This window comes from Enterobacter cloacae complex sp. P27C (assembly GCF_014895705.1).
Taxonomy (GTDB): Bacteria; Pseudomonadota; Gammaproteobacteria; order Enterobacterales; family Enterobacteriaceae; genus Enterobacter; species Enterobacter bugandensis.
In genome coordinates, this window is sequence record NZ_JADBQB010000005.1 from 57672 (window position 1) to 113199 (window position 55528).

Sequence of the window (55528 nt, forward strand, 5' to 3'; positions counted from 1 at the left end):
GCGCTTCGGTGAAATTGAACAGCGCGGCGTGGCACTGACCCCGAAAGGCCGTGAACTGTACGATAGCCTGCTGGCCCAGGCCGGAACCGGAAAAGATAACCTCACGCACCAGCTGCATTTGCGGGAGATTTTCAGCGCCTTCCCGGACAGCGAAATGTTCCTTCGCCGTCAGGAGCTGGCGTATTTTCGCTATCGCCTGACCCCGGCGGGAGAGGCCCATCGTCACGCGTTTCGTCCGGGGGATGACCCGCAGCCGCTGATCGAGCGCGGGTGGGTGGTGGCCCAGCCGATAATTTACGAAGATTTCCTTCCGGTCAGCGCGGCGGGGATTTTCCAGTCCAATCTCGGGAATGAAACCCAGGCGCGCAGCCACGGAAATGCCAGCCGCAATGCGTTTGAAGCCGCACTCGGCTGCCCGGTGTATGACGAATTTACGCTCTACGAGGAGGCGGAAACGCGCAGCAAACAGCGTTGCGGTTTGCTCTGAAATCGTTACTCTTCAGGGGTGTGATGGAAAAAATAAGGTCGTTATGCAAAATCCTTCCGCCCCTGTGGTTGAAACGCGCCAGGGCGCACTGTCTGGTTTAACCGATGAAAACGTTCACCTCTGGCGCGGTATTCCCTATGCCGCACCTCCCGTTGGCGACTGGCGCTGGCGCTCACCCCGGCCGCCGGAACGCTGGGATGGCGTGCGTGCAGCTACCGACTTTTCGCCCTCAAGCTGGCAAAGCAGTGAATATTGTCAGGAGCTGGGCGGGGGCGATCCCGGCCAGTTTTCTGAAGACTGCCTCTATCTGAACGTCTGGTCCCCTATCGACCGTACCGGGCCGCTGCCGGTCATGGTCTGGCTGCACGGCGGCGGGTTTACGATCGGCGCCGGAAGCCTGCCGCCGTATAACGGCAAAGCCCTGGCATCCCGCGGTGTGGTTGTCGTCACGATTAACTACCGTCTCGGCCATCTCGGCTTCTTCGCCCATCCCGCTCTGGAAGGTGAAGAGGAGCGGGTGGTGCATAATTTTGCCCTGCTGGACCAGATCGCCGCGCTCGAATGGGTGCGGGATAATATTGCCGCGTTTGGTGGCGACCCGAATAACGTGACCCTGTTTGGTGAATCCGCCGGCGCGCGCAGCGTGCTGTCGCTGCTGGCCTCGCCGCTGGCGAAAGGACTATTCCATAAGGCGATAGTGCAAAGCGGGTACACTTTGCCGGATACGCCGCGCGCGCAGGCCCTGCAAAAAGGGGAAGCGCTGGCCGCCCACTTCGGGCTGGGAAATGCGACGGCAGAGCAGCTGCGCGCGATCCCGCCCGAGGCGTTCTGGCCGCTGACCGCGCCGCTGAACGTCGCCCCGGCCCCTATCGTTGGGGATTGCGTTTTGCCGGAGGCGATGCTGGACGTCTTTTTCGCCGCCCGCCAGCATCCCGTGCCGGTGATGATTGGCTCCAACAGCGATGAAGCCAGCGTGATGGCGGTGTTTGGTGTCGATCTCGCCGGGCAGATCCAGAAGCTTCGCCGGGAGCGCCGCTTCGGGCTGGGGCTCATCAAGCTGCTTTATCCGGGCGTGAAGGGCGACGAGGAGCTCGGCAGGCAGGTGTGCCGCGACATGGCCTTCACCACTATGGGCTACGTGGTGATGCAGGCCCAGCAGCGCGTCGGCGGGCTTTGCTGGCGCTACTGGTTTGACTATGTGGCCGAAGCGGAACACGCCACCTATATCAACGGTGCCTGGCACGGCAATGAGGTGCCGTACGCGTTCGATACCCTCGGGCAGGTGGAGCCTTCGCGCCAGTACGTTAACGAACGGGATCTGGCGTTTGCCGCCCAGGTGGCTGATTACTGGGTGAGCTTTGCGCGCGATGCCGGAACGCATGACAGCCTTCACGGGCCGACGCGCTGGCCCGCCTGCCGCAAAGGGCGGGACGTGCTGTTACGTATTGGTGTGAATAAACATGCAGGTTTCAGGCTTGAAAACCGCTTTATGCGCGCCCGCATGAGCCTCTTCAAGCGCGTAATGAAGCACCACGTCAGCCTCGATTAAGCAAACAGGCGCGAAACGCCGCCAGACCATTCTCCTGACAAGGCGTTTCGCGCAGCACCAGCCGGTAGCTCGCGCCGGTTTTAATGCTGGTCTCATAGGGCCGCATTAGCCTTCCGGCGCGGATATCTTCTGCCACCAGCGTTTCGTCGGCAATGGCTACGCCCAGCCCCTGAATGGCGGCGGTAATGGCGAGATCCATCGTATCGAAGTGTTGATTTTTGTGCATAGCAAAGCCCGTACCTTCCTGATTCGCCAGCCACAGTGACCAGTCTGTCTTATCCCTTGTCGGATGAAGAAACGTCAGCGAACCCAGCGCGGCACCCGCTCGCACGGGGCTGAACACCGGCGTCAGCGCCTCTTCGAACAGCAGATCGCCTGCGCTCATGTGCGTGCCGAAGACGATGGCGGCATCGTAAGATTCGGTTTTGAAATTGACGTTATGATCGGTCGTGGTGGTGAGCGCGATCTGCAGATCCGGCTGCTCGCGCTCCACTTCCAGCAGGCGCGGCACCAGCCAGCGCATCGCGCAGGTGGGGGCCTTGAGGCGGATCACCGTGTGCTGGCTGCGGGCCTGGTCGGCCACGCTCAGCAGTTGTTCGAAGGAGGACTGCAGTTCGGGAAGCAGGGCGCTGCCCTGAGGGGAGAGGCGCAACCCGCGCGCGTGGCGCTCAAACAGCGGAAAGCCAAACCAGGCTTCAAGGGAGGCAATCTTACGGCTCACGGCCCCCTGCGTCAGGCAGAGTTCCGCGGCGGCGTGGGTAAGATTCAGATGACGCGCGGTGACTAAAAATGCGTCGATGGCATTGAGCGGGAGCGAACGGCGTGACATTGAAACACCTCAGCTATGCATTTTTCTCATGGCTATTATGACAACAATTCGATTGTCCCGGCAACGGAGTTGTTGTTTGAATAGTTATGCAATATCCATGAGAAGGGAAAGAGGATGACTTTACGAACGCCGGTGCAAACGCGCTCCAAGCTGCCAGACGTGGGGACCACCATTTTTACCGTTATCGGCCAGCTTTCGGCCCAGCATAACGCCATCAACCTTTCTCAGGGGGCACCGAATTTTTCCTGCGACCCGAAGCTGATCGCCGGCGTTACCCGCGCAATGGAGGCAGGGCATAACCAGTATGCGTCGATGACCGGCCTGCAGCCGCTCAAAGAACGCATCGCCGATAAGATTGCCGCGCTCTACGGCACGCAGTATAACCCTGCCAGCGAGGTGCTGGTCACCGCCAGCGCCAGCGAAGGGCTCTATTCGGCGATAAGCGGGCTGGTGCACCCTGGCGATGAGGTGATCTACTTTGAGCCGTCGTTTGACAGCTACGCGCCGATTGTTCGTCTGCAGGGGGCAACGCCTGTCGCCATCAAGCTCACGGTGCCGGATTTTGCCGTCAACTGGGATGAGGTCCGTGCGGCAATCACCCCGCGCACGCGCATGATCATCATCAATACGCCGCACAACCCGAGCGGCCAGGTCTTCTCCGCTAATGACCTGCAGCAGCTGGCGGCGCTGACGCGCAATACCGACATCATTATTTTGTCTGACGAAGTGTACGAACACGTCGTGTTTGATGGTGAACCGCACCACGGGATGGCCACGCACCCGCAGCTGGCGGAGCGTAGCGTGATTATTTCTTCTTTCGGAAAAACCTATCACGTCACCGGCTGGCGCGTGGGTTATTGTGTGGCACCCGCAGAGCTAATGGACGAGATATGTAAAGTCCATCAATTTTTGATGTTCTCTGCCGATACGCCAATGCAATACGCGTTTGCAGAACACATGACCGATCCGCAAACCTGGCTGTCGCTGTCGGCGTTTTACCAGCGTAAGCGCGATCTGCTGCACGGCCTGCTGGCCGATTCGCCGTTTACCCTGCTTCCGAGCGCCGGGTCGTTCTTTATGCTGGCGGACTACAGCCAGTTCAGCGACGAGCGCGACAGCGAGCTGGTGAAGCGGCTGATTGTTGAGTACGGTGTTGCCACCATTCCGCTGTCGGCGTTTTATGCCGACGGCACGGATAATAAATTGATTCGTCTCTCTTTTGCGAAAGATGAGGCGACGTTACGGGCAGGTGCTCAAGCCCTGTGTCAGGTTAAACCACGCTGAGCCTATCCCATTAGGCTATTTTATTCGCCATTTTGGCACCGGGCAGTGCTCGAAATCCTCACGTACTACATGTACGTTCCGGTTTCTGTGCGCTGTCCGGTTCCAAACTGTCTTCAACAATTACGCCTACTGGGATAGGCTCTGAGGAGTTTGAAATGAAATTACGCGCGTTAGTTGTCGGCATGGGATTGCTGTGTACCTTTTCCTCCTTCGCGGCCACCGAGCTGCGCTACGGTCTGGAAGCGGAATATCCGCCGTTTGAAAGCCGTAATGCGGCAGGCGAACTGGAAGGGTTTGACGTTGAGCTGGGAAATGCCATCTGCAAAGCGGCAGCGCTGAAGTGCAGCTGGGTCGAAACCTCGTTTGACGCGCTGATCCCGGGGCTGGTGGCGAAGAAGTTAGACGCCATCAACTCGGCGATGAACATTACCGAGCAGCGCCGCAAGAGCATCGATTTTACCCAGCCGATCTACCGCATTCCGTCTCAGCTGGTGGGCAAGGCCGGTACGGCGGTCGAAGCAACGCCTGAAGGGCTGAAGGGGAAAACCATCGGCGTGCTGCAGGGGTCTATTCAGGAAACCTATGCCAAAGAGCACTGGGAAAAGCAGGGTGTCACCGTGGTGTCGTATAAAGATCAGAATATGGCCTGGGGTGACCTGCTGAATGGCCGCATTGACGCCTCGCTGGTCATGTCCGCGGCCGGGCAGGCGGGTTTCCTCAGCAAGCCGCAGGGAAAAGGGTTTGGCTTCATCGGCAAACCGGTGTCTGACGACACAATCCTCGGCAGTGGGATCGGCTTTGGGTTGCGCAAAGGTGACGAGGCCACCAAAAAGCAGCTTGATGCCGCCATTGATAAAGTACGTGCCGACGGCACGATCGCCAAACTCGCTGATAAGTACTTCCCGGGTATCGATGTCAGCGTAAAATAACCGCCTCATTGGCCCCGTCAGCTGATGTCCTGACGGGGCATTTTTCTACACATTTTCCAGGCTTTCTTTACACCACTTTCGGGCCGTTCTGGTCGACAGAAAATATTTCTCACTTTGTTCATATAATCACCGGCCAACAATTGGATTCTTAACCATTTTTGTTTAGGCTGTGCGTTCTTTCTTGCCGTCATTTCGCCGAGCGCGAAACACATTCACACGACCATAAGGACGTTTTTCCAGGCATGAATCGCAGACGTTTTCTAAAAGGCTCGCTGGCTGTGGCAGCCCTGAGCGGCACCTCCGGCCTTGCTTCCCTGTTTTCCAAAGCGGCATATGCGGCTGACTCTGACATCGCTGACGGTCAGAGCCGTCGGTTTGACTTCTCCGTACTGCAATCCATGGCGCATGACCTGGCGAAAACCCCGTGGGGTGGCGCGCCGCGTCCGCTGCCGGAGACGCTGGCGACCATGACGCCGCAGGCGTATAACGCCATCCGCTACGATGAAAAACAGTCTCTGTGGAACAACATTGAAGGGCGTCAGCTGGACGTGCAGTTCTTCCACATGGGAATGGGGTTCCGCCGCCGTGTGCGGATGTTCTCGCTGGACCAGTCTACCTCTATGGCGCGCGAGATCCACTTCCGCCCTGAGCTGTTCAGCTACGGTGACACGGGTGTCGATACCAAACAGCTGGAAGGGCAAAGCGATCTCGGCTTTGCGGGCTTCCGCGCCTTTAAAGCGCCTGAGCTGGCGCGCCGCGATATCGTCTCTTTCCTCGGGGCGAGCTATTTCCGCGCGGTGGACGACACCTACCAGTACGGGCTTTCCGCGCGCGGTCTGGCGGTAGATACCTTTACCGACACCCCGGAAGAGTTCCCGGACTTCACCTCCTTCTGGTTTGAAACCGTCAAGCCTGGCGATACCACCTTTACCGTCTATACGCTGCTGGACAGCCCGAGCGTCACCGGTGCCTATAAATTCGTGATCCACTGCGAGAAGAGCCAGGTGATCATGGAGGTGGAAAACCATCTCTACGCGCGTAAGGACATTAAGCAGCTGGGCATCGCGCCGATGACCAGCATGTTCAGTTGCGGCAACAACGAACGCCGCATGTGCGACACCATTCACCCGCAAATCCACGACTCCGACCGCCTGGCAATGTGGCGCGGCAACGGGGAGTGGATCTGCCGTCCGCTCAATAACCCGCAGAAGCTGCAGTTTAATGCCTATCTGGACAAAAACCCGAAAGGGTTCGGCCTGCTGCAGCTCGATCGCGATTTCTCCCACTATCAGGACGTGATGGGCTGGTATAACAAGCGCCCGAGCCTGTGGGTTGAGCCGCGCAACGACTGGGGGAAAGGATCTATCGCGCTGATGGAGATCCCAACCACCGGTGAAACGCTGGATAACGTGGTCTGCTTCTGGCAGCCGGAAAAACCGGTGAAAGCGGGCGACGAGCTGGACTTTAAATATCGTCTCTACTGGAGCGCGCAGCCGCCGGTGCGTTCCCCGCTGGCCAACGTTTACGCGACCCGCACCGGCATGGGCGGCTTCCCGGAGGGCTGGGCGCCGGGCGAACACTATCCGAAAGTGTGGGCCCGTCGCTTTGCTATCGACTTCGTCGGCGGCGACCTGAAGGCCGCTGCGCCAAAAGGCATTGAGCCGGTGATTACGCTCTCCAGCGGTGAAGCGAAGCAGGTTGAGATCCTTTACGTTGAGCCGTTTGACGGGTATCGCATTCTGTTTGACTGGTACCCAACGTCGGATTCGACGGAGCCGGTGGATATGCGCCTGTTCCTGCGCTGCCAGGGCGATGCCATCAGCGAAACCTGGCTGTATCAGTATTTCCCGCCAGCGCCGGATAAACGTCATTACGTTGATGACCGGGTAATGCGTTAACGATCGATTCCCTCTCCCTGTGGGAGAGGGTTAGGGTGAGGGGCAATGACCGCAACACAATCCGAAACTATTCCCGTATCTGACGCGCTCGAGCTTCGCGCCGTTGAAGAGCGCTACACCGCCGAACTGCATAACCTCGTCGTCAAAAACAGAGCCTATCTGCAAACCGCCTTTGAATGGGCGCAGCACGTGGGCAGCGAGGACGATACCCGACGCAACGTGCAGAGTAACCAGATGCTGCACCAGCGCGGCTACGCCAAAATGTTTTTGATCTTCAGGGAGGATGCGCTGGTCGGCGTACTGTCGTTTAATGCGATTGAGCCTGCCAACAAAGCCGCGTATATCGGCTACTGGCTGGATGAAGCACACCAGGGGCAGGGGATCCTCTCGCAGTCGCTGCAGGCGTTTATGCGCTACTACGCTGAGAGCGGTGAGATCCGCCGTTTTGTGATCAAGTGTCGGGTGGCGAATCAGCACAGCAACAGCGTGGCCCTGCGCAACGGTTTTACGCTGGAAGGGTGCCTGCGGGAAGCGGAATACCTCAATGGCGCCTATGACGATGTGAACATCTACGGCAAAATTTATACCCTATAGCGCCCCCAGCAGCGGCGTGCGGGTGATGCGCTGGTCGCCGTTGATCACCTTTTCACCGCGCAGGTGAATGCTCTCACCAGCAAAGGCCTCTATCACCGCATCGTCGGTGATTTCTACCCGATGCTCAATCAGCACGTCGCCGCTGATCCGCGCGCGTCCCTGAATCACCACTTTATCATCCAGCATGATCGGCCCGCCGCGCAGCCATGCCTGACCGCCGATCAGGACGTGGTGCTTGATGATGCAGTTTCCTTCCACCACGGCGTTCTCGGCAATCTGAGAGCTGTAGCGCACGGTAGGGATGGCGTCATCGTCGAAACCGGCTATTACGCGGGCGTTGCCGTACACTTTGGCGCAGTCGCACACCCAGACGTTGTTGAGTTCGTTACCTTCGAGGATCGCACAGTCGAACACTTCGGCGCGGTGCTCAACAAACGCGTTATTCACCATCGCCTCGCCGTATATTTGTGCCTGATGCACAATGCGCGATCGGCTTACCGTCGCCTTGCCGTAAATTTGCAGGATCTGGTCGTGGTCCGGCGTGAGGCCTTTAGCGGCAATGATGACGCTGTTGTGCAGCACGCGCGCATCGCCGTAGAGATGGCACTCACCCCGCACGCAGGAGTGCTGAATAGTGACGTTGTCACTTATTCGCGCTCCGTGGCTGACCTCTGCGGCGTCAAGCCAGCAGTTATCGCCGATATGCGCGTCATGGCTGACGGTGCACGGCAGGGTCAGGCGCGCGTTGCCGGACACGGTTGCGCCAGCGAATACCACGCTGTTTTCATCGTAGATCCAGCAGTCCCCGTCCTGCGCAAGGGCGCGCTCATCGTCAATCCAGCCGCCTTTCGTGCCGGCCTTCACATCGTTAAAGTCCACCGTAGCGATAATCTGCCGCAGCGTCGTTGAGTGGGATGTTTCGCCATTTTTCCATTGCCAGAGCCGGGTTTCATCGCTGAGCCGATACTTATTCATCGTGGGGTCCCTGATATGCGTCTTCACTAAACGTAGCAAACTTTTGGCTTTCCGTTGTGCTGGCATCCGTTGCTGAAACCCCTTAAAATGGCATTTAAAATACATTTTAATAATTCAAATTAATGGATAAATTAAACAAACCTGAACAGGCGCTTAACCTTCCCGCAGGCTATTTTGGCATGGTGCTGGGCATCATCGGCATGGGTTTCGCCTGGCGATACGCCAGCACCCTGTGGCCGGTGACGCGCTGGCCGGGTGAGATTCTGGTCGCTCTCGCAGTTGCCTGCTGGTTTTTACTGACGACGGCGTTTATTACCCGTGCGATCCGTTTCCCGCACAGCGTGCTGGCAGAGATGCGCCACCCGGTAATGAGCAGCTTCGTCAGCCTTTTTCCGGCCACCACCATGCTGGTCGCCATCGGTTTTGTGCCCTGGTTCCGCCCGGTATCGCTGGCGCTTTTCGGCGTGGGCGTGGTGTTACAGCTTGCTTATTCCGCCTGGCAAAGCGCCGGGCTCTGGCGAGGCAGGCACCCGCAGGAGGCCACCACGCCCGGATTGTATCTGCCGACGGTGGCGAATAATTTCATCAGCGCGATGGCGTGCGGTGCTCTGGGGTTCAACGATGCAGGGCTCGTTTTTCTCGGCGCGGGCGTCTTTTCCTGGCTCAGCCTGGAGCCGGTGATCCTCCAGCGTCTTCGCAGCGCCGGGGAGCTTCCCACCGCGCAGCGCACCGCTTTAGGCATTCAGCTGGCGCCCGCGCTGGTGGCGTGCAGCGCCTGGTTTAGCGTCAACGGTGGGGAAGCCGACACCTTCGCCAAAATGCTGTTCGGCTACGGCCTGTTGCAGTTGCTCTTTATGCTGCGCCTGCTGCCGTGGTATGTGTCTCAGCCGTTTAACGCCTCCTTCTGGAGTTTCTCGTTTGGCGTGTCGGCTCTGGCTACCACCGGGCTGCATCTGGGTCATGGCAGTTCGTCTGGATTCTTCCACGCCATTGCCGTGCCGCTGTTTATCTTTACCAATCTCATCATTGGGATGCTGTTGGTCCGTACGTTTATTCTGCTGATTCAGGGCAAACTTCTGGTGCGCACTGATAAGGCACTGCTTATGCAATCTGAGGAAAAATAATGGCTGTCGATGAAAATTACTTCACAGAAAAATATGGCTTAACCCGTACGCATTCAGAGGTGCTGTACAGCGCGGGGATCGTAAAGCCCGGCAAGACATTGGATCTGGGCTGCGGAAATGGCCGCAACAGCCTTTACCTGGCGGCCAACGGCCACGAGGTGACCGCCTGGGATAAAAACCCGATGAGCGTTGATAACATTGAGCGCATCAAGGCGGCAGAAGGGATTGAGAATCTGCACACTGCCGTCAAAGATCTTAACAGCCTGAGCTTTGACGGCGAGTACGACTTTATTCTCTCCACCGTGGTGCTGATGTTCCTGGAGGCGAAAACCATTCCGGGCCTTATCGCCAACATGCAGCGCTGCACCAAACCCGGCGGCTACAACCTGATCGTTGCCGCGATGGACACGGCGGATTACCCGTGCACCGTGGGCTTCCCGTTTGCGTTCAAAAGCGGTGAGCTGAGCAGCTACTACGAAGGCTGGGAGCTGCTCAAATACAACGAAGAGGTTGGCGAACTGCACCGCACCGATGAAAACGGCAACCGCATCAAGCTGCGCTTTGCCACCATGCTGGCGCGCAAGCCCGCTTAACGGGCGGCCAGCAGGCAGATCTGCAGGGCAGTCTTGTAAGACGCCTCGAACGACGACAGCGGCAGGAACTCAAACTTCGAGTGGAAATTATGCGCGCCGGTGAAGAAGTTCGGGGTGAGTAGCCCTTTTGCCGACAGCGCCGCACCGTCCGTGCCGCCGCGCATAGGGATCGGTTTTGGGGTGATGCCGAGCGATTCCATCGCCTCAAACATCAGGTCGATGGCGCGCCGGTCTTCACCAATCGCATTGCTGATGTTGCTGTAGGTATCTTCAATGCGATAGTCGACCTTCGCCGTCGGGTGTTGGGCGGCAATCAGCGCGGCGACGTCCGCAATCTGCTGCTTGCGGGCGGCAAAGCTGGCTTTATCAAAATCGCGAATATTAGCCTTTAGCACGGCGTCGTTCTGTCCGGCCTGAATGCCGTTAAACCAGATATAGCCCTCGCGGCCCTCGGTGCACTCCGGGGTTTGCTGGCGGTCGAAATGGCTGATGAAGTCGGTCGCCATCAATAACGGGTTCACCAGTACCCCTTTAGCGGACATCGGGTGCGCCGTCACGCCGGTGAAGTGGATCTCTGCCGCTGCCGCGTTAAAATTCTCGTAAACAATTTCTCCCAGCTCACAGCAGTCGATGGTCCAGGCAAAGTCCACGTCGAAGCGTTTCAGATCCAACGCCTTGGCGCCGTTCAGGCCAATCTCTTCGTCGGGCACAAACGCGACCACAATGTCGCCATGCTGATGCTCAGCGGTGAGGTTTTCCAGTACGGTCATTACCACCGTCACCGCCGCTTTATTGTCTGCGCCCAATACGCTGGTACCGTCGCTGAAAATAATCTCCTCATTCGGATAAGCCAGAATTTCCGGGTGCTCGTTCACGCGCAGCCAGATGTCTTTTTCCTTATTCAGACAGAGATCTTCACCATTAAACGTTAATATTTGTGGATGAATATTCGGTGATAAACCGACGTCAACGGTATCAATGTGGGTAATAAAGCCGATGCGCGGCGCGCCGGGCACGTTGCCTTTTTTCACTGCCGTCACGGTCGCGAATTCGTCAATCACGATGTCGTCTAACCCCAGCTGTGTCAGCTCCTGTGCCAGCTCTCCCGCCATGTCCTGTTGGCCCGGCGTCGAGGGCAGAGTTTTCACTTTCGGATCGCTTTGGCTGGTAATCGCAAGATAGCGGAAAAAACGGTGCGTTAATTGTCTGGAAAGCGGCGAGCCCATAGTGTTTTCTTCCTTATTTATTTTTCGGGTGTTTGCCACTTCACTTTAATGTTATTTATGAAATGGCAAAAGAATTAATTAGCCGTCGAATTAAAAAGACAGGAATAAATGATGACAAGCAAACGCACAACGTTAACGCTGGCACTCGCTGCGCTCACGGTCAGTTCCACCGTAGCCGCGAAAACGCTGGTGTATTGCTCCGAAGGGTCACCGGAAAACTTTAATCCCCAGTTATACACCTCGGGCACCAGCGTGGATGCCAGCGCAGTGCCGGTCTACAACCGGCTGGTCGATTTCAAACCCGGCACCACGGAGCTGGTGCCGAGCCTGGCAGAGCGCTGGGAGGTGAGCGACGACGGCAAGGTTTATACCTTCCATCTGCGTAAAGGGGTGAAGTTTCAGAGCAATAAATTCTTCACGCCGACCCGCGATTTTAACGCCGATGACGTGATCTTCTCGTTTATGCGCCAGAAGGACGTGAACCATCCCTATCACAACGTCTCAAACGGCAGCTATTCCAACTTCGAAAGCCTGGAGTTTGGCAGCCTGATTACCGCTATTGATAAAGTCGATGACCACACGGTGCGCTTTACCCTGGCGCACCCTGAAGCGCCGTTTGTTGCGGATCTGGCATGGTATTTTGCCTCGATCCTCTCCGCGGAGTATGCCGATGCAATGTTGAAAGCGGGCACGCCGGAGAAGGTGGATATGCAGCCCATTGGCACCGGGCCGTTTAAGCTGGCGCAGTATCAAAAGGATTCCCGCATTCTGTTTACGGCGTTTGCCGACTACTGGCAGGGGAAATCAAAGCTGGACAGGCTGGTGTTCAGCATTACCCCGGATGCCTCCGTACGTTTTGCCAAAATTGAAAAGAACGAGTGTCAGGTCATGCCGTTCCCGAACCCAGCCGATCTGCCGCGCATGAAGGCCAACAAAGATATCACCCTGATGAGCAAGGCGGGGCTGAATACCGGCTTCCTGGCGTTCAACACGCAGAAGCCGCCGCTGGATAACGTGAAGGTCCGTCAGGCGCTGGCGATGGCCATCAACAAACCGGCCATTATTGACGCGGTGTTCCACGGTACCGGAACGGTGGCGAAGAATCTGCTGCCGCCGGGCGTCTGGAGTGCCGACAGCGAACTTAAGGATTACGACTACGATCCTGAGAAGGCGAAAGCGCTGCTGAAAGAGGCCGGTTTTGCCAGCGGCGTCAGCATTGATTTATGGGCGATGCCGGTCCAGCGGCCCTATAACCCGAATGCGAAACGCATGGCGGAGATGATTCAGGCGGACTGGGCGAAAATCGGCGTGCAGACCAAAATTGTCACCTACGAATGGGGCGAGTACCTGAAACGCGTCAAGGGCGGAGAGCATCAGGCCGCGCTGATGGGCTGGACGACGGCCACCGGCGATCCGGACAACTTCTTTGGCCCGCTGTTTACCTGCACCTCGGCCAACGGCGGTTCGAATTCGGCGAAGTGGTGCTATAAGCCGTTTGATAAAATTATCGCGGAAGCAAAATCAACCACCGATCGCGACAAGCGCGTAGCGCTGTATAAAGAGGCGCAGCAGATCATGCATGACCAGATGCCGGCGGTCATGATTGCGCATTCAACGATCTTCGAACCGGTGCGCAAAGAGGTGACAGGTTACGAAATCGATCCGTTTGGTAAACATTTGTTCTGGCAGGTGGATATTAATCAGTAATTTTCTCTGCCCGGTACGCTGCCGGGCATTCTTTTCGCAATTTGTGCTCCCCACGTCATTTTTTGTCACAACAAACCCACCGAACTTTTGCTATAACTTCAAATGCATACTTGCAGATTACATGGAAAACTATCATGCGTACTCAAACTTTTTTTAAAGTTGCAGTGCTTACTGGTTTATTGGCAGTGGCGGGCTGTTCTTCAAAAGTCGCGGCTCCAGAACAATATTCAGGCTTTTTAAAAGATTATTCCGGCTTGCAGCAGACGACGTCTGCAACGGGTAAACCAACGCTGCGTTGGGTTGACCCTTCCTATAACGAAGCCAACTATGACAGCATTATCTGGACGCCGATCACCTATTATCCAGCGCCAAAACCAACCACTCAGATTGGTAAAAGAACGCTTGATGAGCTGCTGGATTACACCAATAACAAAATGAAAACGGCTATTGGTACCCGTAAGCCGATTGTGACCACGCCGGGTAAACACAGCCTGATTTTCCGCGGTGCTATCACCGGGGTGAGTTCGCAGAAAGAAGGCCTGCAGTTCTATGAAGTGGTGCCGGTCGCGCTGGTGGTAGCAGGTACGCAGATGGCTACCGGCCATCGCACCATGGATACCCATCTCTATTTTGAAGGTGAGCTGATCGACGCGGCCACCAATAAACCGGTGATGAAGGTGGTACGTAAAGGTGAAGGTAAAGAGCTGAATAACGAAAGTACGCCGATGACCTTTGCGACGCTGAAGCAGGTTGTTGACGACATGGCGACGGACGCCACCATGTTTGACGTGCATAAAACAGCGAAATAACGTTAAGCGGCCTGCATTGAGCAGGCCGTTTTTTTTACGCCGTACGCAGGCGCCTGAACCAGGTCTCTGGTTTCGTGAACATCACCATATTCCCGCCCAGAATCAGCAGCAAACCGACGATACCGTTGATGTGCCAGACGTAGCCTTCATACACCGTTGAGATAGAGAGCGCCACCAGCGGGAAGAGCAGCGTACTGTAGGCCGCTTTCCCGGGGCCGATACGTCCCACCAGCGTGAAGTAGGCGCCAAAGGCAATCACCGAGCCGAAGAGGGCCAGATAGAGCAGCGCGCCCATGTAGGTGACCGTCCATTCCGGGGTAAAACTGTCGCCTCTGAAGAGCGCAATACCCCCCATCACCAGCGTGCCGTAAAGCATAGCCCAGGCGTTGGTGGTCATGGTTTCCAGACCTCTGCGCTGATGGCGCATGCTGATCATATTGCCCAGCGAGAAGCCGTACGTGCCGAGGGCGGAAAGGCCAATGCCCGTCAGGAGCGATACGCTCCAGCCGCTGGCCAGCAGGTCGTCCCAGAAAAGGGTCACGATCCCCACAAGACCCAGCGCCGCCGCCGTCCAGAAACGCGCGGGCGGGCGCTGTCCAAAGAAAATAAAACAGTTAATAGCGTTGTAGAGCACCGCCATGGAGAAGATCACCGATTCCAGCCCGGTGTTGATGTGTGCCGCCGCGGTATAAAAACACCAGAAATTAAAGCAGAAGACGCAGCATCCCTGAAGCATGCAGAACAGATGATCCCGCAGCGCCAGCTTACGCAACCGGCGCAGGGCAAGTAACACCACCATCATCGTGGCGCTGGCCACCGCGAAACGCCAGAAAATAGAGACGGGGGCGGGTACGGGACCCTGCTGCAGGAAAATGGCAATCCAGGTGGTTCCCCAGATGATCACCACCAGTCCGTATAATAACGCGTTCATATTTTTTCTCTTCTCAAACCACGGAAGCCCGCAGTATGGCGCTGTCATCGCTCTGGGGCTTTCACCGGCTTGCGGTAGACTTGCAAAATCTTGCGCTTTTTTCTTTTCCGGGGGCTGGCAACGGGGGACAACAGTTCTTAGACTGAGCGTTCACACAATAACGCGCTAACGGTTATGTCTTACGCTTACGATACCTTTGAAACGCTTCGCCAGCAGAATGCGGTCCTGCGGGAAACGGTCGCGCTCAATTCCGGCATTCAGCTGGCGGCGTGGTACAACAAGCACGATACGATAACGGTTAAAAGCAATCATCATACCCTTAGTCTGTACGTCGCCGACGGTTACGAGAGCTATCAAAAGACGCCGGGCGGCTGGAAGAACGGCGGGGGACCGGACCGTTTCTGTCTGATGCCGAAAGAGAGCGAATCGACGTGGGACATCCGCGATGACCTGTCGTTTGTCCATCTCTACTGCACCGATGAACACCTGCGCGATGTGGGCGAAAAAATCTGGGACAAGCGGCCCCTGTCGCTGACTCTGGACGAGCGCATTTTTGGCAGCGACCCGAAAATCACCGCGCTTTACCGCCAGTTTCTGCTCGGCTGCGACTGGCAGCAGCAGGCCAACCAGCTCACCCTGAGCACGGCCTCTACGCTGCTGTTGACCCACCTGCTGCAAAACTACGCCAACGTTCAGTGGAAGCTCCCGGTCGTTACCGGCGGGCTATCGCCGTTTGTTCTGCGCAACGTGCTGGCTTTTATTGAAGAAAACCTCGGACAGCCCCTGACGCTGGCCGATCTGGCGGCGCAGGCCGCACTCAGCGAATACCATTTTGCCCGCATGTTCCGCCAGTCGACGGGGCTGGCGCCGCATCAGTACGTCATGCAACGGCGCATGGAAAAAGCGAAAAACCTGGTGCAGAATACCTCGACGCCGCTGACGGATATCGCGCTGGCCTGCGGGTTTAACTCCGCCAGCCACTTCAGTAACCGTTTTCGCAGCGTCATGGGCATCACGCCGTCACAGCTGCGCGCGGCGAGCGCGTGAAAACAGGGCATAGCTTACGCCGCCCAGCACCAGCCCCCAGAATGCCGAGCCGATGCCCAGGATCGTAACGCCGCTTGCGGTCATCAGAAACGTGACGATAGCCGCGTCGCGCTCCGCTTCATGATTCAACGCCTGATATAAACTCCCGCTGATGGTACCCAGCAGCGCCAGACCGGCCAGCGTCTGGATCCAGCTGAGCGGCAGCGCAGCCATTATCCCGGTGATGGATCCGCCGAACACTCCCGCCAGCAGATAAAACCCGCCCGCGGCGATGGCCGCCAGCCAGCGTTTACCGGCATCGGGGTGGGCATCCGGGCTTTGACAGATAGCGGCGGTAATGGCGGCTATGCAGATGGAAAAGACGCCGAAGGGGGACAGCAGCAGCGCCAGCCCACCCGTAAAAATAATGAGCGGTGAGACCGCCAGCGGATAGCCGGACGCTTTCATGGTCGCGAAACCGGGCGCATTTTGCGAGGCCATGGTCACCAGGAAGAAGGGCAAGCCGATGCTCACCAGGCTGGTGAAGGTGAACGTGGGCGCAATAAACTCAGGTATCACGAAGGAAATGGTGATTTTATCGGTGACAACGTCACCTCCCGCCCATGCCACGATCCCGCCCACCAGCAGCGTAATGACGATCGCATAGCGCGGTGCCAGCGCTTTCGCCAGCAGCCACGCGGCAATCATGCTGCCGCACAGCAGAAAGTGCCCGTCCAGATGGGCAAACGCATGCAGCCCAAACTGAAGGAGTACGCCTGCCAGCATGGCCGCGGCCAGTGAGTGTGGGATCAGCTTCATCAGGCGGGCGAAAAGCCCGGTCATGCCGCAGAGTAAAATGAGCGCGTTGGCGAAGATAAACACGCCGATTGTCTCGGCCAGCGTCACGCCGTGCAGGCTGGTGGCGAGCAGCGCCGCGCCGGGCGTAGACCAGGCGGTCAGCACCGGAGCTTTATACCACCAGGAGAGCGCCAGCGTGCTGACGCCCATCCCAACCCCCAGCGCGGTCATCCAGCCCGCAATCTGCTGCGCGCTGGCGCCTGCCGCCGCGGCGGCCTGCCAGATGATGGCTGCCGAACTGGCGTAACCGACCAGAACGGCGACAAATCCAGCCAGTACGACTGGAACGAGATGAGAGGTAGGGCGCATAGAAACTCCGCTGTGCGTTATAACGTCCGCGATAAGGTAACACTGTGCGCTATAGCGTACAAGTGGTATGCTCAGGGCCATCAGGAGGGAGCATGGACATTACACAACATCTTGCAGCAAAGCTGAAAACGCTGCGCCAGGCGCGCGGCTGGAGTTTGTCGAAGCTGGCGGACGAAACGGGCGTGTCGAAAGCGATGCTCGGGCAAATCGAGCGCAATGAGTCCAGCCCGACGGTGTCGACGCTGTGGAAAATTGCCACCGGGCTGAACGTCCCGTTTTCCGCTTTCATTACGCCCGAGGCGGACAGGCCGGCTGTGTTTGATTCACAGCAGCAGGCGATGGTGGTCAAACCGCTCTTTCCCTGGGATGAGACGCTCCGGTTCGATCATTTTTCCATCACGCTGGCACCGGGTGCCCTGAGCGAGTCCACGCCGCATGAGGCAGGCGTGATTGAACATGTGGTGGTCATCAGCGGCGAGCTGGAGATGAACATCAACGACGAGTGGCAGACGGTTCATGCCGATTCTGGCGTCCGTTTTGCCGGTGATAAACCGCACGCCTACCGCAACAGCAGCGACCGGCCGGTGCATTTTCACTCTCTGATCCATTATCCCCGCTGAGGCTACGCAAAACTGTTTCGCTGGCGCAGACTTCTGACTACAATAGCCGCCATTTTGACCATAACGGATAACGACGAAGTATGCGCCTGCAATCCCATCATCTTGAACTTTTAAGCCCGGCCCGCGACGCCGCCATTGCCCGTGAAGCGATCCTTCATGGCGCTGACGCCGTCTATATCGGCGGCCCTGGCTTCGGTGCCCGCCATAACGCCAGCAACAGCCTGCGCGATATTGCCGATCTGGTGCCGTTCGCCCACCGTTTCGGGGCGAAAGTGTTCGTGACCCTGAACACCATTCTTCATGATGATGAGCTGGAGCCCGCGCAGCGTCTGATTACCGATCTTTACCAGACCGGCGTCGATGCCCTGATTGTTCAGGATATGGGCGTGCTTGAGCTGGATATTCCGCCTATCGAACTGCATGCCAGCACCCAGTGCGATATCCGCACGGTTGAGAAGGCGAAGTTTCTCTCCGACGTGGGCTTTTCGCAGATCGTTCTGGCCCGCGAGCTGAACCTCAATCAGATCCGCGATATTCACCAGGCGACGGACGCGACGATCGAATTCTTTATCCACGGCGCGCTGTGCGTGGCCTATTCCGGCCAGTGCAACATTTCCCACGCCCAGACGGGCCGCAGCGCCAACCGCGGCGACTGCTCGCAGGCCTGCCGTCTGCCGTATACCCTGAAAGACGACCAGGGTCGCGTGGTGGCGTTCGAAAAACACCTGCTTTCCATGAAGGATAACGATCAGACTGCCAACCTGGGCGCGCTGATCGACGCGGGCGTGCGTTCCTTTAAGATTGAAGGGCGCTACAAAGATATGAGCTACGTGAAGAACATCACCGCGCACTATCGCCAGATGCTGGACGCCATCATCGAAGATCGCGGTGACCTGGCGCGCGCCTCGGCCGGTCGTACCGAACATTTCTTTATTCCGTCAACGGACAAAACCTTCCACCGCGGCAGCACGGACTATTTCGTGAACGCCCGCAAAGGGGATATTGGCGCGTTTGACTCACCGAAGTTTATCGGTTTACCGGTCGGTGAAGTGTTGAAAGTGGCGAAAGATCACCTGGACGTTGAAGTGACCGAGCCGCTGGCGAACGGCGACGGCCTGAACGTGATGATTAAGCGTGAAGTGGTGGGCTTCCGCGCCAACACGGTCGAAAAAACCGGCGAGAACCGCTACCGCGTCTGGCCGAATGAAATGCCTGCCGATCTCTACAAGGCAAGGCCGAACGCGCCGCTCAACCGTAACCTGGATCATAACTGGCAGCAGGCATTGCTGAAAACCTCCAGCGAGCGTCGCATCGCGGTGGACATTGAGCTGGGCGGCTGGGAAGAGCAGCTGATCCTGACCATGACCTGCGAAGACGGCATCAGCGTAACGCATACCCTTGATGGCCTGTTCGAGGTGGCAAACAACGCGGAGAAAGCGCTTAACAGCCTGAAGGACGGCGTAGCGAAGCTGGGCCAGACGATTTACTACGCGCGCGCCATCGAGGTTAATCTGCCGGACGCGCTGTTCGTGCCGAACAGCCTGCTGAACCAGTTCCGCCGCGAAACGGCAGAGATGCTGGATGCCGCACGCCTGGCGCAGTACCCGCGCGGCAGCCGTAAGGCCGAATCCGTTCCTGCGCCTGTGTATCCGGACACCCATTTATCGTTTCTGGCCAACGTTTACAACCATAAAGCGCGTGAATTTTATCATCGCCACGGCGTGCAGCTTATCGACGCGGCCTATGAAGCGCACGAAGAGAAGGGCGATGTGCCGGTGATGATCACCAAGCACTGCCTGCGCTTTGCTTTTAACCTGTGCCCGAAACAGGCGAAAGGGAATATTAAAAGCTGGAAGGCCACCCCCATGCAGCTGGTCAACGGTGACGAAGTCCTGACCCTGAAGTTTGACTGCCGTCCTTGTGAAATGCATGTTATCGGCAAAATGAAAAACCACATTTTCAAAATGCCACCGCCGGGCAGTATCGTTGCGTCCGTGAGCCCGGACGATCTGATGAAAACCCTTCCGAAACGCAAGGGCAGTTAATTACCTTACGTGCGTGTCCGGTTTGCGCGATTTCTGCCACAGGTGGTGTTCGCGCAAACCCTCCGCTGACTCTTCCGCTACACTGCGTAACTCGTCACTGTCGGCCTCATGCCGCAGCTGATGTTCCACATTCTTTACCCAAACATATTCATGCCCTTTGTGCCCGGCCATCAGCTGGCCGGAAAAGAGGGCACAAATAAGCATGATAAAAGATAGCCCTTTTTTGAACATAAATTCACCGAATAAGAACAGCGCGGGTTAATCATGCCAATTATTGTTTAGGGTTATTATTCAAAATTTCAAAATAGCGCAAAGAAAATGTCAAATAACGTGGGTTCATAATACCGATTAGGATTTTTCTTAAAATATATGTGCGTTTTTGTAAACCTCCCATTTCTGGTCCACAGTTGGATGTTCGCATTAAGGATAAATCCTATATAATAGTGAATCTCTGGCTAAGGAATGGGTCATTCATAAATGAAAAAAATAATAGCGTTTTCGCTTCTGGCTGTTGCGGTAGGTGCCGTTGCAGCGATTCGTTATGCAGGTAATGACGAACCAGAATATATTCAGTCCGCTGAAATTCGCGTTGGTTCCTATTTAACCAGCGACTATGGACGCGTAGCCTGCACTAGTAAAAGAGTAAATGAGCAGCGCTGGGAATTAGACTGCACCCATCCGGCACGGGGAAAAACATTCCAGTTTGCGGTTTATCCCTCTGAAAAGGCTCCCTATGGCGTATCGCGATCGTTTTATCTCGAGGCCCTTAACGATGATGCCAGGCAGAGCGCTGAGCAGGGCCTGATGCGCTATTTGCAAATCAACACCAGCGCGAGTTAATCAGGCTGTTTAGCTTTCGTTGAGACAGCCAGTGTTAGTTTGTATGAGATCCGCTGCCCGACCATGGAGCGTCGGGGACGTAGAGACCAAAATACAAATCTATCCATGCAAGCATTTACCGCCAGATAATGGCGGTTTTTTTTGCGCTTTTGCCGCTAGCGGGCAGTATCAGAACGTGAAAATTGTTTGCGATACTGAGCCGGGGAAAGCGCAAACTGCTGACGAAAATGATGACGCAGCGTCGACGCCTGACCAAACCCGGTCTGTTCCGCGATGCTGTCGATGCTTAAACGGCTGCTCTCCAGATAATCTTTTGCTCTCAGCAGGCGTTCATTAAGCAGCCAGCGTGCGGGCGTCGTGCCCGTTGCAGCCTCGAAGCGACGAAGAAAGGTGCGCTGGCTCATGCCGACCCGACGCGCCAGCGAGTCGACGCTGTGCGGCTCGGTAAGATGCGTGTGCAGAAAATCAAACAGCTGGCCCAGGCGCTGGCTTTCCCGCAGCTGCGCCACCGGGCGGCTCAAATGCTGCGGCTGTGAACCATCCCGGTGAGGGGGGATCACCAGCCGACGCGCCACGCTGTTGGCGGTTTCCAGCCCATAATCCCTTCGTACAACATGAAGGCAGAGATCGATCCCCGCCGCGCTGCCCGCGGAGGTCAGGATATCGCCCTCGTCCTGGTAGAGCACATCCTCAACCACCTCGATGTCAGGGTAGCGGACCTTAAGCGCGTCAATGTAGCGCCAGTGCGTCGTGGCTTTACGTCCGTTCAGCAGCCCCGTAGCGGCCAGTACGAACACGCCCGAGCAGATGGACAGCAGCTGACATCCGCGCGCGCTGGCCTGGCGCAGCGCCTCGCAGAGCGCCGGAGGAACCGGTGAGTCTAGCCCCCGCCAGCCGGGAACCACGATCAGGTCCGCCGACGCAAGCAGGCTCAAGTCCCCATCGGTAACGATGCGGATCCCGCCGGTCGCCCGCAGTTCTCCGCTATCCACGCTCGCCACCGCAAAACGATACCAGTCGTCGCCCAGCTCCGGACGCGGCAGGCCAAAAATCTCAACCGCCACGCCAAACTCAAAGGTACATAGCCCGTCATACGCCAGCACCACCACCTGCGGGCGGGTAATCTGTCTTAAGTTTGTCATCTTTTTGCTGTTTTCTGGCATAAGCGAGCGCATTCACGGGCTGAATTTGTGGATAGAGTAGTGTTAACACAAACGCCAAAGATGAGGAAGGATCATGAGCTATGTTACTGAATTTCCGGCTGCCGAGCCGCAGGAAGCCGTTACCCATTTTCTGCGTCGCCTGAGCGTCGAAACCGACTGCGCCGACGTGCATCACGCCATCGCCAATAATGAGCAGGACTTCGTGCTGCTGCACGTGGTGGGGAGCCCGGAGCAGTTTGCCCGCCGCCATGTGCCGGGCGCACTGCATATGCCCTGGAGCCAGATGACCGCTGAGCGGATGTCTCAATGGCCGGAAGGGACGCTGTTTGTCGTCTACTGTGCGGGGCCACACTGTAACGGCGCGGACAGGGCGGCGCTGAAGCTGGCGCGTCTCGGGCTGCCGGTCAAAATCATGCTCGGCGGCATCACCGGCTGGGAAGATGAACGCTACGCCTTTGCCAGCCAGGCGCACGCTGACGCGCTGTGAAGATGAATTTTTTTCAACACCCGTGAAATTTTCTCGTTTGCCGGAAACGGTAAGGTATGACATCTTTTTTGGGCATTTAGACATCCAGAAGTCTAAAGGTTCAAATAATGAATTATCACTGCGGGCAATTAATACCGGCAGACTGAGGAGATTTCCATGCAACGACAGCACGCCCCATACCGCGCCGACGTAGTCGGCAGCTTTTTACGCCCGGATGCCATCAAGCAGGCTCGCCTGAAATTCGCCAGCGGCGAGATTGATGCCGGACAGCTTCGCGCGGTGGAGGACGAGGCTATTCGCCACGTCGTCGAGCAGCAGTGCGCGTGCGGCCTGCATGTGGTGACCGACGGTGAATTTCGCCGTGCCTGGTGGCACTTCGATTTCTTCGACGGTCTTCAGGGGGTTGAGCGTTACGATTCACAGCAGGGGATTCAGTTCAACGGAGTACAAACCAAAGCCCACGGCGTGCGCGTGACCGGCAAGCTGGGCTTTGGCGACCACCCGATGCTGGAAGACTTCCGCTATCTGAAAAGCATCAGCGGCAATGCCCAGCCGAAGATGACCATTCCCAGCCCAAGCGTGCTCCATTTCCGCGGCGGGCGCAAAGACATCGACGCGACGGTGTACCCGGATCTGAACGACTATTTCGACGATCTGGCAACCACCTGGCGCGACGCGATACGCGCATTCTACGACGCGGGCTGCCGTTATCTGCAGTTGGACGACACCGTCTGGGCCTACCTCTGCTCGGACGACCAGCGCCGTCAGATCCGCGAGCGCGGCGACGATGCCGATGAGTTGGCTCAAATCTATGCCCGCGTACTGAACAATGCCCTGGAAGGCAAGCCGGAGGATCTGACCATCGGGCTGCACGTCTGCCGCGGTAACTTCCGTTCAACCTGGATTTCCGAAGGCGGCTACGAGCCGGTGGCGGAAGTGCTGTTCGGGACGGTCAACGTTGACGCATTCTTCCTGGAATACGATAACGACCGCAGCGGGGATTTCGCGCCGCTGCGCTTCGTTCGCCCGGGCAAGCAGCAGGTGGTGCTGGGCCTGATCACCACGAAAAACGGTGAGCTGGAGAACCCGGAAGGCGTGAAGGCCCGTCTGGAAGAGGCGGCGAAATACGTGGCGAAAGAGCAAATCTGCCTCAGCCCGCAGTGCGGTTTTGCCTCCACCGAAGAGGGCAACAGCCTGAGTGAGTCCCAGCAGTGGGATAAGGTCCGTCTGGTGACGCAGATCGCCAGCGAAGTCTGGTAAAACCGCTTCCTCAGCGCTGCATTATAAAAGTGCAGCGCTGTGCCATTCTGAGTCGTTCTCTTTACATCCTGCCGTCTGTCTCCTGCAATAACGCTTCCTCCATTCTGGCATCCTTTTTGCTCCTGCTTCGCTGACACCTTTATTTCCGCGTCCATGCCGTAACGGACGTTTTCGCACAGCGTTCTTTTTCAGGAGTGAAAATATGCAGCGTCGTACCTTATTAAAAGCCTTTGCGTTATCCGCGTCCGTCGTGGCGATGGGAATGAGTTTTGGCGTGCAGGCGGCCGACACCATCAAAGTGGGGATCATGCACTCTCTGTCCGGCACGATGGCCATCTCCGAAACCCCGCTGAAGGACGTCGCCCTGATGACCATCGACGAGATCAATGCCAAAGGCGGCGTGCTGGGTAAGAAACTGGAGCCGGTGGTGGTGGATCCGGCCTCAAACTGGCCGCTGTTTGCCGAGAAGGCTCGCCAGCTGCTGAGCCAGGATAAAGTGGCGGTGGTGTTCGGCTGCTGGACGTCGGTTTCGCGCAAATCCGTGCTGCCGGTGTTTGAGGAGCTGAACGGCCTGCTGTTCTATCCGGTGCAGTATGAAGGCGAAGAGATGTCGCCAAACGTCTTCTATACCGGCGCGGCGCCGAACCAGCAGGCCATCCCGGCGGTGGAATACCTGATGAGCGAGGACGGCGGCGGGGCGAAGCGCTTCTTCCTGCTGGGTACCGACTACGTTTACCCGCGCACCACCAACAAGATCCTGCGCGCGTTCCTGCATTCGAAAGGGGTGGAGGATAAGGACATCGAAGAGGTTTACACCCCGTTTGGTCACAGCGACTACCAGACCATCGTCGCCAGCATCAAGAAATTCTCCGCCGGCGGCAAAACCGCCGTGGTGTCGACCATCAACGGCGACTCCAACGTGCCGTTCTACAAAGAGCTGGCTAACCAGGGGCTGAAGGCCACCGACGTGCCGGTGGTGGCGTTCTCCGTCGGCGAAGAAGAGCTACGCGGAATCGACACCAAACCGCTGGTGGGTAACCTGGCGGCGTGGAACTACTTTGAGTCCGTGGATAATCCAACCAACCAGGCGTTCGTCGCGGATTACAAAGCCTATGCGAAGGCGTACAAGCTGCCGAATGCCGATACCGTGGTGACCAACGACCCGATGGAAGCGACTTACGTGGGGATCCATATGTGGGCACAGGCGGTGGAAAAAGCGGGCACCACCGACGTGGATAAGGTGCGCGCGGCGATGGCCGGTCAGTCATTTAAGGCGCCGTCTGGCTTTACGCTCACCATGGATGCTACCAACCATCATCTGCATAAGCCGGTCATGATCGGTGAAATTGAAGGCAACGGCCAGTTCAACGTGGTCTGGCAGACGGAACAGCCGGTGCGCGCCCAGCCGTGGAGTCCGTTCATTGCCGGGAATGACAAAAAGCCCGACCAGCCGATGAAAACCGCCAGCAACTAGGCCATTGCCTCAGGGAGAAACGTCATGAACGCCATGCGCATGTTCATCGCTCTTGTATGGCTTTCCGGACTGCTGCCAGGGATGGCGCAGGCATCGGATGCCGATCGTTTTGTTGCCGCCAGCCGCGGCCAGCAGGCGGAGCTCCTCACGCAGTGGGCCGCTGCGCCGGATGCCGCCAGGCTTCCGCTGCTTCAGTCCCTGCAAAAGGAAAACCTGTATACCGACAGCCAAAAGCACGCCTTTGCGAAGCGTAATGGCGAAATGGTTTCGCTCGGTGAGGCGCGTGCGGCAGTAGGGCAAACCAAAGCTGTACGCCTGACAAACCGGCTGCGCGTGCTGGCTGCAACGGCCATTGCCACGCATCAGCTTGTTAGTGACAGTGTCACCGAAAGGCGGGCTGCAGCCCGTCAGCTCCAGCGGGATGCTCAGCCCGACATGCTCGCTTTTCTGGAAAAGCGCGCCGGGGATGAAGCGGACGCTGTGGCGCGGCAGGCGCTCCTGCTGGCGGTAGCGAATCTCCAGCTGGCGAGCCCGCAGCCGGAGGTGCGCCGCAGGGCCGTCGAACTGCTGGGCCAGTCAGACGATCCGGAGGTACAGTCCAGACTCACTCCGTTTACCCAGGCGCAGACCGAGCCGGATGCCGGCGTGCGCGCGGCCGCAGAAGAGAGCCTTAGCCAGATTACGCATCGCCTGATGTGGGGCGATCTGCTGGGCCAGGCGTTTATGGGGCTTTCTCTGGGGTCGGTGTTGCTGCTGGCCGCGCTGGGGCTTGCGATCACCTACGGTCTGCTGGGCGTCATTAACATGGCCCACGGCGAGATGCTGATGCTGGGGGCGTACGCCACGTGGATGGTGCAGCAGGCAATGGCCGGGCTTGCCCCTCAGTGGCTGGCGCTCTATCCCGTTATCGCCTTGCCGGTAGCGTTCTGCCTGACGGCGGGCATTGGAATAGTGCTGGAGCGCACCGTGATCCGTCACCTGTACGGTCGTCCGCTGGAAACCCTGCTGGCGACCTGGGGGATCAGCCTGATGCTTATCCAGCTGGTGCGCATGACCTTTGGTGCCCAGAACCTGGAGGTGGCAAACCCGGCATGGCTTTCCGGCGGGGTGCAGGTTTTTGCAAACCTGACCCTGCCGTGGAACCGCATTGTGGTGCTGGGCTTCGTGCTGCTGGTGCTGTTCTTCACCTGGCTGATTCTGAATAAAACCCGTCTTGGTCTGAACGTGCGCGCGGTGACGCAAAACCGCAGCATGGCCGCCTGCTGCGGGGTACCGACCGGGCGCGTCGATATGCTGGCGTTTGGGCTGGGCTCAGGGATCGCCGGGTTAGGCGGCGTGGCGTTATCCCAGCTTGGTAACGTCGGGCCGGAGCTTGGTCAGGGGTACATCATCGACTCGTTCCTCGTAGTCGTTCTCGGTGGCGTAGGCCAGCTGGCAGGCAGCGTGGCCGCCGCGTTCGGGCTGGGCATTTTCAATAAAATCCTTGAGCCGCAGATGGGGGCGGTGCTGGGCAAGATCGTGATTCTGGTGGCGATCGTCCTGTTTATCCAGAAGCGCCCTCAGGGGCTGTTTGCGCTAAAAGGGAGGGTGATTGACTGATGAGCCAGCCGCTGACCTTAACGCTGGCGCGTAAAGCGCCGCGAACGACACAGATTGCAGGCAGCCTGCTGGTGGCGTGTTTGCTGATTTTACCGTTTTTCGCCTTGCTGCCCGCGACGCATCCGCTGGCGCTGTCGACCTGGATGCTGACGCTCATCGGCAAGATCCTCTGCTATGCCATCGTTGCGGTGGCGCTGGATCTGGTGTGGGGCTACGCCGGCATGCTCTCTCTTGGACACGGCATCTTCTTCGCCCTGGGCGGCTATGCGATGGGCATGTACCTGATGCGCCAGGCGTCAGGCGACGGCCTGCCCGCGTTTATGTCGTTTCTCTCCTGGAGCGAGCTGCCGTGGTTCTGGTGGGGCACCCAGCACTTTGCCTGGGCGCTGGTGCTGATCGTGATGGTGCCGGGTTTGCTGGCGCTGGTGTTTGGCTGGTTTGCCTTCCGCTCGAAGATCAAAGGGGTTTACTTCTCGATTATGACCCAGGCGCTGACCTACGCGGGCATGCTGCTGTTCTTTCGCAACGAAACCGGCTTTGGCGGCAATAACGGCTTTACCGGCTTCACCACGCTGCTCGGGTTTTCGGTGACGGAAACGGCAACCCGCATCGCGCTGTTCCTGGCGACGGTGCTGTTGCTGCTTCTGGCGTTGGGCACCGGATTTGCGCTGGCGAAGAGCAAGTTTGGCCGCATCCTGACCGCCGTGCGCGACGCGGAAAACCGCCTGACGTTCTGCGGGTACGATCCGCGCGGGTTCAAGCTGCTGGTGTGGACGCTCTCCGCCGTGCTGTGCGGCCTGGCGGGGGCGCTGTACGTTGCGCAGGTGGGCATTATTAACCCCGGTGAAATGTCGCCGACCAACTCGATAGAAGCCGCCATCTGGGTGGCGCTGGGCGGGCGCGGCACCCTGGTGGGGCCGGTGATTGGCGCGGCGCTGGTGAACGGGGCGAAAAGCTTCTTTACCGTTGCCATGCCGGAGTACTGGCAGCTGTTTCTGGGGTTGATTTTTATCGCCGTCACGCTGTTCCTGCCGCGCGGCGTCTACGGTCTGTTGCGTAAGGGAGAGAAATAATGCAGCCAACGGAAGAGTTATTTACCCGCCAGTTGCCCGGCGATCGCTACCGGGACCAGACTGACCCGGTGCTTCAGCTTGAGGCCATTAACGTCAGTTTCGACGGCTTCCAGGCGCTGACCGATCTCTCCCTGAATATCGGCGTGGGCGAGTTGCGCTGCGTGATTGGCCCCAACGGGGCGGGTAAAACCACGCTGATGGACGTGATCACCGGCAAAACCCGACCCAAAAGCGGGAGAGCGATTTACGACCAGTCCATCGACCTGACCGGGCTGGAGCCTGCGGCCATTGCCCGTCAGGGGATTGGCCGAAAATTCCAGAAACCCACGGTCTTTGAAGCGCTGACGGTGTGGGAGAACCTTGAGATCGCCATGAAAACCGATAAATCCGTCTGGGCGAGCCTGCGGGCAAAACTCAGCGGCGAGCAGCGGGACCGCATTGACGAGATGCTGGTTCTTCTGCGCCTTGGCAGCGAGCGGGGCCGTCGCGCCGGGCTGCTTTCGCACGGGCAGAAACAGTTCCTGGAGATCGGCATGCTGCTGGTGCAGGACCCGCACCTGCTGCTGCTGGATGAACCCGCCGCCGGGATGACCGATGCGGAAACGGAATACACCGCCGAGCTGTTCAAAACCCTGGCGGGCAAACATTCCCTGATGGTGGTGGAGCACGACATGGGCTTTGTTGAAACGATTGCCGACCACGTGACGGTGCTGCATCAGGGGCGCGTGCTGGCGGAAGGCTCGCTTCGCGAGGTGCAGGCCAACGAGCAGGTGATTGAGGTCTATCTGGGGCGCTAAGGAGCGATGATGTTACAGGTTAACGAACTGAATCAGTACTACGGCGGCAGCCATATCCTGCGCGGCGTGAGCTTGGAAGCCGCTCCCGGCGAAGTCACCTGTCTGCTGGGGCGCAACGGCGTCGGGAAAACCACGCTGCTGAAATGCCTGATGGGGCTGATCCCGTCGAAAACCGGGGAGGTCATCTGGCAGGGTAAAACGATCACCCACAGCAGGCCGCACCAGCGGGTGCAGTCCGGCGTAGCGTATGTCCCGCAGGGGCGCGAGATTTTCCCGCGCCTGACCGTGGAAGAGAACCTTTTGCTTGGGCTTTCGCGTTTTTCCGCCCGCGAGGCAAAGCAGGTTCCTGACGAGATCTGGCAGCTGTTTCCGGTTCTCAAAGAGATGAAGCACCGCCGTGGGGGCGATCTCTCCGGCGGGCAGCAGCAGCAGCTGGCGATTGGTCGCGCGCTGGCGAGCCGTCCGCAGCTGCTGATTCTGGACGAACCGACGGAAGGCATACAGCCTTCCGTCATCAAAGAGATTGGCCAGGTGATCCGCACCCTGGCAAACAGAGGCGATATGGCAATCCTGCTCGTCGAGCAGTTTTACGACTTTGCCGCCGAGCTGGCCGACAGCTATCTCCTGATGTCCCGCGGCACTATCATTCAGCGCGGGAGGGGCGAAAATATGGAGCAGGAGGGCGTTCGCGGGCTGGTTGCGATCTGAAATGTTATATTATAACATCCTCATTCTTTTAAAACGGAATGAGGGCGTTACTTTGGCTGCACATATTGGAAAATTTGCCATGACTCTGGGGGCGCTGCTGGTCAGTGGCCAGCTGTTTGCTCACTCGCACGGCCATCAGATGACCGAAGCGGAACAGAAGGCGGCAAACGGGGTGTTTGAGGATAAAGACGTAAAGGACAGAGCGCTGTCCGACTGGGACGGCACCTGGCAGTCGGTGTATCCGTTCCTGCTGGACGGTTCGCTGGATCCGGTCTTCAAACAGAAAGCGCAGAAGGATAAAAGCAAAACCTTTGACGAGGTGAAAGCGTACTACCGCAAGGGATATGCCACGGACGTGGATGCCATCGGCATTGAAAATAACGTAATGGAATTCCACAGAGGCAAGGCGGTCAGCAGCTGTCAGTATGACTACAGTGGCTACAAAATTCTGACCTACGCATCGGGTAAAAAAGGCGTTCGCTATCTGTTTGAGTGTAAGGATGCCGACAGCAAGGCGCCGAAGTTCGTGCAGTTCAGCGACCACATCATCGGGCCGAAAGCCTCATCGCACTTCCATATTTTTATGGGCAATACCTCCCACGAGGCGCTGCTGAAAGAGATGGACAACTGGCCGACCTATTATCCAAACGAGATGTACAAAGAGCAGGTGGTGGAGGAGATGCTGCACCACTGATGCGTTATTGCCGGGGGGCGGCTTCGCCTTACCCGGCCACTATTTTTTACGCCGCTTTGGGGGATTCGTTCCACGCCTTCACGCTCATTCCCCGCAAAATCATCAGCCAGGCAACGACGATGGCAACCATCATGATTGCAAACAGCGACCAGTGCGGCAGGTTGGTCAGGATAATGCCGGTGATCATCGGGTTTGCCGCCGCGCCGAGCCAGCCCAGCGCCTGCGCGGAAAAATAGCTCGCCTTCATCCCCGGCGGGGCGATGTTGTCGATCAGCATGTATTCACCCGGTGCGTAGATAATCTCACCCAGCGTAAAGATGGCGGCGGCGATGCCCCAGTAAATCAGGTTCTCCCCGGAGAGCATAAAGCCTCCCAGACCCAGGATAAAAAACAGCGTTGCGGCGGTCATTAAAGGCCGAATATTGCTGGCGGAGATCTTCCGTCCCAGCGCGTACTGCAGCGTCACCACCACGGCGGCGTTAACGGGCAGCACCACGGCGACAACCTTCTGGGCAAAATCGCTGTCGGCATTGGCGGCCAGTACGTATTGCGAAATGCAGCTGGCGAACGATCCGCCCACGTAAGACGCGAGCAGGCCGGAGAGGGTAAACCAGAACAGGGCGCGATCTTTCAGCAGCACCGACGGCTGCCAGGGCATCTTCTCCTCGGCGGTATCCAGCGCGACGCTTTTTTGCACGAAGAAATGTATAAACCCGAGCGGCAGCGCGGCGCAGAAGGCCGCCAGCCAGAACGGCAGCTGCAGGCTGTACATCACCAGCAGGGTGCCAATCGGCGGCCCAATCGTCCAGCCAATGTTCAGGAAGCTGTAGTTGAGCGAGAAGACGCGCGCTTTCTGGCTGGAGGTCAGCACGTCCGAGAACCAGGCTTTCAGCACCGTCGAAAAGACGGAATAGGCGCAGTTGATCAGGGAAAAGAACAGCACTACCAGGGTGACGTTATCCACCAGCGGGATCGCGACAAAACCGGCGATAAAAGCCACGATCGCGATCAGCATATAGCGTTTTTTATCAAACTTATCGGCCAGAATACCAAATCCCAGGCTGAACACCACGCCAACGGTCAGCGCAATCGTCAGGGCATAACCAATATTCTCGACGCTCATATTAAACACGCGCGTGAGATAAATGGTCATGAACGGCAGCGTTGCCCCCCGACCGATGGTTAATAACAATGACGATGCCAGCAGCGCTGCGGTTGAGCGCCTGAGAGATGGTTTCATATTCCTTCCCGACGGTTGCTTATGCTTTTTTTAGACGAGTGTTAACAGGATTACCATGACATAAGGGGCTTGTATAGCACCCGATTTATCCCTAAGTGCTTCAGCTGCCTGCCAGAAATAATGATCTTCTCGCGGCACACTTTTTTCTGTTACCTTGAAGTGTTAACAAATTATTAATAATTCAGGGGCAGGGTATGACGCGTAAAGACGGACTGCTGGCGTTGCTGGTGGTCGTGGTATGGGGGCTCAATTTTGTGGTCATCAAGCTGGGATTGCACAACATGCCCCCGCTGATGCTGGCCGGTTTGCGTTTTATGCTGGTGGCGTTCCCGGCGCTATTTTTCGTCGCCCGTCCGAAAATCCCGTTAAAACTGCTGCTGGGCTACGGTCTGACCATCAGCTTTGGCCAGTTCGCGTTTCTCTTCTGCGCCATCAAGTTCGGCATGCCGGCCGGTCTGGCCTCGCTGGTGTTACAGGCGCAGGCGTTCTTTACCATCATTCTCGGCGCGTTCGTGTTTGGCGAACGTCTGCAGGGCAAGCAGCTGGCGGGGATAACGCTGGCGGTATTTGGCGTGCTGGTGCTGATTGAAGCCAGCCTGAACGGTCAGGATGTGGCGCTGCTCGGGTTTATGCTCACGCTGGCGGCGGGGCTGAGCTGGGCGTGCGGAAATATTTTCAACAAGCTGATTATGCAGCACGAGGCGAGGCCTCAGGTGATGTCCCTGGTGGTCTGGAGCGCATTGATTCCGATAATCCCGTTTCTGGTGGCGTCGTTTATTCTGGATGGCCCGGAGGTGATGCTGAACAGCCTGGTCGAGATCGATCTGACCACGATCCTTTCTCTTGTCTATCTGGCGTTTGTCGCCACCATCGTGGGCTACGGGATCTGGGGTTCGCTGCTGGGGCGCTATGAGACCTGGCGCGTCGCGCCGCTGTCTTTGCTGGTTCCGGTAGTGGGGCTTGCCAGTGCGGCGATACTGCTGGATGAAACGCTGAGCGCGCTGCAGCTGCTCGGTGCCGTGCTGATCATGGCCGGGTTGTACATCAACGTGTTTGGCCTGCGGGTTCGCCGGGCGGCGCGGGTAAGGGGATAGGGCATAAAAAAGCCCCGCGGCTGCGGGGCAAAAACGAATCAGAGGCCGTGCTGATTATAATAAGGCACGCCTAATTCGTCGGATTTGTCGCTACCAGCACCCATGTGGTTGAAATCATAAGGCGACTGGTCATGTGCTGACGGCAAAATCATCGTGTCATGATTATTTTGCTGCGTTGCACCTGGGGTTTGCTCCGCGAAGGTCTGGCTGGAAAACAGCACCAGCAAGGCGAGGGCGGCGGAGGCGGTAACTTTCATTTTTTCCTCGGTTACGTCTTTTACAGGCGATGATTAACTACAGTGTTTTAACGGATACAGGTAACGGGATTCACCCGGCACGCTGGTGATTCGGTACTTATGAGGCGGCACGTCAAAATAGTTCTTGAACGTACGCGTGAGGGTTTGCTGTGATTCAAATCCGTAACGCTCCGCCAGATAAAGGATCGGTTCATTGCTTTCTTTCAGTTTCTGGGCAATTTCCGTCAGCTTGCGGCTGCGAATATATTGACCTAATGAATGACCGGTCTCTTTTTTGAACATCCGTTGCAGGTGCCATTTGGAGTAACCTGAACGCTCAGACACTTTTTCAAGGGAGAGCGGCGATTCCAGGTTATCTTCGATCCAGTCCAAAATGCTATGAATAGTGATAGCGTCAGTATTGCGTCTGGACATCGTCATACCTCTTTTTCTGTTTACGGCAGTATTTTCTTCAGCAAAAGCTCAAGGGTAGCCACTTCATCTGCCGTTAAGTTTTTTGTTAGTTCCTGATGCAGTGTTTGTCCTACTAATTGATGACATTGCTCGCACATAGCCGCACCATCGCTGGTGAGCCTGACCAGTACGCCGCGTTTGTCATTCGGGTTAGGGCTTCGGTCTACCCATCCTTTGCAGACGAGACGATCGAGCATGCGGGTTAACGCACCCAGATCGACAGAGAGCACCTTTTTCAGCTCAACCGGCGTGATACACACTTCGCAGCGAATGGAACACAGCACTTTGAACTGTGTTGCGGTGATATCCAGCGGTGACAGGTAGTCATTGAGCAGGCGATCTTTTTTCTGGTTAACCATATGAATAAGACGACCCAGCGGAACAACGTCGTTAAAGATATCACTGGTGCTTTTCACAATGGTTGCCCTGGCAAGTAGTTTAATCACGGCAGATATTATTGCTCAGGCAAGTATAAGTCAACTGAATGAATCAGCCGATGCCACGAATTGCTAAAACGTTTCATGAACGATTTTTGCAACCTTTCAAATCAGGAAGATAACAAACGGGTATCGTTCCCAAAGGAAAACTATCGTTACGTTGCGTCGATAGCTGAACGTCACACTTTCACCCTATAATTGCGATGTTAAATGTGGATAAGGACAACGACGCACTATGTTGGATTTGATTAAAGCAATAGGTCTCGGGCTGGTGGTACTGCTGCCGTTAGCTAACCCGTTAACGACGGTGGCGCTGTTCCTGGGGCTGGCAGGGAATATGAACAGCGCCGAGCGCAACCATCAGTCGATGATGGCTTCGGTGTATGTGTTTGCCATTATGATGGTGGCCTACTACGCCGGACAGCTGGTGATGAACACCTTCGGGATTTCAATTCCCGGGCTGCGTATTGCGGGCGGGCTGATTGTGGCCTTTATCGGCTTCCGCATGCTGTTCCCGGCGCAGAAAGCGCACGAGTCTCCGGAGGCAACCAGCAAATCTGAAGAGCTGGAGTCCGAACCGAGCGCGAATATTGCTTTTGTACCGCTGGCCATGCCGAGTACGGCCGGGCCGGGAACCATCGCGATGATCATCAGTTCTGCATCGACGGTGCGCGACAGCTCTACTTTCCCGGACTGGGTACTGACCGTTGCGCCACCGCTAATTTTTGCGCTTATTGGGATTATCGTATGGGCGTCTCTGCGCAGCTCCGGTGCGATCATGCGCTGGGTGGGCAAGGGCGGAATCGAGGCGATTTCCCGTCTGATGGGCTTCTTACTGGTCTGTATGGGCGTGCAGTTTATTATTAACGGCGTGCTGGAGATTATTAAGACTTACCACTGATGTCATTGCCGGGCGGCGGCTACGCCTTGCCCGGCACAAACGCACCTCAACCGTGCTGCCCCTGTTCCTCCAGCGCCACCGGCCACTTGCGGAAGATGAGTACCGACCAGACGAGCGCGACGAGCGCCGGAATCGCCCCCAGATAGCCAATCGCCGACATCGATACGTGCAGGCTAATCTGATTGCCCACCAGCGCCCCTGCACCAATCCCCAGATTGAATATCCCAGAGAACAGCGACATCGCCACGTCCGTGGCATCCGGCGCCAGGGCCAGGACTTTCACCTGCATGCCGAGACCAATAATCATGATCGCCACGCCCCAGAACAGGCTCAGGATCGCCAGCTGGCTTTCGCTGCCTGACGCAGGCAACAGAAGCACCAGGCACGCCAGCAGCAGGCCGATGGCGCTGCTCACCAGCAAGGAGGCATGCTGGTTTCCCAGTTTACCAAACAGCACGCTGCCAATAATGCCCGCGCCGCCGAGAATGAGCAGTAAGAGGGTGGCAAAGTTTGCGCTAAAGCCCGCGACCACCTGCACAAACGGTTCGATGTAGCTGTACGCCGTGTAGTGCGCGGTGACCACGATAACGGTAAGCAGGTAGATACTCAGCAGCGCCGGGCGACGCATCAGCAGCGGCAGGCTTTTCAGCGAGCCGGAGTGTTCGCTTGGCAGCGCGGGCAGCAGCTTAATCAGACACACCAGCGTCACCAGCGCGCCCATGCCGATGGCAAAGAAGGTGGTACGCCAGCCGAAGTACTGTCCCACGATGCGGCCAATGGGCAGCCCCAGCACCATCGCCAGCGCGGTACCGGTGGCAATCAGGCTCAAGGCCTGGGCGCGTTTACCCGCCGGCGCGAGCCGAATAGCCAGCGACGCGGTGATCGACCAGAACACCGCGTGGGCAAAGGCAATGCCGATGCGGCTAATGACCAGCACCGTAAAATTCCACGCCATAAACGACAGGACATGGCTGGCAATGAACAGGGCAAACAGGCCGATCAACAGCCTGCGCCGCTCCATCTGGCTGGTCAGCAACATAAACGGCAAAGACATCAGCGCCACCACCCAGGCGTAGATAGTTAACATAATCCCCACCTGCGCTGTTTCCATCCGGAAGCTTTCTGCTATGTCAGACAACAGCCCAACCGGAACAAATTCTGTGGTGTTAAAAATAAATGCGGCAATGGCCAGCGTGACCACGCGTAGCCACGCGACCCTGCGGGAAACTGTGTTCGTTGTCATAGGGATGTCGGAGATTCGTTGCTGGAAAGATGAGAAGGCGATCTTAAAACGCCATACGGCGAAAACTCAACCATTATGTGACGCAGATCTCAATATTTACCTTATGAAAGCGGTAGCCGGGGGCGTTGTTTTCATTGAATATAAAAGTACAACACAGCACAGACAGGCGGTAAGACAATGCAGGAGATTGATTTTTATCTGGTAGATGCGTTCAGCAATACCTCGTTCGGCGGCAATCCGGCAGCGGTTTGCCCGCTGAACGAATGGCTGCCGGATGAAACGTTACTGAAAATGGCGCAGCAGCATAATCAGTCGGAAACCGCATTTTTCGTCTGCACTAAGGGCGGCATTGAGCTACGCTGGTTTACCACGCTCACTGAAGTCAATCTCTGCGGTCACGCCACCCTGGCCGCCGCGTACGTTCTGTTTAATGAACTCGATTACCCCGACTCGCGGATCCACTTTGATACCGCCTCTGGCCGACTGACGGTCAGCCGGGAGGGAGAGTGGATGACGCTGGACTTCCCGGCGTGTCCGACCCGAGAAGAGACGCCGCCGCCGGAGATGCTCGCGGCGCTCGGTATCCGCCATTACGTTGAAGCCCGTAAAGGCCGCGCCTGGGTGATTGTGCTGGAAAATCCCCGGCAGGTTGAAGCACTTGCGCCGCGCTTTTCGGCGATGACGCCGGGCGAGCATAAAGTGAGCGTGACGGCACCGGGTGAAGGGGAATATGACTTTGTCAGCCGCTTCTTCTCACCGGGCGTTGCCGTTCCGGAAGATCCGGTGACCGGATCCGCGCACACGATGCTGATCCCCTACTGGAGCGAAAAGCTGGGGAAAACGGCAATGTTTGCCCGTCAGGTTTCGGCGCGCGGCGGGGATGTGCGCTGCGAGCTGAAAGGGGAGCGCGTATTGATGAGCGGTCAGGCGTCGTGCTACCTGAAAGGCACTGTGTATCTGCGCTAAAACTGATAACAAAAGAGGAAGAGACAATGCGGGAAATTGATTTTTATCTGGTGGATGCCTTCAGCGACAAAACCTTTGGCGGCAACGCGGCAGCGGTATGTCCTCTGGAAGAGTGGCTGCCGGACGAGACGCTTCTCAAAATGGCACAGCAGCATAACCAGTCGGAGACCGCGTTTTTTGTGCGAACCGACGGCGGATTTGAACTGCGCTGGTTCACCACGCTGCATGAAATTAACCTCTGCGGCCATGCGACCCTCGCGGCATCACACGTCATTTTTGAGTATCTGGACTATCCGCATACGGAAATCCACTTTACCACGCGCTTCGTGGGGGAGCTGACGGTCAAACGCAGCGGCGACTGGCTGACGCTGAATTTCCCCGCATGGTCCACGGAGGTCGTCGATAACCCACCGCCTGCACTGTTTAGCGCGCTGGGCATCCCGGCGGCAAAAGAGGTGCGCGTCGGGCGAGACTACTGCGTGGTGCTGGAGAGCCAGCAGCAGGTGGAGGCATTAATGCCGGATATTGGCGCGATGGTTCCGCTGGGCAAAATGGTCTGCGTAACCGCGCCGGGCGAAGGGGAATATGACTTCGTCAGCCGCTTTTTCTGCCCGGGCGAAGGGGTGCCGGAAGATCCGGTTACCGGGTCCACGCACAGCATGCTGATCCCCTACTGGAGTGAAAGGCTGGGTAAGACGTCGCTCAACGCCCGCCAGGTGTCGTACCGCGGCGGGGATCTTCGCTGCGAGCTGAAGGGCGACCGCGTACTCATTGCCGGCCAGGCCACCCTGTACCTGAAAGGGCGGATCTTTTTACGCTAGCGGCTGCGCGATAAGTTAATACTATGAAGCAGCCTGGCAGGCCTGCGCTATGTTGACATTGAGTTTCACAAATAAAGCAAGGAGCCTGCCATGTATTCCATTACCTCTGAATCTGCACGTCACCCGGACATTCTTATGCTGATTGCGGCCCTCGACCGTTATCAGAGCGAACTCTATCCCGCCGAAAGCAACCATCTGCTCGATCTTTCAGAACTGCCCGCGACATCCCTTATCCTGATGATCGTCCGCGACCCGCAGCTTCAGGCCGTTGGCTGTGGAGCTATCGTACTCAACGGCGACGGAACGGGGGAGATGAAGCGGGTTTATATCGATCCGGCCCATCGCGGGCAACATCTGGCTGAGAAGCTACTGGCCGCGCTGGAAGATGAGGCCCTGAGCCGTCACTGCCATACCGTACGGCTGGAAACGGGCATCAAACAGCATGCCGCGATTCGTCTTTATGAACGAAGCGGCTACGATCGGCGTCCGGCGTTTGCCCCGTATGTGGACGATCCGCTTAGCCTTTTTATGGAGAAGGCGCTGGTTGAAGACGTTCGTTTAGCAGCGCTATAAACGCTTCCAGCTGGCGGGTCATCGCCCCGCGTCGCCACACCAGCCAGGTAGTGAGCCAGCGCCAGTTTTCCGCCAGCGGCCAGGCTTCAACCTGATGGTGGCCCGGCATACTTTCCAGCATTGAGCGCGGCATCAGCGCGATGCCCGCGCCCGCGATGACGCAGGCGAGCATGCCGTGATAGGACTCCATCTCATGAATGCGTCCCGGCGCGGCTCTGTCTGCATGAAACCAGCTCTCCAGGTGTCGGCGATACGAGCAGTTTGCGCGAAAGGCATAAACATCACTGCCGCTCACCTGCGCAGCGCGCGTTACCTCTGTCTGCCCGGCAGGGGTGACCAGCATCATCTCTTCCCGGTAGACCGGCATCCCCTCCAGCTCCGGGTGCGACAGCGGCCCGTCGACAAAGGCGGCGCTCAGGGTGCCCTCCAGTACGCCATCAATCATCGTCCCGGACGGCCCGGTAGAAAGGGCAAACTGGATGCGCGGATAGCGCTGGTTAAACTGCGCCAGCGTCTCAGGGATGCGCACGGCGGCGGTGCTCTCCAGCGCGCCGAGGGCAAACAGCCCCTGCGGCTCATCGCCCGCGACGACCATGCGCGCTTCATCCACCAGCGCCAGGATCTGCCTGCTGTAGCGCAGGAAGTTATGACCGGCGGGAGATAAGCGTAAACGCTGGTTCTCACGAATAAACAGCTCCACGCCAAGATCGGCCTCCAGCTGGCGGATGCGGGTCGTCAGATTCGAAGGAACGCGATGCACCTTCTGCGCCGCCTGGGTGATGCTGCCCGTCAGCGCGACGGCGTTAAACATTTCAAGCTGGGTTAAGTCCATAGCATTCTCGTTTCGTGAATAAGGTGGTCAGTATTATTCATTTTTAAGAAATAGCAGAGTGAGCCACACTTAATCAACCGAAATGCGTGGAGAACATCATGAAATATTCATCTGCTACACATGCTCTGTCCGTTAACCCTGCAACGGGCGAAACGCTCGCCTCGTATCAGTGGGCGACGCAGGAAGAGGTTGAACGTGCCATCGCGCTGGCTGATGCGGGCTTTCGTCACTGGCGGTGCGAAAGCGTAGCCCACCGGGCGCAGAAGCTGCGCGATCTCGGCACCGCGCTGCGCGGTCGCGCGGAAGAGATGGCCCGGATGATGTCCCGCGAGATGGGAAAACCCATTCAGCAGGCGCGGGCGGAAGTGGCGAAATCAGCGGGCCTTTGCGACTGGTATGCCGAACATGGCCCGGCGATGCTGAATGCTGAACCCACGCAGGTCGAGAATAACAACGCGGTCATCGAGTATCGTCCGCTGGGGCCAATTCTGGCGGTGATGCCGTGGAACTTCCCGCTTTGGCAGGTGCTGCGCGGCGCGGTGCCGATCCTGCTGGCAGGTAACAGCTATCTGCTCAAACACGCGCCCAACGTGCTCGGCTCGGCGGAACTTATCGCGCAGATTTTTGCGGACGCCGGCTTCCCTGAAGGGGTATTCGGCTGGGTGAACGCCACCAATGACGGCGTAAGCCAGGCGATTAACGATCGTCGCATTGCGGCGGTAACCGTCACCGGCAGCGTGCGCGCCGGGGCAGCCATTGGCGCGCAGGTGGGGGCGGCGCTGAAAAAATGCGTTCTTGAGCTGGGGGGTTCTGACCCGTTCATCGTTCTCAACGATGCCGACCTGGATCTTGCCGTGAAGGCGGCGGTAGCAGGGCGCTACCAGAATACCGGGCAGGTGTGCGCGGCGGCCAAACGGTTCATTGTGGAAGAGGGTATTGCAGACACCTTTACCCGACGCTTCGTTGACGCCGTCGCCGCGTTAAAGATGGGCGCGCCGGATGAAGAAGAGAACTACCTTGGCCCGATGGCGCGCTATGATCTGCGCGATGAACTGCATCAGCAGGTGCAGGCGAGCCTGGCAGAAGGGGCAACGCTGCTTCTGGGGGGAGAGAAAATCAGCGGTGAGGGGAATTATTACGCGCCAACCGTGCTGGCGAACGTCACCCCATCGATGACGGCCTTCCGCCAGGAGCTGTTTGGTCCGGTCGCGGCCATTACGGTTGCGAAAGACGCGGCGCACGCCCTGACGCTTGCCAATGACAGCGACTTTGGCCTGTCTGCCACGGTCTTCACCGCCGACGCAGCGCTTGCGGATAAATTCTCTCGCGAGCTGGAGTGCGGTGGGGTGTTTATCAACGGATACAGCGCCAGCGACGCGCGCGTGGCCTTTGGTGGCGTGAAGAAAAGTGGCTTTGGTCGCGAACTTTCCCATTTTGGTTTGCACGAATTCTGTAATGTGCAGACGGTGTGGAAGGATCGCGTGTAATTTATTCGGCCCTCATCACGAGGGCCGTTGTCATTTATCTGCAATGGTTCTGTCATTTTCGTTTCGTAGACTCGCACGCGTCTAACGTCTTGTTACTGAAGAAAATTATGAACCTAACGCAAATTTTTCGCCGTATTGCGCAGCGTCTTATCCCTCGCCAGTTTGGCCTGCTGACGGGCATCTTTTGTATTATTGGCCTTTTCTCCGCGCTGCAGCTCTCCTCATCCTTTCTGCTGAACGCCTCCCTGAAGGAAGCTCAGCGCAATGAACGACAAAACCTGCTGGCGTATCAGCAGCAGAGCAAGCTGGATCTGGCGCGCGTCTCTCTGCTGGCGGCGAGCGATCTGCTCAACCGCTCCGGCGTCTGGTTTATGCAGGATAAAGAAACCGGCTCGGAAGGAAGCTGGCACAGCCTGATGGACGACGCACAAAAGTCGCTGGCGGTTTCTCAGCAGGCATGGAAGGCCTGGCTGGCGCTCAGCCCGCCAAAAGATGAGGCGCTGATTAACAGCTACCAGCTTTTCTACGATGCCATTAAGGAGCAATCGGAAGCGCTTGTCAGAACCAACTCCATTGATGCCTTTTTTGCCGTGCCGGCACAGGCGTTTCAGACCGACTTTAACGACAACTACGCGCGCTATCAGCAGGCCAGCGAGAAGCAGGCCCTGCAGGGGCGTCAGGCTTTAATGGCGCAGCTCTCCGGTCTGCAAACGTTGTTCCTGCTGGCGCCGGTTCTGCTACTCGCCATCGCCGCAGCCGTCTGGTTCGGCATGTCCAGGTGGGTGATTACGCCGTTGCGTCGGCTTATTGCACATATTAACCGGCTGGCCGCTGGAGATCTCTCCGGCACGCCGCCAAACGTGATGCGCTTTAACCGGGAGACGGGGCAGCTTAGCGACAGCGTTGCCACCATGCAGCGCGGCTTGCAGCAGCTGGTGACGCAGGTCAGCCACGCCACAGCCACGATGGTGGAGAACATTGGCTCCCTCGCGGAGGGAAACCAGAAGCTGTACCAGCAGTCGGCGCGTCAGGCAAAGGAGCTGGAGGAGGTCACAGCGCATATCGCGGCGCTGGAAACCCACGTGGAAGGGAATACCGGCTATGCCCGCCTCGCCAGCTCGCGCGCGGATGAAGCGCGTCAGGCTGCCGTAGGAGGCGACCAGATGATGTCGACCGTGAATGCCTCCATGCAGGCGATCGTCGAGCGATCGTCAGAGATGCGCGGGATCGTGGCGATGATCGACAGCGTGGCGTTTCAGACTAACATTCTGGCGCTCAACGCCGCCATTGAGGCCGCCCATGCCGGAAACCAGGGGCGCGGGTTTGCCGTCGTCGCCCGGGAAGTCGGGCTCCTGGCGCGAAAGAGCAGCCACTCGACGCAGACCATTCAGGAGTTGATCAACCGCTCCGTGCAGGGCATTGAAGACGGCTCCCGCGCCGTGAATCTGATGGAAGAGAACCTGCAGCAGGTCACCGGTCTGGTGGGCAATTTAAGCAGTTTGCTGAATGAAATCTCGACCGCCACGCTCAGTCAGGGAGAAAGTATTCACCAGATGACGCGCCAGCTTCAGGCGCTGAATCAGGTCTCGCGCCAGACGGATCTGCTGGTTTCTGACGCCTCGGAGGCCTCTGAACGCCTGCAAAAGCAGTCCGATCTTTTATTGCAGGCCGTTTCGCGTTTTCGTCTTAGCGCCTGACGCAATACATTAGCCTCTGTTATACTCGCAGCCCGTTTTAGCCTGAGGGCAAGGAGCAAAGAGTGGCTGCGGTCATCCATAATGAGATGCTGGACGAGATTCTGGCGCAGGTTCGTCCGTTATTGGGAAAGGGGAAGGTGGCCGACTACATTCCGGCCCTTGCCTCGGTGAGCGGGAATAAGCTGGGCATCGCTATCTGTACCATAGACGGACAGCGATATCAGGCAGGCGATGCCACTGAACGCTTTTCAATTCAGTCTATTTCTAAAGTGCTGAGTCTGGTCGCGGCGATGCGCCAGTATGAGGAAGAAGAGATCTGGCAGCGCGTGGGAAAAGATCCGTCCGGCCAGCCCTTTAACTCACTGCTTCAGCTCGAAATCGAGCAGGGTAAACCGCGTAACCCCTTTATCAACGCCGGGGCGCTGGTGGTCTGCGATATGCTGCAAAGCCGCCTCAGCGCACCGCGTCAGCGAATGCTTGAGATTGTTCGTCAGCTTTCTGGCGTGGACGACATTGCCTATGATTCAGTGGTGGCGCGCTCGGAGTTTGAACACTCGGCCCGCAACGCGGCTATCGCCTGGCTGATGAAATCCTTCGGCAATTTCCACAATGACGTGGCGACCGTGCTGCAAAACTACTTCCATTACTGCGCCCTGAAGATGAACTGCGTTGAGCTGGCCCAGACGTTTCTGTTCCTTGCGCACCAGGGGCACGCGCCGCATCTCGATCAGGAGGTGGTTTCCCCGCTTCAGGCGCGTCAGGTTAACGCCCTGATGGCTACCAGCGGCATGTATCAGAACGCCGGAGAGTTTGCCTGGCGGGTTGGCCTTCCGGCCAAATCGGGCGTTGGCGGCGGGGTGGTGGCGATTGTGCCGCATGAAATGGCGATTGCCGTCTGGAGCCCGGAGCTGGATGAAACGGGAAATTCACTTGCCGGCGTGGCGGTTCTGGAGAAGCTGACCCAGCGCCTGGGACGTTCTGTATACTGATGTCTGACCTGGATCGCCTCTTTTCCCGCCTGGCGCGATCGACGTTTCGCTCGCGCTTCCGCTTAGGCAATAAGGAACGACAGTACTGCTGGGACAAAGGCCCCGAAACCATTGACCAGCATGCCGCCGATTTTGTCGCTAAACGCCTTGCACCCGCGCAACCCGTAAACGACGGCAAGCAGACGCCCATGCGTGGCCACCCGGTGTTTATCGCCCAGCATGCCACCGCGACCTGCTGCCGGGGCTGTCTGGCAAAATGGCATAACATTCCCCAGGGCGTGCAGCTGAGCGCGCAGCAGCAACATTATATCGTCAGCGTGATCCACCGCTGGCTGGTGATACAGATGAACGCCCAAAAATGATATTTAATGCGTTCTGCGCTTACCGCCTGCAGCCTCGTACCCGGCTGGCGGACGAGCAAATCGTCATAACGCATTGACGTGAAATGGATAGCGGCTTAACAGGACGTCGAACGCTGACAATGTCTCGGTTTAAGCTACGCTTTGAGTAACGCTTTACGTCAGGAGACATTATGAAAGCACCTGCAACACCTGAAAATGAAATTGACAGACTTAACGCGCTGCGCGAATCGGGTCTGCTTGAGATTGACAGTTCCCCGGCGTTTGACCGCTTAACGCGTCTGGCAAAACGCTTTTTCCAGGTACCGCTGGCCATGGTCAACCTTATTGATGAGCATACGCTGATCGTTAAGTCGGCGGATGGGCAGGCCCCCGACTCCGTTCCGCGCAACATCTCTTTTTGTGGCCATACCATCCTCACCGAAGCACCGCTGATCGTCGGGGATATGCTTCAGGACGATCGTTTTGCGGATAACCCGCTGGTGGCCGGCGAACCTCGCGTGCGGTTTTACGCAGGCTTTCCGCTTCGCTTACGCAACGGTGCAAGCGTTGGCTCGCTTTGCCTGATTGACTACGCACCGCGGGAGTTCTCAGCGACCGATCTCGCCGTGCTGGGGGATTTGGGCGCGCTGGCTGAAGATGAGTTTGCGGCAATCAGCGCGGCGACCACGGATGAATTGACCGGATTATTCAACCGACGGGGCTTTAACCAGCTCGTGCGGTTCACGCTCTCCATCGCCCGACGCCGGGCTGAGCCGTTAACGCTCGGCTGGCTGGATCTGGATCGTTTCAAGGAGATTAACGATCGCTACGGGCACGAAGAGGGGGATAAGGCGTTAAAGACCATGGCGCAGCTGATGCGCGCCTCTTTCCGCGAAGCGGATATGCTGGTTCGTTTTGGTGGCGATGAGTTTGCCGTGCTGTTTGCTGATACGGATGAGAAGGGCGCGTGGATTGCCATGCAGTATCTCGCCGAGCAGGTCGAAAACTACAATGCACGCAAGCTACATCCGTGGTCGCTTCTGTTCTCCTGGGGGCTGAGCGAATTCGATCATAACGGCAACGACCTGCAGCAGTGGCTCAAAGATGCCGATGAAAAAATGTATGCCATGAAGCAGCAGCGGCAGCGGGCCAGATGACATAACAAAAGCGTATGACCGTTCCGTTTGCGTTAATGAAATGTTAAATGCAAAGTGAGGGTATTCATCCTAAGGACAAAAAAATGAATACCTCACTGCAAATCAAAAACCTCACCCGCGACGACATTCTCACCTATCTTGATGCGCTGGCCGGGATCCTCGAAAACTGCGTAAACGGCGGCGCATCCGTCAGCTTTATGCTGCCCTTTAACCTGGAGAAGGCCCGTTCATTCTGGCTCGGCATAGCTGACAGCGTAGGGCGCAACGAGCGCGTGGTGCTGGCCAGTATTGATCCGCAGGAGGGCGTCATTGGCACGGTGCAACTGATTACCGACCAGCCGGAAAACCAGCCGCACCGTGCGGACGTGGCAAAGCTGCTGGTTCATGAAAAAGCTCGTCGAAAAGGGGCCGCAATGGCGCTGATGGAAGCGCTGGAAGCTGAGGCCCAGGCCAGAAACATTTCGGTTCTGGTGCTCGATACCTCCACCGGCAGCGGCGCCGAAACCTTCTACCAGCGTGCCGGCTGGCAAAAGGTTGGTGAGATCCCGCGCTACGCGCTGATGCCGGACGGCGCTAAGACGGCCACGTCGGTGTTCTATAAATTCTTATAATTTTTTCACAACCACGCCGGGGATTGATCGAAACAGGGTTTCTGGTCGTAAAGTTTTGATAAGTTATCGTACCAATCTCATCAGGCTGTATGACTAATCATAAAAGGAACCCTCTTGTGAACACGCTCAACCGTCGTGATTTTCCCGGTGCGCAGTATCCCGAACGCATTATTCAGTTTGGCGAAGGCAATTTCCTGCGTGCGTTTGTCGACTGGCAAATTGACCTTTTGAATGAACATACCGATCTCAACGCCGGTGTGGTTATCGTTCGTCCTATTCAGAGCGACTTCCCGCCGTCGCTGAACACGCAGGATGGGTTGTACACCACCATCATTCGTGGCCTGAATGAGCAGGGCGAAGAGGTGATCGAAGCCCGACTTATCCGCTCTGTTAACCGTGAAATCAGCGTCTACGACGATTACGACGCCTTTCTGAAACTGGCACACAGTCCGGATATGCGCTTTGTTTTCTCGAACACCACCGAAGCCGGAATCAGCTATCACGCGGGGGATAAATTCGACGATGCGCCAGCCGTCAGCTACCCGGCGAAGCTAACGCGCCTGCTGTTTGAGCGCTTTAGCCACTTTAACGGCGCGCCTGACAAGGGCTGGGTTATCATTCCGTGTGAACTGATTGACTACAACGGTGACGCATTGCGTGAACTTGTGTTGCGCTATGCCCAGGAGTGGGCGCTGCCTGCCGCCTTTATCCAGTGGCTGAACGAGGCAAACCACTTCTGCTCAACGCTGGTTGACCGTATCGTAACCGGTTACCCGCGCGATGAAGTGGACACGCTTGTGGCCGAGCTGGGTTATCACGATGGGTTCCTGGACACGGCTGAACACTTTTATCTGTTTGTCATTCAGGGGCCAGCCTCGCTGGCTGGTGAACTGCGCCTGGATAAGTACCCGTTAAACGTGCTGATTGTCGACGACATCAAGCCCTATAAAGAGCGTAAAGTCGCCATTCTCAACGGTGCGCACACGGCGCTGGTACCGGTGGCCTATCAGGCCGGGCTGGATACGGTTGGCGAGGCGATGAATGATGAAGACGTGTGCGCTTTCGTCGAAAAAGCAATTTATGAGGAAATTATTCCGGTTCTCGATTTGCCCCGCGACGAACTGGAGTCGTTCGCCAGCGCGGTAACAGGGCGTTTTCGAAATCCCTACATCAGACACCAGCTGCTTTCCATCGCGCTCAACGGCATGACCAAGTATCGCACGCGTATTCTTCCGCAGCTGCTGGCAGGGCAGAAGTCCTCAGGTCAACTGCCAGCGCGTCTGACGTTTGCGTTAGCGGCACTGATCGCATTTTATCGCGCGGAGCGTAACGGAGAGAACTATCCGGTGCAGGATGATGCGTTCTGGCTGGAACGTTATCAACAGCTATGGGCGCAGCATCGCGATAATCAGCTCGCTACCCGCGAACTGGTGCACGCCGTGCTGAGCGTAGAAGCGCACTGGGAGCAGGACCTGACGAAGGTGGACGGTCTGGTTGATCAGGTGACGCGGGATCTTGATGCCATTCTGCTGAAGGGCATGCGCGCAGCGGTGAAGCCGCTTTGCTAATTACGTGACCCGGCTTCGGCCGGGTTTAAACAGGCATTATTTTAGTTACAACATACTATTTACCCTGTTTTTAAAATCAAATGCAGCACCGTGCGGTTTTCATTCTTCAGGTGAGAGAATGCAATGTTCCGTTAACATGCTTGCAACCGTGATGGGGATCACGTTTAATAGCCACGCTCTTTTCTTGCCTGAAACTCACTATGATTGTTCGTCCTAAACAGCACTGGCTACAACTGATTTTTGTCTGGCACGGTTCGGTACTCCCCAAAATCTATACCCGACTGCTGCTCAACTTCCTGCTTTCTATCGCCGTTATCCTGATGCTGCCGTGGTATACCTCGCTGGGCATCAAATTTACCGTGGCGCCATTTAGCATTCTCGGCGTGGCGATCGCAATCTTTCTTGGTTTCAGAAACAACGCCTGCTATTCACGCTACGTTGAGGCTCGCCAGCTGTGGGGGCAACTGATGATAGCGGCACGCTCGCTGTTTCGCGAGGTAAAAAACACCTTGCCGGACGATAAGCACCTGGGGGAATTTGTCCGCCTGCAGATCGCCTTTGCCAACTGCCTGCGCATGACCCTGCGCCGGGAAATGAACGCTGACCAGCTCTCTCGCTATCTTGCCCCGGACGTTTTAGCTCAGGTAATGGGCGCCAACTCGCCGGCGAACCGTATTTTGCTGGTCATGGGGGAGTGGCTGGCCGTGCGGCGGCGTAACGGGCAGCTTTCGGACATCCTGTTCCACAGCCTGAACAACCGCCTCAACGATATGTCCATCGTCCTTTCCGGCTGTGAACGGATTGCGACAACGCCAGTGCCGTTTGCCTATACGCTGATTTTGCACCGCACGGTGTATCTGTTCTGCATCATGCTGCCGTTCGCGCTGGTTGTGGATCTGCACTACATGACGCCGTTTGTCTCGGCGCTGATCTCATATACCTTTATCTCGCTGGACACCCTGGCGGAAGAGCTGGAAGACCCGTTTGGCACAGAAGATAACGACCTTCCGCTGGACGCCATCTGCAACATGATGGAACGCGATCTGCTGCAGATGAACGATGAAGAGAACATTCCGGAAAGGCTGATGCCGGATAAGTACTATCAGCTGACCTGATGGGCGTTCCACTCGTCGCGGGTGATCTCCCACAGTTCGGAGTCCAATATCCCGCTGACGTAGGCTTTCTTTTCCGTTCTGATGAGCCGCATGCCGCTGCTGTCTGAAATACGACGGGAGCGGCTGTTCGCGGCGGCCTTCGGCGCCCGCAAAACGGGTTTGTTGAGCGTATTAAACCAGTAATCCGTCGCGGCAATGCTGGCCTCACGCATATATCCCTGTCCCTGAAACTCCGGCGCCAGCCAGAATCCGCGGTTATTATCGTCAACATCGTACAGACAGATAATCCCCATCAACGCATCCGGCACCTCACGACGGCGGATGCTCCAGATCCAGGCTATCCCTTTTGCCATATCCGGCAGCGCGACGTTATTCACATAGTTTTCCGCGCCATTATCCGGGTAGGGCCAGGGCACGGAAGAGACCAAATAGCGAACGATCTCCCAGCGCGGATACAGCTTTTGAATCTGAACCGCATCTTCGGCGACCAGCGGTTTCAGCAGGAGACGTTCTGTCGTGAGGGTCGGTATTGTCATCTGCGGATCTCCTTATTTAAGCGTTATGTTTTTGTTTGCGTTCTGGTATTTTCATCTCTATCACATTCTGGTGAGGCGTGCTGTGGTTATTCACTACCAAAACTGGGCAACGTCTCTTTCATGACGAAATATCGAAGAGGTGATATGACGTTACGAACTGCTCATCCACAGGAAGCCGAAATACTCTGGAATATACGCAATCAGGCGATTCGTCACGGCTGCAAAACCAGCTACGACGCTGACGTGATTGCACGCTGGACGCCGGATCTTATGCCCGAGCATTACCGTCAAATGGTCATTGAATACCCTTTTTACGTGGTGGAAGACGAGAAGGGCGTCATTGCGGCTACCGGCTATCTGGATCTTGATACCCATTGTCTGGAGGCCATATTCACCTTGCCTTCAGCCACCGGAAAAGGCATGGCGACCAGAATTATCGAGGCGCTTACACACGAGGCGCGCAGCCGGGGGATAACCCGCCTGAGGCTGGATGCAACGCCTAACGCCCACTCCTTCTATCAGAAGCTGGGGTTTGTGACGCTGCGCGAAAACTATCATCACTCGCGTATGGCGGGGGCTGATTTACGCTGTTTTGAAATGGCAATCGACTTGTAATGTGAGGAACGCATGGCTGTCACGGTAAGACCTCTACGCGAAGACGACTATCCCCAGTGGCGACCGCTGTGGGATGGCTATACCCATTTTTATGATTGCTACCTCGAGGAGTCCGTTACCGCATCGACATGGGAAAGGGCGCTTTCAGCGCATTCACCGATGTTCTGTCGGGTGGTAGAGAAAGACGCAAAGGTCATCGGTTTCGCAATGTGTGTTCTGCACGAAGGAACCTGGTCAACCGCGCCCATCTGCTATCTGGAAGATCTGTTTGTTGATGCAGCCGAGCGCGGCGCGGGAGCGGGTAAGGCGCTGATTGATGCCTTGATAGCGGAAGGCAAGCGCGAAGGGTGGTCAAAGCTCTACTGGGTTACCCGGGAGAACAATCCGGCACGTAAACTCTACGATCGATACGGTGACGCTGACGATTACGTTCGCTATCGTCTCTCCCTTTAAGGCAGCAGCCTGTGTTTGTATCACACTGTATCCGTGTTCCAGATACATACACAGGCTTGCAATAAACGCGTTTCCGCACATATCCGCTATACATTGAACTGTTGTTATATCTCCGTGAATTGTACTCAACCGGAGATACCAACATGTTCAGCAAACTCGCTTATTCAACGCTTGCTCTCACCGTTTCCCTTGGCACCGTCATGTCATGTCAGGCCGAAGTCACCGGCACTAACTTAGCGGCGGCTTTCGATCGTCCACAGCAAATTAACGCCGGCGATCTTAACGTCGGGTATGTCGACATTGGTCCTAAAGACGGCCAACCGGTCATTCTGTTACACGGCTGGCCCTACGATATTCACAGCTACGCTGAAGTCGCGCCTGCGCTGGCGGCAAAAGGCTATCGCGTGATTGTGCCTTCTCTGCGCGGCTACGGTACTACGCGCTTCCTGTCGGCAAAAACGCCGCGCAACGGCCAGCCTTCCGCGATGGCGAAAGATATCGTGAACCTGATGGACGCCCTGAATATCAAGCAGGCGGTGTTTGCAGGCTATGACTGGGGTGCCCGTACGGCCGATATCGTTGCGGCGCTGTGGCCAGAGCGCGTTAAGTCGCTCGTTTCGGTAAGCGGTTATCTCATCAGCAGCCAGCAGATTGGTAAACAGCCGTTGCCGCCAAAAGCGGAGCAGCAGTGGTGGTATCAGTTCTATTTCGCCACCGAGCGCGGTGCGGAAGGCTATGCCAAAAACACGCATGACTTCGCTCGTTTGATCTGGTCTCAGGCCTCACCTGACTGGAAATTTAGCGACGCTGTCTTTAACGCCAGCGCCAAATCCCTTGATAACCCGGATCACGTTGCGGTAACGCTCAGCAACTATCGCTGGCGCTTAGGGCTGGAAAAAGGCGAGCGCAAATACGACGCCTACGAGCAAAAACTGGCCACGCTGCCGAATATCACCGTTCCGACGATCACCATCGAAGGCGGAAACAACGGGGCGCCGCATCCGGCACCGCAGGCCTACGCGGGAAAATTCACCGGTAAGTATGAACACCGTACCTTCGGCGCAACCGTGGGGCACAATCCGCCTCAGGAAGATCCGCAGGATTTCGTCAAGGCAGTTGTTGACGCTGACAAACTCTGAAATGTGCTATTTTCAGTACGTTACCCTTCGGTCTGGAGATTTCGGTGGAGCATATTGATCATATCCTTGTCGTCGATGACGACAGGGATATTCGTGAACTGATTATCGACTATCTCGTTAAGTCCGGTTATCGCGCCTCTGGCGCGGCAAACGGCAAAGAGATGCGCGTCGTGCTGGAGAAGCAGCATATCGACCTGGTGGTGCTGGACGTTATGATGCCCGGCGACGACGGGCTTACGCTGTGTCGGCAATTACGCGTCGGGAAATATAAAGATCTGCCCATCCTGATGCTGACGGCGCGCAACGAGGAGACGGACAGGATCCTGGGTCTGGAAATGGGAGCCGACGATTACGTCGTAAAGCCTTTCGTCGCGCGAGAATTGCTGGCGCGTATCAAAGCGATTTTACGCCGTTTTCGCACGATGCCGCCCAATTTACAGGTGACGGAAGCAGGGCGGCTGGTGACGTTCGGCGAATGGCAGCTCGATACCGTTGCCCGCCACCTGATCGACCCGGAAGGGGTGATTGTGGCGCTCAGCGGGGCGGAGTATCGCCTGCTGCGCGTTTTCCTTGACCACCCGCAGCGGGTGCTGACCCGCGATCAGCTGCTCAACCTGACGCAGGGGCGTGACGCCGAGCTGTTTGAACGCTCAATCGACCTGCTGGTTAGCCGGGTTCGCCAGCGTCTGAATGAAGATGCCCGTACGCCCGCGTATATTAAAACCGTGCGCAGCGAGGGCTATGTGTTTACCATGCCGGTCACCATCATAGAGGCTAACGAATGACGCTCTGGCCTCGCTCGCTGCTGGCCCGCTTGCTGATCGTCGTGCTGCCCGGCCTGTTGCTCGCCAATGCCCTGAGCCTGACGCTGGTCATGATAGAGCGAATGCACAGCGCCCGAACGGTGATGCTCGGTAATCTGGAATACGATGTCGCGACCAGCGTGGCTATTTTAGACCGCTTACCCGCCAGCGAGCGCGCGGCCTGGCTGCCGCGACTTGAACGGGGTAACTATCGCTATATTCTGGGGCCGGGAGAGCCCGGGAACGCGCCGACGGACAAGCGCTCCCGGGACGCCATCCGAACCTTAAAAGCGACGCTTGCGGAACAGTACCCGCTCAGCTTCACCGCCGTTCCCGGCGCCATTTCACATATCCAGGCGCATCTCACGCTACATGATGGCGCACCGCTGACCATTGACCTGATCCCTCGGATGCCGCCGGTCGCCAGCTGGCTGCCCGTTGTTCTTATTCTGCAGTTGCTCGTGCTGGCTGCCTGCTCCTGGATCGCCGTACGCCAGGTGATACGGCCTTTTTCACAGTTTACCCGCGCGGTAGACTCCCTGGACCCGGCTGCCAATTCGCCAATGACGGAAAAGGGGCCGATCGAGGTGCAGCGGGCAGCACATGCCTTCAACGCGATGCAGGCGCGCATTCAGTCCTATCTCAGGGAGCGGGCGCAGATCCTGGCATCCATATCGCACGATCTCCAGACGCCCATTACCCGCATGAAGCTTCGTGTTGAAATGGCGGATCAGCCTGACCTGCGCGACAAGCTCTTAAACGACCTTGATAACATGTCGCGTCTGGTGCGGGAGGGTATTGCATATGCCCGGTCATCAGAATCACTGGAAGAGACCTCGCTGAAGCTGGAGCTGAACGCCTGGATAAACAGCATCGCCTGCGATTATCAGGACATCAGTAAAAACGTGCAGTTTCAGGCAGGCGAAAACCGTTTGCCCATCGTCACGCGTCCACAGGCGCTGCGCCGGGTGATGACCAACCTGCTGGATAACGCCCTGAAATTTGGCGACTACGCCACCATTAGCATTGATGACTCAGCTGCCGGAGAGGTGGTGATTCACATCATGGACGGCGGGCCGGGGATACCGGATGCCGAGCTGGAGGCGGTATTACAGCCGTTTTATCGGGTAGAAACATCACGCAACCGTGACACCGGCGGGACAGGACTCGGCCTGGCGATCGCAGCGCAGCTCACCGCTCAGCTGGACGGAAAGCTAAAGCTGGAGAACCGCGCAGAGGGAGGGCTGGACGTTTCGATTACTCTCCCGCGCCTTTAATTGTACGGTTCTGTATCTCCCCGCGAGGCCGATACAGAGCCAGACAAAAACCCACGCTTTTACACATATCCTGAACACATCCGCACGATGAAATAGCCTCACTGCAGCATCGCAGGACTTGTATTGTGAGGTGTCTATGTTTCTGATAATTGCTTTCCTGGGCGGGATGATAAGCTTGCTCAGTCCATGTACGCTCCCGGTAATTCCTCTCCTGTTCGCCGGTTTTCAGGGGCAGCGGCGACATATTCTGGCGCTGCTCGCGGGGATGATCGTCATGTTCACCCTGGTGGCGATGGTCGTCACCGTCGCCAGCGAGTGGATAGCAGAGGCAACTATCGTCGGGCGCTGGATCGCGCTTATCGTCCTGGCCACGGCCGCACTGGCCTTAATTTTTCCGGCCTTTGCCCAGCGTATCGCCGGGCCGGCAGTCAGCGCGGGAAATGTCCTTAACACCCGAAGCGGGCAAACGCGTGGAATGGCATCGGCTTTTCTGGCCGGGCTTGCCGTCGGGCTGCTCTGGTGTCCCTGCGCGGGACCGATTCTGGGCGCCATTTTCAGCATCAATATTGCCGGACACTCGGCCATTGCCACAGGAGCCTTGCTGGCCGCCTATGGTAGCGGCTGCGCGCTGATGCTGGGCCTGCTCGTTTTCGGAGGCCGCACGCTGATGGCGCCGCTGAGAGCAAGATCGGCGCTGATGGAAAAATTACGTCAGGGGGCAGGCGTGGTGATGTTAGCGGCCGTCGTCTTTAACGCAACGGGGATGACGTCTGTTCTGCAAGGCGCAAACGGCGTCGCGGATCGTCTTGAAACCGCGCTGCTGAATCTGGCAAAGCCCGCCGCGCAACCGGCGAAGCTTCAACCTGTCGTCATGACCGAACCCAGCAGCCAGCTGCCTTCATTAAGCGGTGGGACAGGGTGGGTAAATGGTGACCCTGTCACGTCTGAATCACTGCGCGGGAAGGTGGTTCTGATCGATTTCTGGACCTGGGACTGCATTAACTGCCAGCATACGCTTCCGCACGTGCGCGACTGGGCAACAAAATACCAGTCTCAGGGCCTGGTCGTCATAGGGGTACACACGCCTGAATACCCCTGGGAGAAACCGATCGCCTCGGTGAAAAACGCGGTAAATAAATGGCAGCTGCCCTACCGGGTTGTGACGGACAACAACTATCAGATCTGGAACGCTTTCGGCAACCAGTACTGGCCCGCGCACTACTATTTCGATGCTAAAGGTCAGCTACGCTATACCTCGTTTGGCGAAGGGAATTATGAGCAGCAGGAAAAGGTTATCCAGCAGCTGCTCAAAGAGGCCCGTTCATAGCGCCGTTCAGGGCTGACGCTGAGCAACCATAAACAGTCGAGGAAAAGCCAGCAGTATCTGCCCGTTTTCCTGGAGCGGATACTGCTCTTCCAGCAGTTCATGGTAGCGTTTCAGGAAACGTTGCTGCTCGCTCTCATTCAGTTCCTGGAGCCACGGGCGTAAACCGGTCGCGCTGACCCAGTCAATAATGGCCTGGTGCGAACTCATTTTATGGAAATAGGTTGTCCGCCAGATATCCACATCGCAGCCGGCCTCCGACAGGATATCGTAATAGGCATGCACGCCAGGCAGCGGCTCGCGGCCACGGTCCGGGTAGCCTTGCTCCAGCGCCACTTCACGCATCGCCACATGCGTGGGCTCAAGCCAGTTGTCCGGCATCTGGATCGCCAGCACGCCATTGAGCGCGAGCAGTGACGCCAGATGCGGCAGGAGATCGTAATGGTCAGGTATCCACTGTAGGGATGCGTTCGCATAGATGAGGTTCAACGGCTGGCCAGGCCTGAACTGGCGGATATCGGCCTCAACGAACTGACAGTCGGGCAGTGCCTTGCGCGCCTCTTCCAGCATAGCCGGTGAGTTATCGACGCCGACAATCTGCGCTTTAGGCCAGCGATGCTGCAACAGCGCGGTGCTGTTTCCCGGCCCGCAGCCCAAATCGGCAATGGTGGCAACGTCACTCAGGGGAATTCTGGCAAGCAGCTCGGCGGCAGGGCGCGTTCGTTCAGCGCCGTATTGCAGATAAAGCGAAGGGTTCCAGTCGGCCATCTTCAGATCTCCGTTTTGCGTGTTTCAGCAAGGATAGCACAGGCCGACACCTGCACCGGGACAGGCGTCGGGCGAGCGGCAGGTTACAGAAGGCCTTTCAGTGCAATATGGTAGAGCAGCATGATGGTTTTTCCGTCGACGATTTTGCCCGTATCAATTCCCCGCAAGGCCTCTTCAAAGGGCATTTCCAGCACGTCGATATCTTCTCCCTCCGCTTTGATACCGCCGCCTGCGCTGGTTTTGTCCTTCGGCTGATACTCGGCAATATAGAAATAGAGTTTCTCCGTGACGGAGCCTGGGCTCATGTAGGCTTCAAAGATTTTCTGCACGCTCGACACGTTAAATCCGGTCTCTTCCTCCGCCTCTGCTCTAATGCGGCTTTCCGGATCCATGTTATCAAGCAGGCCGGCCGCCGCCTCAATCAGATTGTCCTCATGGCCATTAATAAAGACCGGGAAGCGGAACTGGCGAGTCAGAATCACCGTTTTTTGGTCACGGTTGTAGAGCAGGATCGTGGCGCCGTTCCCCCGGTCATAAACTTCACGCGTTTGCCGCTGCCATTCGCCATCGCGTCTTTGTAGGTCAAAGGTATATTTTTTAAGTAAGTACCAGTTATCTGACAGGGTTTCACTGTCAATGATGCGCACATCTGCACGTTTTGATTGCACGTTTCGTCCTCCTTACGTAGAGTAACTATCAATACCAGCACTATCGTGCATTTTCAAGATTAAACATGCAACGTCAGGAATACATCATGCTCACCAGTCAGCGAAAACAGTTGATCCTTGAAAAGCTCGGTGCCGAAGGTCAAGTCCAGTCAAAAGCGCTTAGCGTTCTCTTCGACGTCTCTGAAGACACCATCCGACGCGATTTGCGCGAGCTGGCGGCAGAAGGGCGTTTACAGCGGGTTCACGGCGGCGCGCTGCCGTCGTCTTCCGCTACT

At 57.2% G+C, this 55528-nt stretch carries 59 protein-coding genes (2 of these 59 only partly in view); 43 read left to right on the forward strand and 16 right to left on the reverse strand.

The window, feature by feature from the left end:
• Window positions 1–487: the final stretch of a VOC family protein gene (locus tag IM291_RS11390; protein ID WP_048999543.1), read on the forward strand. 857 nt of this gene lie to the left of the window's left edge; only the last 487 of its 1344 coding nucleotides appear in the window; its start codon lies off the left edge, out of view; the stop codon is at window positions 485–487.
• A 43-nt stretch (window positions 488–530) separates the two neighbouring features.
• On the forward strand, window positions 531–2036 hold the full coding sequence (locus IM291_RS11395) for a carboxylesterase/lipase family protein (RefSeq protein WP_192971052.1): 1506 nt from the start codon (window positions 531–533) through the stop codon (window positions 2034–2036).
• On the opposite strand, the gene IM291_RS11400 is transcribed toward IM291_RS11395, so the two are convergent.
• The gene (locus tag IM291_RS11400) at window positions 2023–2865 is read right to left on the reverse strand and encodes a LysR family transcriptional regulator (protein ID WP_192971053.1); all 843 of its coding nucleotides are present in this window, start codon (window positions 2863–2865) and stop codon (window positions 2023–2025) included. The two genes, IM291_RS11395 and IM291_RS11400, sit on opposite strands and share 14 nt — an antisense overlap.
• A 114-nt stretch (window positions 2866–2979) precedes the next feature.
• Between IM291_RS11400 and IM291_RS11405 the strand changes: the two genes are divergently transcribed.
• The 4 genes from IM291_RS11405 to rimL all read left to right on the forward strand — a co-directional run bounded on the left by IM291_RS11405 (window position 2980) and on the right by rimL (window position 7570).
• Window positions 2980–4149 (forward strand): pyridoxal phosphate-dependent aminotransferase, encoded by a 1170-nt coding sequence (locus IM291_RS11405; protein ID WP_045630397.1) that lies wholly within the window; start codon window positions 2980–2982, stop codon window positions 4147–4149.
• Window positions 4150–4304: 155 nt separating this feature from the next.
• The gene (locus tag IM291_RS11410; RefSeq protein WP_192971054.1) at window positions 4305–5078 is read left to right on the forward strand and encodes a transporter substrate-binding domain-containing protein; all 774 of its coding nucleotides are present in this window, start codon (window positions 4305–4307) and stop codon (window positions 5076–5078) included.
• Between the two features lie 242 nt (window positions 5079–5320).
• On the forward strand, window positions 5321–6976 hold the full coding sequence (locus tag IM291_RS11415; RefSeq protein ID WP_045260490.1) for a glucan biosynthesis protein D: 1656 nt from the start codon (window positions 5321–5323) through the stop codon (window positions 6974–6976).
• 45 nt (window positions 6977–7021) lie between these two features.
• The gene (gene rimL / locus IM291_RS11420) at window positions 7022–7570 is read left to right on the forward strand and encodes a 50S ribosomal protein L7/L12-serine acetyltransferase (RefSeq protein WP_192971055.1); all 549 of its coding nucleotides are present in this window, start codon (window positions 7022–7024) and stop codon (window positions 7568–7570) included.
• Here the strand turns inward: rimL and ydcK are convergent.
• A complete protein-coding gene (ydcK, locus tag IM291_RS11425; protein ID WP_041910038.1) occupies window positions 7565–8545 on the reverse strand; it encodes a YdcK family protein in 981 nt (326 codons plus the stop codon). The two genes, rimL and ydcK, sit on opposite strands and share 6 nt — an antisense overlap.
• A 122-nt stretch (window positions 8546–8667) precedes the next feature.
• Between ydcK and tehA the strand changes: the two genes are divergently transcribed.
• Together tehA and tehB are read left to right on the forward strand one after the other, a co-directional pair.
• Window positions 8668–9669: a dicarboxylate transporter/tellurite-resistance protein TehA gene (gene tehA / locus IM291_RS11430; protein WP_041910036.1), complete on the forward strand. Its 1002-nt coding sequence runs from the start codon at window positions 8668–8670 to the stop codon at window positions 9667–9669.
• Window positions 9669–10262: a tellurite resistance methyltransferase TehB gene (gene tehB / locus IM291_RS11435; RefSeq protein ID WP_028013116.1), complete on the forward strand. Its 594-nt coding sequence runs from the start codon at window positions 9669–9671 to the stop codon at window positions 10260–10262. Before tehA ends, tehB begins: the two co-directional genes overlap by 1 nt.
• Here tehB and pepT read toward each other — a convergent pair.
• The gene (pepT, locus tag IM291_RS11440; RefSeq protein ID WP_192986889.1) at window positions 10259–11488 is read right to left on the reverse strand and encodes a peptidase T; all 1230 of its coding nucleotides are present in this window, start codon (window positions 11486–11488) and stop codon (window positions 10259–10261) included. The genes tehB and pepT overlap by 4 nt on opposite strands.
• A gap of 111 nt (window positions 11489–11599) precedes the next feature.
• Here pepT and IM291_RS11445 point away from each other — a divergent pair, with 111 nt between their 5' ends.
• Together IM291_RS11445 and IM291_RS11450 are read left to right on the forward strand one after the other, a co-directional pair.
• Window positions 11600–13195 carry an ABC transporter substrate-binding protein gene (locus IM291_RS11445; RefSeq protein WP_048999549.1) on the forward strand — a complete coding sequence of 532 codons (1596 nt, stop codon included), beginning with the start codon at window positions 11600–11602 and terminating at the stop codon, window positions 13193–13195.
• A 134-nt stretch (window positions 13196–13329) separates the two neighbouring features.
• Window positions 13330–14004 carry a DUF3313 domain-containing protein gene (locus IM291_RS11450; protein ID WP_041910029.1) on the forward strand — a complete coding sequence of 225 codons (675 nt, stop codon included), beginning with the start codon at window positions 13330–13332 and terminating at the stop codon, window positions 14002–14004.
• Window positions 14005–14038: 34 nt separating this feature from the next.
• Here the strand turns inward: IM291_RS11450 and IM291_RS11455 are convergent, their stop codons facing one another.
• On the reverse strand, window positions 14039–14935 hold the full coding sequence (locus tag IM291_RS11455; protein WP_047365193.1) for a DMT family transporter: 897 nt from the start codon (window positions 14933–14935) through the stop codon (window positions 14039–14041).
• Window positions 14936–15109: 174 nt separating this feature from the next.
• On the opposite strand from IM291_RS11455, the gene IM291_RS11460 reads away from it, so the two are divergent.
• Complete coding sequence (locus tag IM291_RS11460; RefSeq protein ID WP_192971057.1) at window positions 15110–15982, forward strand: helix-turn-helix transcriptional regulator; 873 nt, start codon at window positions 15110–15112, stop codon at window positions 15980–15982.
• Here IM291_RS11460 and IM291_RS11465 read toward each other — a convergent pair.
• Window positions 15956–17128 carry a benzoate/H(+) symporter BenE family transporter gene (locus IM291_RS11465; protein WP_192986891.1) on the reverse strand — a complete coding sequence of 391 codons (1173 nt, stop codon included), beginning with the start codon at window positions 17126–17128 and terminating at the stop codon, window positions 15956–15958. The genes IM291_RS11460 and IM291_RS11465 overlap by 27 nt on opposite strands.
• Window positions 17129–17220: 92 nt before the next feature.
• On the opposite strand from IM291_RS11465, the gene IM291_RS11470 reads away from it, so the two are divergent.
• Together IM291_RS11470 and IM291_RS11475 are read left to right on the forward strand one after the other, a co-directional pair.
• The gene (locus IM291_RS11470; RefSeq protein WP_192971059.1) at window positions 17221–17748 is read left to right on the forward strand and encodes a helix-turn-helix domain-containing protein; all 528 of its coding nucleotides are present in this window, start codon (window positions 17221–17223) and stop codon (window positions 17746–17748) included.
• Window positions 17749–17828: 80 nt separating this feature from the next.
• Window positions 17829–19793 (forward strand): U32 family peptidase, encoded by a 1965-nt coding sequence (locus IM291_RS11475; RefSeq protein WP_063942481.1) that lies wholly within the window; start codon window positions 17829–17831, stop codon window positions 19791–19793.
• Here IM291_RS11475 and IM291_RS11480 read toward each other — a convergent pair whose 3' ends face one another.
• Entirely contained in the window at window positions 19794–20024 is a 231-nt protein-coding gene (locus tag IM291_RS11480) for a DUF2554 family protein (protein WP_047368536.1), read from the reverse strand. It lies immediately after the preceding gene.
• 246 nt (window positions 20025–20270) lie between these two features.
• Between IM291_RS11480 and IM291_RS11485 the strand changes: the two genes are divergently transcribed.
• On the forward strand, window positions 20271–20633 hold the full coding sequence (locus IM291_RS11485) for a hypothetical protein (RefSeq protein ID WP_045260501.1): 363 nt from the start codon (window positions 20271–20273) through the stop codon (window positions 20631–20633).
• Between the two features lie 155 nt (window positions 20634–20788).
• On the opposite strand, the gene ftrA is transcribed toward IM291_RS11485, so the two are convergent.
• Window positions 20789–21796 carry a transcriptional regulator FtrA gene (gene ftrA, locus IM291_RS11490; protein WP_192986893.1) on the reverse strand — a complete coding sequence of 336 codons (1008 nt, stop codon included), beginning with the start codon at window positions 21794–21796 and terminating at the stop codon, window positions 20789–20791.
• Window positions 21797–21869: 73 nt separating this feature from the next.
• Between ftrA and IM291_RS11495 the strand changes: the two genes are divergently transcribed.
• The 8 genes from IM291_RS11495 (at window position 21870) to zinT (ending at window position 29888) form a co-directional block, all read left to right on the forward strand.
• A complete protein-coding gene (locus IM291_RS11495) occupies window positions 21870–22283 on the forward strand; it encodes a rhodanese-like domain-containing protein (RefSeq protein WP_047365183.1) in 414 nt (137 codons plus the stop codon).
• A gap of 156 nt (window positions 22284–22439) precedes the next feature.
• Complete coding sequence (locus IM291_RS11500) at window positions 22440–23543, forward strand: cobalamin-independent methionine synthase II family protein (RefSeq protein WP_048999554.1); 1104 nt, start codon at window positions 22440–22442, stop codon at window positions 23541–23543.
• 202 nt (window positions 23544–23745) lie between these two features.
• Window positions 23746–25017 carry an urea ABC transporter substrate-binding protein gene (urtA, locus tag IM291_RS11505; RefSeq protein WP_192986895.1) on the forward strand — a complete coding sequence of 424 codons (1272 nt, stop codon included), beginning with the start codon at window positions 23746–23748 and terminating at the stop codon, window positions 25015–25017.
• A 24-nt stretch (window positions 25018–25041) separates the two neighbouring features.
• The gene (gene urtB, locus IM291_RS11510) at window positions 25042–26616 is read left to right on the forward strand and encodes an urea ABC transporter permease subunit UrtB (protein ID WP_192986896.1); all 1575 of its coding nucleotides are present in this window, start codon (window positions 25042–25044) and stop codon (window positions 26614–26616) included.
• Window positions 26616–27689 (forward strand): urea ABC transporter permease subunit UrtC, encoded by a 1074-nt coding sequence (gene urtC, locus IM291_RS11515; protein ID WP_192986898.1) that lies wholly within the window; start codon window positions 26616–26618, stop codon window positions 27687–27689. Before urtB ends, urtC begins: the two co-directional genes overlap by 1 nt.
• A complete protein-coding gene (gene urtD / locus IM291_RS11520) occupies window positions 27689–28486 on the forward strand; it encodes an urea ABC transporter ATP-binding protein UrtD (RefSeq protein ID WP_048999557.1) in 798 nt (265 codons plus the stop codon). Before urtC ends, urtD begins: the two co-directional genes overlap by 1 nt.
• A 9-nt stretch (window positions 28487–28495) precedes the next feature.
• The gene (urtE, locus tag IM291_RS11525; protein WP_192987074.1) at window positions 28496–29194 is read left to right on the forward strand and encodes an urea ABC transporter ATP-binding subunit UrtE; all 699 of its coding nucleotides are present in this window, start codon (window positions 28496–28498) and stop codon (window positions 29192–29194) included.
• Window positions 29195–29246: 52 nt separating this feature from the next.
• The gene (zinT, locus tag IM291_RS11530) at window positions 29247–29888 is read left to right on the forward strand and encodes a metal-binding protein ZinT (RefSeq protein WP_041910003.1); all 642 of its coding nucleotides are present in this window, start codon (window positions 29247–29249) and stop codon (window positions 29886–29888) included.
• A gap of 46 nt (window positions 29889–29934) precedes the next feature.
• Here the strand turns inward: zinT and ydeE are convergent, their stop codons facing one another.
• Complete coding sequence (gene ydeE / locus IM291_RS11535) at window positions 29935–31128, reverse strand: efflux MFS transporter YdeE (protein WP_028013136.1); 1194 nt, start codon at window positions 31126–31128, stop codon at window positions 29935–29937.
• A 194-nt stretch (window positions 31129–31322) separates the two neighbouring features.
• Here ydeE and eamA point away from each other — a divergent pair, with 194 nt between their 5' ends.
• A complete protein-coding gene (gene eamA / locus IM291_RS11540) occupies window positions 31323–32222 on the forward strand; it encodes an O-acetylserine/cysteine exporter (protein ID WP_192986900.1) in 900 nt (299 codons plus the stop codon).
• Window positions 32223–32260: 38 nt separating this feature from the next.
• Here eamA and marB read toward each other — a convergent pair whose 3' ends face one another.
• Genes marB through marR form a run of 3 tightly spaced genes read right to left on the reverse strand, consistent with a single transcriptional unit; the run spans window position 32261 to window position 33348 of the window.
• Window positions 32261–32479 carry a multiple antibiotic resistance protein MarB gene (gene marB / locus IM291_RS11545; RefSeq protein WP_028013138.1) on the reverse strand — a complete coding sequence of 73 codons (219 nt, stop codon included), beginning with the start codon at window positions 32477–32479 and terminating at the stop codon, window positions 32261–32263.
• Window positions 32480–32512: 33 nt separating this feature from the next.
• Window positions 32513–32893 carry an MDR efflux pump AcrAB transcriptional activator MarA gene (gene marA, locus IM291_RS11550; RefSeq protein WP_008502237.1) on the reverse strand — a complete coding sequence of 127 codons (381 nt, stop codon included), beginning with the start codon at window positions 32891–32893 and terminating at the stop codon, window positions 32513–32515.
• Between the two features lie 20 nt (window positions 32894–32913).
• The gene (marR, locus tag IM291_RS11555; RefSeq protein WP_048999558.1) at window positions 32914–33348 is read right to left on the reverse strand and encodes a multiple antibiotic resistance transcriptional regulator MarR; all 435 of its coding nucleotides are present in this window, start codon (window positions 33346–33348) and stop codon (window positions 32914–32916) included.
• 256 nt (window positions 33349–33604) lie between these two features.
• Between marR and IM291_RS11560 the strand changes: the two genes are divergently transcribed.
• The gene (locus IM291_RS11560) at window positions 33605–34270 is read left to right on the forward strand and encodes a MarC family NAAT transporter (protein WP_028013140.1); all 666 of its coding nucleotides are present in this window, start codon (window positions 33605–33607) and stop codon (window positions 34268–34270) included.
• 46 nt (window positions 34271–34316) lie between these two features.
• Here the strand turns inward: IM291_RS11560 and IM291_RS11565 are convergent, their stop codons facing one another.
• The gene (locus IM291_RS11565) at window positions 34317–35513 is read right to left on the reverse strand and encodes a sugar transporter (protein ID WP_088205427.1); all 1197 of its coding nucleotides are present in this window, start codon (window positions 35511–35513) and stop codon (window positions 34317–34319) included.
• Here IM291_RS11565 and IM291_RS11570 point away from each other — a divergent pair.
• The 4 genes from IM291_RS11570 (at window position 35398) to IM291_RS11585 (ending at window position 37873) form a co-directional block, all read left to right on the forward strand.
• Window positions 35398–35718: a hypothetical protein gene (locus IM291_RS11570; RefSeq protein WP_192987075.1), complete on the forward strand. Its 321-nt coding sequence runs from the start codon at window positions 35398–35400 to the stop codon at window positions 35716–35718. The genes IM291_RS11565 and IM291_RS11570 overlap by 116 nt on opposite strands.
• Complete coding sequence (locus IM291_RS11575) at window positions 35691–36479, forward strand: PhzF family phenazine biosynthesis protein (RefSeq protein ID WP_045260510.1); 789 nt, start codon at window positions 35691–35693, stop codon at window positions 36477–36479. Before IM291_RS11570 ends, IM291_RS11575 begins: the two co-directional genes overlap by 28 nt.
• Window positions 36480–36505: 26 nt before the next feature.
• Complete coding sequence (locus IM291_RS11580; protein ID WP_045260511.1) at window positions 36506–37300, forward strand: PhzF family phenazine biosynthesis protein; 795 nt, start codon at window positions 36506–36508, stop codon at window positions 37298–37300.
• Window positions 37301–37390: 90 nt separating this feature from the next.
• Window positions 37391–37873: a GNAT family N-acetyltransferase gene (locus IM291_RS11585; RefSeq protein ID WP_047368544.1), complete on the forward strand. Its 483-nt coding sequence runs from the start codon at window positions 37391–37393 to the stop codon at window positions 37871–37873.
• Here IM291_RS11585 and IM291_RS11590 read toward each other — a convergent pair.
• Entirely contained in the window at window positions 37827–38705 is an 879-nt protein-coding gene (locus tag IM291_RS11590; protein ID WP_028013145.1) for a LysR family transcriptional regulator, read from the reverse strand. The two genes, IM291_RS11585 and IM291_RS11590, sit on opposite strands and share 47 nt — an antisense overlap.
• Before the next feature lie 98 nt (window positions 38706–38803).
• Here IM291_RS11590 and sad point away from each other — a divergent pair, with 98 nt between their 5' ends.
• The 8 genes from sad (at window position 38804) to IM291_RS11630 (ending at window position 47670) form a co-directional block, all read left to right on the forward strand.
• The gene (gene sad, locus IM291_RS11595) at window positions 38804–40192 is read left to right on the forward strand and encodes a succinate-semialdehyde dehydrogenase (protein ID WP_192986902.1); all 1389 of its coding nucleotides are present in this window, start codon (window positions 38804–38806) and stop codon (window positions 40190–40192) included.
• 107 nt (window positions 40193–40299) lie between these two features.
• The gene (locus IM291_RS11600) at window positions 40300–41889 is read left to right on the forward strand and encodes a methyl-accepting chemotaxis protein (protein WP_192986904.1); all 1590 of its coding nucleotides are present in this window, start codon (window positions 40300–40302) and stop codon (window positions 41887–41889) included.
• A gap of 62 nt (window positions 41890–41951) precedes the next feature.
• The gene (glsB, locus tag IM291_RS11605; RefSeq protein ID WP_028013148.1) at window positions 41952–42878 is read left to right on the forward strand and encodes a glutaminase B; all 927 of its coding nucleotides are present in this window, start codon (window positions 41952–41954) and stop codon (window positions 42876–42878) included.
• Entirely contained in the window at window positions 42878–43240 is a 363-nt protein-coding gene (locus tag IM291_RS11610; protein ID WP_192986906.1) for a DUF4186 domain-containing protein, read from the forward strand. The genes glsB and IM291_RS11610 overlap by 1 nt, the downstream gene beginning before the upstream one ends.
• A 170-nt stretch (window positions 43241–43410) precedes the next feature.
• Window positions 43411–44376: a sensor domain-containing diguanylate cyclase gene (locus IM291_RS11615; RefSeq protein ID WP_028013150.1), complete on the forward strand. Its 966-nt coding sequence runs from the start codon at window positions 43411–43413 to the stop codon at window positions 44374–44376.
• An 83-nt stretch (window positions 44377–44459) separates the two neighbouring features.
• Window positions 44460–44987, forward strand: coding sequence for a GNAT family N-acetyltransferase (locus IM291_RS11620; RefSeq protein ID WP_192986907.1), 528 nt, complete (start codon window positions 44460–44462; stop codon window positions 44985–44987).
• A gap of 116 nt (window positions 44988–45103) precedes the next feature.
• Entirely contained in the window at window positions 45104–46555 is a 1452-nt protein-coding gene (locus IM291_RS11625) for a tagaturonate reductase (RefSeq protein ID WP_192986908.1), read from the forward strand.
• A gap of 200 nt (window positions 46556–46755) precedes the next feature.
• On the forward strand, window positions 46756–47670 hold the full coding sequence (locus IM291_RS11630) for a bestrophin family protein (protein ID WP_045260518.1): 915 nt from the start codon (window positions 46756–46758) through the stop codon (window positions 47668–47670).
• On the opposite strand, the gene IM291_RS11635 is transcribed toward IM291_RS11630, so the two are convergent.
• Window positions 47658–48206, reverse strand: a complete 549-nt coding sequence (locus IM291_RS11635; protein ID WP_028013154.1) for a GNAT family N-acetyltransferase — start codon at window positions 48204–48206, stop codon at window positions 47658–47660. The two genes, IM291_RS11630 and IM291_RS11635, sit on opposite strands and share 13 nt — an antisense overlap.
• Before the next feature lie 144 nt (window positions 48207–48350).
• Here IM291_RS11635 and IM291_RS11640 point away from each other — a divergent pair, with 144 nt between their 5' ends.
• The 6 genes from IM291_RS11640 (at window position 48351) to IM291_RS11665 (ending at window position 53820) form a co-directional block, all read left to right on the forward strand.
• Window positions 48351–48821 (forward strand): GNAT family N-acetyltransferase, encoded by a 471-nt coding sequence (locus tag IM291_RS11640; RefSeq protein ID WP_136343270.1) that lies wholly within the window; start codon window positions 48351–48353, stop codon window positions 48819–48821.
• A 12-nt stretch (window positions 48822–48833) separates the two neighbouring features.
• Window positions 48834–49274 (forward strand): GNAT family N-acetyltransferase, encoded by a 441-nt coding sequence (locus IM291_RS11645; protein ID WP_028013156.1) that lies wholly within the window; start codon window positions 48834–48836, stop codon window positions 49272–49274.
• Window positions 49275–49417: 143 nt separating this feature from the next.
• Entirely contained in the window at window positions 49418–50413 is a 996-nt protein-coding gene (locus IM291_RS11650; RefSeq protein ID WP_048958215.1) for an alpha/beta fold hydrolase, read from the forward strand.
• 44 nt (window positions 50414–50457) lie between these two features.
• Window positions 50458–51198 (forward strand): response regulator, encoded by a 741-nt coding sequence (locus IM291_RS11655; RefSeq protein ID WP_048999569.1) that lies wholly within the window; start codon window positions 50458–50460, stop codon window positions 51196–51198.
• Complete coding sequence (locus IM291_RS11660; RefSeq protein ID WP_192986909.1) at window positions 51195–52493, forward strand: ATP-binding protein; 1299 nt, start codon at window positions 51195–51197, stop codon at window positions 52491–52493. Before IM291_RS11655 ends, IM291_RS11660 begins: the two co-directional genes overlap by 4 nt.
• 136 nt (window positions 52494–52629) lie before the next feature.
• A complete protein-coding gene (locus tag IM291_RS11665) occupies window positions 52630–53820 on the forward strand; it encodes a cytochrome c biogenesis protein/redoxin (RefSeq protein ID WP_192986910.1) in 1191 nt (396 codons plus the stop codon).
• A 6-nt stretch (window positions 53821–53826) separates the two neighbouring features.
• On the opposite strand, the gene tam is transcribed toward IM291_RS11665, so the two are convergent.
• Both tam and IM291_RS11675 read right to left on the reverse strand, forming a co-directional pair.
• Window positions 53827–54585, reverse strand: coding sequence for a trans-aconitate 2-methyltransferase (gene tam / locus IM291_RS11670; protein ID WP_048958805.1), 759 nt, complete (start codon window positions 54583–54585; stop codon window positions 53827–53829).
• A gap of 83 nt (window positions 54586–54668) precedes the next feature.
• Window positions 54669–55253, reverse strand: coding sequence for an NUDIX domain-containing protein (locus tag IM291_RS11675; protein ID WP_192986911.1), 585 nt, complete (start codon window positions 55251–55253; stop codon window positions 54669–54671).
• A gap of 86 nt (window positions 55254–55339) precedes the next feature.
• On the opposite strand from IM291_RS11675, the gene IM291_RS11680 reads away from it, so the two are divergent.
• A protein-coding gene (locus IM291_RS11680; RefSeq protein ID WP_192986912.1) for a DeoR/GlpR family DNA-binding transcription regulator crosses the window boundary here: on the forward strand, window positions 55340–55528 show its 5' end (the start). Its footprint extends 567 nt past the window's final position; the window shows 189 of its 756 coding nt (coding positions 1–189); its start codon is at window positions 55340–55342; the stop codon falls past the right edge of the window.

Bases quoted from the DNA above. Each gene is read 5' to 3' on its own strand.
- IM291_RS11395 (WP_192971052.1), top strand. From the start codon at position 531: ATGCAAAATCCTTCCGCCCCTGTGGTTGAAACGCGCCAGGGCGCACTG.
- IM291_RS11400 (WP_192971053.1), bottom strand. From the start codon at position 2,865: ATGTCACGCCGTTCGCTCCCGCTCAATGCCATCGACGCATTTTTAGTC.
- IM291_RS11405 (WP_045630397.1), top strand. From the start codon at position 2,980: ATGACTTTACGAACGCCGGTGCAAACGCGCTCCAAGCTGCCAGACGTG.
- IM291_RS11410 (WP_192971054.1), top strand. From the start codon at position 4,305: ATGAAATTACGCGCGTTAGTTGTCGGCATGGGATTGCTGTGTACCTTT.
- IM291_RS11415 (WP_045260490.1), top strand. From the start codon at position 5,321: ATGAATCGCAGACGTTTTCTAAAAGGCTCGCTGGCTGTGGCAGCCCTG.
- rimL (WP_192971055.1), top strand. From the start codon at position 7,022: ATGACCGCAACACAATCCGAAACTATTCCCGTATCTGACGCGCTCGAG.
- ydcK (WP_041910038.1), bottom strand. From the start codon at position 8,545: ATGAATAAGTATCGGCTCAGCGATGAAACCCGGCTCTGGCAATGGAAA.
- tehA (WP_041910036.1), top strand. From the start codon at position 8,668: ATGGATAAATTAAACAAACCTGAACAGGCGCTTAACCTTCCCGCAGGC.
- tehB (WP_028013116.1), top strand. From the start codon at position 9,669: ATGGCTGTCGATGAAAATTACTTCACAGAAAAATATGGCTTAACCCGT.
- pepT (WP_192986889.1), bottom strand. From the start codon at position 11,488: ATGGGCTCGCCGCTTTCCAGACAATTAACGCACCGTTTTTTCCGCTAT.
- IM291_RS11445 (WP_048999549.1), top strand. From the start codon at position 11,600: ATGACAAGCAAACGCACAACGTTAACGCTGGCACTCGCTGCGCTCACG.
- IM291_RS11450 (WP_041910029.1), top strand. From the start codon at position 13,330: ATGCGTACTCAAACTTTTTTTAAAGTTGCAGTGCTTACTGGTTTATTG.
- IM291_RS11455 (WP_047365193.1), bottom strand. From the start codon at position 14,935: ATGAACGCGTTATTATACGGACTGGTGGTGATCATCTGGGGAACCACC.
- IM291_RS11460 (WP_192971057.1), top strand. From the start codon at position 15,110: ATGTCTTACGCTTACGATACCTTTGAAACGCTTCGCCAGCAGAATGCG.
- IM291_RS11465 (WP_192986891.1), bottom strand. From the start codon at position 17,128: ATGCGCCCTACCTCTCATCTCGTTCCAGTCGTACTGGCTGGATTTGTC.
- IM291_RS11470 (WP_192971059.1), top strand. From the start codon at position 17,221: ATGGACATTACACAACATCTTGCAGCAAAGCTGAAAACGCTGCGCCAG.
- IM291_RS11475 (WP_063942481.1), top strand. From the start codon at position 17,829: ATGCGCCTGCAATCCCATCATCTTGAACTTTTAAGCCCGGCCCGCGAC.
- IM291_RS11480 (WP_047368536.1), bottom strand. From the start codon at position 20,024: ATGTTCAAAAAAGGGCTATCTTTTATCATGCTTATTTGTGCCCTCTTT.
- IM291_RS11485 (WP_045260501.1), top strand. From the start codon at position 20,271: ATGAAAAAAATAATAGCGTTTTCGCTTCTGGCTGTTGCGGTAGGTGCC.
- ftrA (WP_192986893.1), bottom strand. From the start codon at position 21,796: ATGCCAGAAAACAGCAAAAAGATGACAAACTTAAGACAGATTACCCGC.
- IM291_RS11495 (WP_047365183.1), top strand. From the start codon at position 21,870: ATGAGCTATGTTACTGAATTTCCGGCTGCCGAGCCGCAGGAAGCCGTT.
- IM291_RS11500 (WP_048999554.1), top strand. From the start codon at position 22,440: ATGCAACGACAGCACGCCCCATACCGCGCCGACGTAGTCGGCAGCTTT.
- urtA (WP_192986895.1), top strand. From the start codon at position 23,746: ATGCAGCGTCGTACCTTATTAAAAGCCTTTGCGTTATCCGCGTCCGTC.
- urtB (WP_192986896.1), top strand. From the start codon at position 25,042: ATGAACGCCATGCGCATGTTCATCGCTCTTGTATGGCTTTCCGGACTG.
- urtC (WP_192986898.1), top strand. From the start codon at position 26,616: ATGAGCCAGCCGCTGACCTTAACGCTGGCGCGTAAAGCGCCGCGAACG.
- urtD (WP_048999557.1), top strand. From the start codon at position 27,689: ATGCAGCCAACGGAAGAGTTATTTACCCGCCAGTTGCCCGGCGATCGC.
- urtE (WP_192987074.1), top strand. From the start codon at position 28,496: ATGTTACAGGTTAACGAACTGAATCAGTACTACGGCGGCAGCCATATC.
- ydeE (WP_028013136.1), bottom strand. From the start codon at position 31,128: ATGAAACCATCTCTCAGGCGCTCAACCGCAGCGCTGCTGGCATCGTCA.
- eamA (WP_192986900.1), top strand. From the start codon at position 31,323: ATGACGCGTAAAGACGGACTGCTGGCGTTGCTGGTGGTCGTGGTATGG.
- marB (WP_028013138.1), bottom strand. From the start codon at position 32,479: ATGAAAGTTACCGCCTCCGCCGCCCTCGCCTTGCTGGTGCTGTTTTCC.
- marA (WP_008502237.1), bottom strand. From the start codon at position 32,893: ATGTCCAGACGCAATACTGACGCTATCACTATTCATAGCATTTTGGAC.
- IM291_RS11560 (WP_028013140.1), top strand. From the start codon at position 33,605: ATGTTGGATTTGATTAAAGCAATAGGTCTCGGGCTGGTGGTACTGCTG.
- IM291_RS11570 (WP_192987075.1), top strand. From the start codon at position 35,398: ATGTCAGACAACAGCCCAACCGGAACAAATTCTGTGGTGTTAAAAATA.
- IM291_RS11565 (WP_088205427.1), bottom strand. From the start codon at position 35,513: ATGACAACGAACACAGTTTCCCGCAGGGTCGCGTGGCTACGCGTGGTC.
- IM291_RS11575 (WP_045260510.1), top strand. From the start codon at position 35,691: ATGCAGGAGATTGATTTTTATCTGGTAGATGCGTTCAGCAATACCTCG.
- IM291_RS11580 (WP_045260511.1), top strand. From the start codon at position 36,506: ATGCGGGAAATTGATTTTTATCTGGTGGATGCCTTCAGCGACAAAACC.
- IM291_RS11585 (WP_047368544.1), top strand. From the start codon at position 37,391: ATGTATTCCATTACCTCTGAATCTGCACGTCACCCGGACATTCTTATG.
- IM291_RS11590 (WP_028013145.1), bottom strand. From the start codon at position 38,705: ATGGACTTAACCCAGCTTGAAATGTTTAACGCCGTCGCGCTGACGGGC.
- sad (WP_192986902.1), top strand. From the start codon at position 38,804: ATGAAATATTCATCTGCTACACATGCTCTGTCCGTTAACCCTGCAACG.
- IM291_RS11600 (WP_192986904.1), top strand. From the start codon at position 40,300: ATGAACCTAACGCAAATTTTTCGCCGTATTGCGCAGCGTCTTATCCCT.
- IM291_RS11610 (WP_192986906.1), top strand. From the start codon at position 42,878: ATGTCTGACCTGGATCGCCTCTTTTCCCGCCTGGCGCGATCGACGTTT.
- IM291_RS11615 (WP_028013150.1), top strand. From the start codon at position 43,411: ATGAAAGCACCTGCAACACCTGAAAATGAAATTGACAGACTTAACGCG.
- IM291_RS11620 (WP_192986907.1), top strand. From the start codon at position 44,460: ATGAATACCTCACTGCAAATCAAAAACCTCACCCGCGACGACATTCTC.
- IM291_RS11630 (WP_045260518.1), top strand. From the start codon at position 46,756: ATGATTGTTCGTCCTAAACAGCACTGGCTACAACTGATTTTTGTCTGG.
- IM291_RS11635 (WP_028013154.1), bottom strand. From the start codon at position 48,206: ATGACAATACCGACCCTCACGACAGAACGTCTCCTGCTGAAACCGCTG.
- IM291_RS11640 (WP_136343270.1), top strand. From the start codon at position 48,351: ATGACGTTACGAACTGCTCATCCACAGGAAGCCGAAATACTCTGGAAT.
- IM291_RS11645 (WP_028013156.1), top strand. From the start codon at position 48,834: ATGGCTGTCACGGTAAGACCTCTACGCGAAGACGACTATCCCCAGTGG.
- IM291_RS11650 (WP_048958215.1), top strand. From the start codon at position 49,418: ATGTTCAGCAAACTCGCTTATTCAACGCTTGCTCTCACCGTTTCCCTT.
- IM291_RS11660 (WP_192986909.1), top strand. From the start codon at position 51,195: ATGACGCTCTGGCCTCGCTCGCTGCTGGCCCGCTTGCTGATCGTCGTG.
- IM291_RS11665 (WP_192986910.1), top strand. From the start codon at position 52,630: ATGTTTCTGATAATTGCTTTCCTGGGCGGGATGATAAGCTTGCTCAGT.
- tam (WP_048958805.1), bottom strand. From the start codon at position 54,585: ATGGCCGACTGGAACCCTTCGCTTTATCTGCAATACGGCGCTGAACGA.